This is a genomic window from Methylobacterium nodulans ORS 2060, from assembly GCF_000022085.1.
GTDB classification, from domain to species: domain Bacteria; phylum Pseudomonadota; class Alphaproteobacteria; order Rhizobiales; family Beijerinckiaceae; genus Methylobacterium; species Methylobacterium nodulans.
This window is the reverse complement of record NC_011894.1, coordinates 3,600,575-3,658,245: the sequence shown is the minus strand read 5'-3', so window position 1 is coordinate 3,658,245 and position 57,671 is coordinate 3,600,575. Positions and strand designations below refer to the sequence as shown.

At 65.9% G+C, this 57,671-nt stretch carries 49 protein-coding genes and 3 pseudogenes (2 of these 52 running past the window's edge); 30 read left to right on the top strand and 22 right to left on the bottom strand.

What is annotated here, in order from left to right; all coding sequences use genetic code 11:
- From MNOD_RS16680 to MNOD_RS16590, 19 genes are all read left to right on the top strand, one after another.
- Window positions 1–3,142, top strand: the 3' portion of a protein-coding gene (locus tag MNOD_RS16680) for a phage tail length tape measure family protein (protein WP_198157611.1). Its footprint begins 140 nt before the window's first position; the window shows 3,142 of its 3,282 coding nt (coding positions 141–3,282); its start codon lies off the left edge, out of view; its stop codon occupies window positions 3,140–3,142.
- A 291-nt stretch (window positions 3,143–3,433) separates the two neighbouring features.
- Window positions 3,434–3,775 carry a hypothetical protein gene (locus MNOD_RS16675; protein ID WP_015930104.1) on the top strand — a complete coding sequence of 114 codons (342 nt, stop codon included), beginning with the start codon at window positions 3,434–3,436 and terminating at the stop codon, window positions 3,773–3,775.
- 58 nt (window positions 3,776–3,833) lie between these two features.
- Window positions 3,834–4,160, top strand: coding sequence for a hypothetical protein (locus MNOD_RS16670; protein WP_015930103.1), 327 nt, complete (start codon window positions 3,834–3,836; stop codon window positions 4,158–4,160).
- A gap of 26 nt (window positions 4,161–4,186) precedes the next feature.
- Entirely contained in the window at window positions 4,187–4,591 is a 405-nt protein-coding gene (locus tag MNOD_RS16665) for a hypothetical protein (RefSeq protein WP_015930102.1), read from the top strand.
- Between the two features lie 10 nt (window positions 4,592–4,601).
- Window positions 4,602–4,967 (top strand): phage tail protein, encoded by a 366-nt coding sequence (locus tag MNOD_RS16660; RefSeq protein WP_015930101.1) that lies wholly within the window; start codon window positions 4,602–4,604, stop codon window positions 4,965–4,967.
- A complete protein-coding gene (locus tag MNOD_RS16655; protein ID WP_015930100.1) occupies window positions 4,964–5,695 on the top strand; it encodes a phage minor tail protein L in 732 nt (243 codons plus the stop codon). The genes MNOD_RS16660 and MNOD_RS16655 overlap by 4 nt, the downstream gene beginning before the upstream one ends.
- Window positions 5,673–6,491 (top strand): NlpC/P60 family protein, encoded by an 819-nt coding sequence (locus tag MNOD_RS16650; protein WP_015930099.1) that lies wholly within the window; start codon window positions 5,673–5,675, stop codon window positions 6,489–6,491. The genes MNOD_RS16655 and MNOD_RS16650 overlap by 23 nt, the downstream gene beginning before the upstream one ends.
- Window positions 6,488–7,057, top strand: coding sequence for a tail assembly protein (locus MNOD_RS16645; RefSeq protein WP_015930098.1), 570 nt, complete (start codon window positions 6,488–6,490; stop codon window positions 7,055–7,057). The genes MNOD_RS16650 and MNOD_RS16645 overlap by 4 nt, the downstream gene beginning before the upstream one ends.
- 7 nt (window positions 7,058–7,064) lie before the next feature.
- The gene (gene gpJ, locus MNOD_RS48080) at window positions 7,065–17,630 is read left to right on the top strand and encodes a TipJ family phage tail tip protein (RefSeq protein ID WP_015930097.1); all 10,566 of its coding nucleotides are present in this window, start codon (window positions 7,065–7,067) and stop codon (window positions 17,628–17,630) included.
- A 2-nt stretch (window positions 17,631–17,632) separates the two neighbouring features.
- Window positions 17,633–18,052 carry a hypothetical protein gene (locus MNOD_RS16635; protein WP_015930096.1) on the top strand — a complete coding sequence of 140 codons (420 nt, stop codon included), beginning with the start codon at window positions 17,633–17,635 and terminating at the stop codon, window positions 18,050–18,052.
- Window positions 18,053–18,055: 3 nt separating this feature from the next.
- The gene (locus MNOD_RS16630) at window positions 18,056–18,493 is read left to right on the top strand and encodes a hypothetical protein (RefSeq protein ID WP_015930095.1); all 438 of its coding nucleotides are present in this window, start codon (window positions 18,056–18,058) and stop codon (window positions 18,491–18,493) included.
- Between the two features lie 5 nt (window positions 18,494–18,498).
- On the top strand, window positions 18,499–18,948 hold the full coding sequence (locus tag MNOD_RS16625) for a hypothetical protein (protein ID WP_015930094.1): 450 nt from the start codon (window positions 18,499–18,501) through the stop codon (window positions 18,946–18,948).
- 1 nt (window position 18,949) lies between these two features.
- Window positions 18,950–19,366: a hypothetical protein gene (locus tag MNOD_RS16620; RefSeq protein WP_015930093.1), complete on the top strand. Its 417-nt coding sequence runs from the start codon at window positions 18,950–18,952 to the stop codon at window positions 19,364–19,366.
- Entirely contained in the window at window positions 19,363–19,725 is a 363-nt protein-coding gene (locus MNOD_RS16615) for a hypothetical protein (protein WP_015930092.1), read from the top strand. Before MNOD_RS16620 ends, MNOD_RS16615 begins: the two co-directional genes overlap by 4 nt.
- A gap of 37 nt (window positions 19,726–19,762) precedes the next feature.
- Window positions 19,763–20,455, top strand: a complete 693-nt coding sequence (locus tag MNOD_RS49140; protein ID WP_015930091.1) for a lysozyme family protein — start codon at window positions 19,763–19,765, stop codon at window positions 20,453–20,455.
- A complete protein-coding gene (locus tag MNOD_RS16605; RefSeq protein WP_015930090.1) occupies window positions 20,455–20,757 on the top strand; it encodes a ubiquitination-like system serine protease family protein in 303 nt (100 codons plus the stop codon). The genes MNOD_RS49140 and MNOD_RS16605 overlap by 1 nt, the downstream gene beginning before the upstream one ends.
- 59 nt (window positions 20,758–20,816) lie before the next feature.
- Entirely contained in the window at window positions 20,817–21,524 is a 708-nt protein-coding gene (locus MNOD_RS16600) for a hypothetical protein (protein WP_015930089.1), read from the top strand.
- A 27-nt stretch (window positions 21,525–21,551) separates the two neighbouring features.
- Complete coding sequence (locus tag MNOD_RS48075) at window positions 21,552–22,112, top strand: hypothetical protein (RefSeq protein WP_015930088.1); 561 nt, start codon at window positions 21,552–21,554, stop codon at window positions 22,110–22,112.
- Complete coding sequence (locus MNOD_RS16590) at window positions 22,087–22,497, top strand: hypothetical protein (protein ID WP_015930087.1); 411 nt, start codon at window positions 22,087–22,089, stop codon at window positions 22,495–22,497. The genes MNOD_RS48075 and MNOD_RS16590 overlap by 26 nt, the downstream gene beginning before the upstream one ends.
- A 787-nt stretch (window positions 22,498–23,284) precedes the next feature.
- On the opposite strand, the gene MNOD_RS46705 is transcribed toward MNOD_RS16590, so the two are convergent.
- The 6 genes from MNOD_RS46705 to MNOD_RS49135 all read right to left on the bottom strand — a co-directional run bounded on the left by MNOD_RS46705 (window position 23,285) and on the right by MNOD_RS49135 (window position 28,784).
- On the bottom strand, window positions 23,285–23,656 hold the full coding sequence (locus tag MNOD_RS46705) for a hypothetical protein (protein ID WP_015930085.1): 372 nt from the start codon (window positions 23,654–23,656) through the stop codon (window positions 23,285–23,287).
- A gap of 835 nt (window positions 23,657–24,491) precedes the next feature.
- On the bottom strand, window positions 24,492–24,740 hold the full coding sequence (locus MNOD_RS46700; RefSeq protein WP_157091484.1) for a hypothetical protein: 249 nt from the start codon (window positions 24,738–24,740) through the stop codon (window positions 24,492–24,494).
- 95 nt (window positions 24,741–24,835) lie between these two features.
- Window positions 24,836–26,035 (bottom strand): hypothetical protein, encoded by a 1,200-nt coding sequence (locus tag MNOD_RS16585; RefSeq protein WP_015930084.1) that lies wholly within the window; start codon window positions 26,033–26,035, stop codon window positions 24,836–24,838.
- 18 nt (window positions 26,036–26,053) lie between these two features.
- Window positions 26,054–27,301: a hypothetical protein gene (locus MNOD_RS16580; protein WP_015930083.1), complete on the bottom strand. Its 1,248-nt coding sequence runs from the start codon at window positions 27,299–27,301 to the stop codon at window positions 26,054–26,056.
- 92 nt (window positions 27,302–27,393) lie between these two features.
- A complete protein-coding gene (locus tag MNOD_RS16575; protein WP_015930082.1) occupies window positions 27,394–27,660 on the bottom strand; it encodes a DUF308 domain-containing protein in 267 nt (88 codons plus the stop codon).
- 584 nt (window positions 27,661–28,244) lie between these two features.
- Complete coding sequence (locus MNOD_RS49135; protein ID WP_015930081.1) at window positions 28,245–28,784, bottom strand: TAXI family TRAP transporter solute-binding subunit; 540 nt, start codon at window positions 28,782–28,784, stop codon at window positions 28,245–28,247.
- 815 nt (window positions 28,785–29,599) lie between these two features.
- Here MNOD_RS49135 and MNOD_RS16565 point away from each other — a divergent pair.
- Complete coding sequence (locus MNOD_RS16565) at window positions 29,600–30,184, top strand: hypothetical protein (RefSeq protein ID WP_015930080.1); 585 nt, start codon at window positions 29,600–29,602, stop codon at window positions 30,182–30,184.
- A gap of 635 nt (window positions 30,185–30,819) precedes the next feature.
- Here the strand turns inward: MNOD_RS16565 and MNOD_RS16560 are convergent.
- The 6 genes from MNOD_RS16560 to MNOD_RS49125 all read right to left on the bottom strand — a co-directional run bounded on the left by MNOD_RS16560 (window position 30,820) and on the right by MNOD_RS49125 (window position 36,415).
- Complete coding sequence (locus MNOD_RS16560) at window positions 30,820–31,062, bottom strand: hypothetical protein (RefSeq protein ID WP_015930078.1); 243 nt, start codon at window positions 31,060–31,062, stop codon at window positions 30,820–30,822.
- 420 nt (window positions 31,063–31,482) lie between these two features.
- A complete protein-coding gene (locus MNOD_RS16555; protein WP_015930077.1) occupies window positions 31,483–33,471 on the bottom strand; it encodes a hybrid sensor histidine kinase/response regulator in 1,989 nt (662 codons plus the stop codon).
- A gap of 643 nt (window positions 33,472–34,114) precedes the next feature.
- A complete protein-coding gene (locus MNOD_RS16550) occupies window positions 34,115–34,639 on the bottom strand; it encodes a Ros/MucR family transcriptional regulator (protein ID WP_015930076.1) in 525 nt (174 codons plus the stop codon).
- A 204-nt stretch (window positions 34,640–34,843) separates the two neighbouring features.
- Window positions 34,844–35,239: a Ros/MucR family transcriptional regulator gene (locus MNOD_RS16545; protein WP_015930075.1), complete on the bottom strand. Its 396-nt coding sequence runs from the start codon at window positions 35,237–35,239 to the stop codon at window positions 34,844–34,846.
- Between the two features lie 293 nt (window positions 35,240–35,532).
- Window positions 35,533–35,826 carry a hypothetical protein gene (locus MNOD_RS43455; RefSeq protein WP_015930074.1) on the bottom strand — a complete coding sequence of 98 codons (294 nt, stop codon included), beginning with the start codon at window positions 35,824–35,826 and terminating at the stop codon, window positions 35,533–35,535.
- Between the two features lie 19 nt (window positions 35,827–35,845).
- The gene (locus tag MNOD_RS49125; RefSeq protein ID WP_244424751.1) at window positions 35,846–36,415 is read right to left on the bottom strand and encodes a hypothetical protein; all 570 of its coding nucleotides are present in this window, start codon (window positions 36,413–36,415) and stop codon (window positions 35,846–35,848) included.
- A 183-nt stretch (window positions 36,416–36,598) separates the two neighbouring features.
- Between MNOD_RS49125 and MNOD_RS50665 the strand changes: the two genes are divergently transcribed.
- Window positions 36,599–36,889 (top strand): hypothetical protein, encoded by a 291-nt coding sequence (locus MNOD_RS50665; protein WP_015930072.1) that lies wholly within the window; start codon window positions 36,599–36,601, stop codon window positions 36,887–36,889.
- A 3-nt stretch (window positions 36,890–36,892) separates the two neighbouring features.
- Here MNOD_RS50665 and MNOD_RS16525 read toward each other — a convergent pair.
- Window positions 36,893–37,732 (bottom strand): annotated as a pseudogene (locus MNOD_RS16525) (IS3 family transposase); the annotation flags it as partial.
- Between the two features lie 434 nt (window positions 37,733–38,166).
- Here MNOD_RS16525 and MNOD_RS16520 point away from each other — a divergent pair.
- From MNOD_RS16520 to MNOD_RS16505, 4 genes are all read left to right on the top strand, one after another.
- Window positions 38,167–38,919 (top strand): tetratricopeptide repeat protein, encoded by a 753-nt coding sequence (locus tag MNOD_RS16520; protein WP_043748856.1) that lies wholly within the window; start codon window positions 38,167–38,169, stop codon window positions 38,917–38,919.
- 694 nt (window positions 38,920–39,613) lie between these two features.
- Window positions 39,614–41,998 (top strand): sensor domain-containing diguanylate cyclase, encoded by a 2,385-nt coding sequence (locus tag MNOD_RS16515; RefSeq protein WP_015930069.1) that lies wholly within the window; start codon window positions 39,614–39,616, stop codon window positions 41,996–41,998.
- 290 nt (window positions 41,999–42,288) lie between these two features.
- On the top strand, window positions 42,289–42,642 hold the full coding sequence (locus tag MNOD_RS16510; RefSeq protein ID WP_015930068.1) for a hypothetical protein: 354 nt from the start codon (window positions 42,289–42,291) through the stop codon (window positions 42,640–42,642).
- Complete coding sequence (locus MNOD_RS16505; protein ID WP_015930067.1) at window positions 42,639–44,111, top strand: methyl-accepting chemotaxis protein; 1,473 nt, start codon at window positions 42,639–42,641, stop codon at window positions 44,109–44,111. Before MNOD_RS16510 ends, MNOD_RS16505 begins: the two co-directional genes overlap by 4 nt.
- Window positions 44,112–44,238: 127 nt before the next feature.
- On the opposite strand, the pseudogene MNOD_RS49115 reads toward MNOD_RS16505, so the two are convergent.
- From MNOD_RS49115 to MNOD_RS41520, 6 genes and pseudogenes are all read right to left on the bottom strand, one after another.
- A pseudogene (locus MNOD_RS49115) lies at window positions 44,239–44,423 on the bottom strand (hypothetical protein); the annotation flags it as partial.
- Window positions 44,424–44,963: 540 nt separating this feature from the next.
- Window positions 44,964–45,626 (bottom strand): hypothetical protein, encoded by a 663-nt coding sequence (locus MNOD_RS16500; RefSeq protein ID WP_015930066.1) that lies wholly within the window; start codon window positions 45,624–45,626, stop codon window positions 44,964–44,966.
- Window positions 45,587–47,206, bottom strand: coding sequence for a PhnE/PtxC family ABC transporter permease (locus MNOD_RS16495; protein WP_015930065.1), 1,620 nt, complete (start codon window positions 47,204–47,206; stop codon window positions 45,587–45,589). Before MNOD_RS16495 ends, MNOD_RS16500 begins: the two co-directional genes overlap by 40 nt.
- Entirely contained in the window at window positions 47,203–47,883 is a 681-nt protein-coding gene (locus MNOD_RS16490) for an ATP-binding cassette domain-containing protein (RefSeq protein WP_015930064.1), read from the bottom strand. The genes MNOD_RS16495 and MNOD_RS16490 overlap by 4 nt, the downstream gene beginning before the upstream one ends.
- Window positions 47,884–47,894: 11 nt before the next feature.
- Window positions 47,895–48,782, bottom strand: coding sequence for a putative selenate ABC transporter substrate-binding protein (locus MNOD_RS16485; RefSeq protein WP_015930063.1), 888 nt, complete (start codon window positions 48,780–48,782; stop codon window positions 47,895–47,897).
- 144 nt (window positions 48,783–48,926) lie between these two features.
- Window positions 48,927–49,748, bottom strand: a complete 822-nt coding sequence (locus tag MNOD_RS41520; RefSeq protein ID WP_015930062.1) for a class I SAM-dependent methyltransferase — start codon at window positions 49,746–49,748, stop codon at window positions 48,927–48,929.
- Window positions 49,749–49,843: 95 nt separating this feature from the next.
- Here MNOD_RS41520 and MNOD_RS16475 point away from each other — a divergent pair, with 95 nt between their 5' ends.
- From MNOD_RS16475 to selD, 3 genes are read left to right on the top strand one after another with little or no spacing between them, the layout of a single operon-like run.
- Window positions 49,844–50,884, top strand: coding sequence for a radical SAM/SPASM domain-containing protein (locus MNOD_RS16475; protein WP_015930061.1), 1,041 nt, complete (start codon window positions 49,844–49,846; stop codon window positions 50,882–50,884).
- 14 nt (window positions 50,885–50,898) lie between these two features.
- The gene (locus tag MNOD_RS16470) at window positions 50,899–51,732 is read left to right on the top strand and encodes a TIGR01459 family HAD-type hydrolase (RefSeq protein ID WP_198157610.1); all 834 of its coding nucleotides are present in this window, start codon (window positions 50,899–50,901) and stop codon (window positions 51,730–51,732) included.
- Entirely contained in the window at window positions 51,729–52,808 is a 1,080-nt protein-coding gene (gene selD, locus MNOD_RS16465; RefSeq protein WP_015930059.1) for a selenide, water dikinase SelD, read from the top strand. Before MNOD_RS16470 ends, selD begins: the two co-directional genes overlap by 4 nt.
- On the opposite strand, the pseudogene MNOD_RS49110 reads toward selD, so the two are convergent.
- From MNOD_RS49110 to gcvA, 3 genes and pseudogenes are all read right to left on the bottom strand, one after another.
- Window positions 52,771–52,864 (bottom strand): annotated as a pseudogene (locus MNOD_RS49110) (NAD(P)H:quinone oxidoreductase); the annotation flags it as partial. The gene selD and the pseudogene MNOD_RS49110 overlap by 38 nt on opposite strands.
- 750 nt (window positions 52,865–53,614) lie before the next feature.
- Window positions 53,615–54,934 (bottom strand): MFS transporter, encoded by a 1,320-nt coding sequence (locus MNOD_RS16460; protein ID WP_015930057.1) that lies wholly within the window; start codon window positions 54,932–54,934, stop codon window positions 53,615–53,617.
- A 166-nt stretch (window positions 54,935–55,100) separates the two neighbouring features.
- On the bottom strand, window positions 55,101–56,018 hold the full coding sequence (gene gcvA, locus MNOD_RS16455) for a transcriptional regulator GcvA (protein WP_015930056.1): 918 nt from the start codon (window positions 56,016–56,018) through the stop codon (window positions 55,101–55,103).
- A gap of 118 nt (window positions 56,019–56,136) precedes the next feature.
- Between gcvA and MNOD_RS16450 the strand changes: the two genes are divergently transcribed.
- Both MNOD_RS16450 and MNOD_RS16445 read left to right on the top strand, forming a co-directional pair.
- Window positions 56,137–56,538 (top strand): Zn-ribbon domain-containing OB-fold protein, encoded by a 402-nt coding sequence (locus MNOD_RS16450; RefSeq protein WP_015930055.1) that lies wholly within the window; start codon window positions 56,137–56,139, stop codon window positions 56,536–56,538.
- Window positions 56,535–57,671, top strand: partial view of a thiolase family protein gene (locus tag MNOD_RS16445; RefSeq protein WP_015930054.1) — the 5' portion only. Its footprint extends 15 nt past the window's final position; only the first 1,137 of its 1,152 coding nucleotides appear in the window; the start codon lies at window positions 56,535–56,537; the stop codon falls past the right edge of the window. The genes MNOD_RS16450 and MNOD_RS16445 overlap by 4 nt, the downstream gene beginning before the upstream one ends.

Genomic DNA, 57,671 nt, shown 5'->3' with positions numbered 1-57,671 from the left:
CCGGCAGGCGCATCTCAACGCTCAGGCCGCTGCGCGGCTGGGCAGCCTGTCGAGCACCGGCGCCGCACCGTCCACCTCCCAGGCCGGGCGGGCGCCGCGCGTGGACGAGATCCGCAACCTGACCTTCCAGGCCGGCGACATCCTCTCCTCGGCGGCCTCGGGCGCGAGCCCGGCGATGATCCTGATGCAGCAGGGCCCGCAGATCGCCCAGGTCTTCGGCCCTGGCGGCGCCAGCATCACCGGCATGTTCAAGGCCGCGGGGGATGCCGCCACGAGCCTCGCCGCGCGGATCGGCATCGTAGGCGGCGCGCTCGGCGGGCTCACGGCCGCCGCGGTCACGGCGATCGTGGCCCAGCAGTCCTATTCGAGTTCGCAGCGAGAGCTAGCGCAGAGCCTCGCCGGCGTCGGCCGCGCGTCGGGCACCACGGTTGCCGAGGTCAACGCAATGGCAAGCGCCAACGCTGCCGCGGCGGGCCTCTCCACGCGCCAGTACCGCGAGCTCGCCGGGGTCTATGCCTCGACCGGCCGGATCGGTCGGGAGATGTTCGACGGGCTCGCCCGGACGGCCAAGGACTTCGCCGCGACCACCGGCCAGGACCTCGCTGACGTGGCGCAGATGCAGGCCCAGGCGTTCGCGGATCCGTCCCGTGGCGCCGACATGCTGAACGAGAAGCTCGGCTTCCTGAACGACCGGACCCGGGAGACGATCCAGCGGCTGCAAGCCCAGGGCGACCGCCTGGGCGCCCAGCGCGTGCTGCTCGATGCCTACTCGTCCAGCCTCCAGAAGGCATCGGATCTGACCAGCGGATGGGCCAGGATCACCACCACCGCTGGCAACGCGATCTCGAGCTTCTGGGACACGATCGGCCAGAAGGTCGATCGGGTGCTGACCGGCGGCAACCTCGATCAGCAGCTAGCCGACGCCCAGCGGTGGGCCCAGGACGCGCGGACGCAGAGAGAGAGCTGGCTTGGCTCGCTGTCCCCTGGGCGGACCGCTGACGAACTGGAGGCGGCCGAGGCGAACCTACGGCGGATCCAGGCCCTCGTCGACCAGCGCAACAAGGCCAACGAGCGGGCCTCCGCGAACCGGAACAGCCTCGTGATCGGGGATCTGGTGCGGTCCTTCGATCCCAGCCGCCAGGAGCTGAAGAAAACCGAGGACGCCGCCGAGCAGTTGCGAAAGGCGATCAGCGTCCCGGTGCGGTGGGGTCTCGATCTAGCCCAGCTGGCCGCGGCGGAGCAGCTGTTCCAGCGGCTTAGCCGCCTCGCAAGGACGACGGCCGACGACATCGCGCGGTTCGGCGATGTGTCCGTTGCGGCATCTGTGCGGGCGGCCGAGTTCAACAACCGCACCGTCGGATTCTCCCCGGTCGCCAAGGAAGTGGCCCGAGGCCAGCAGAGATATCTCGACGAGCTCCAGGCCCGGGGCATCGACCCGAACGGCCTGTCCTCGGCCCAGATCCGGGCAGACTACGAGGGCCGCATCGCGAATGCGGACTCGAGGGACCTTGCCAGCCTGACGAAGTCCCGCGATGAGGCGCTCCAGAACGCCCTAACCCGCGAGGGACTCGCGCGGGAGCTGCAGCTCGACACGGACCGGATCAAGAAGGAAACTTACAACAACAGCAGCGGCCGCTACGCGATCAGCATCAATCAGGTGCCAGATCGATACCGTGATATGGTCTACCATGCCGCCAATCGGTACGGCCTGAACGCGGACTTCTTCGCCTCGTTGATCAAGCAGGAGAGCGGATTCAACCCGAACGCGCTGTCTAAAGCCGGCGCGCAGGGCATGGGCCAGCTGATGCCTGACACGGCGCGCGGGTTGGGGGTCCGCAACGTCTGGGATCCGGACGAAAACCTCGACGCCTCGGCGCGTCTGCTCTCGCAGCTGATGCGGCAGTACAATCAGCGCGAAGACCTCACCATGATCGGGTACAATGCCGGCCCCAGGCGGGTTCAGCGGTTCCTGGCCAGCGGCGAGGACATCAGCACCCTCCCGAAGGAAACCCAGAAATACATCCCGGCGATTACGACCCGCCCCCCCGGCCTGGACGAGCAGCTCAAGGCCGAGCGTGAGCGCACGGCGGCCTTGGAGTTGCAGAACCGCGCCGTCCAGAACTCGACGGAGCTTTATGGCCGCGACGCGGTCGCTCTGGAGGCGCGCAACGCCGCGGACGAGCGCCTTCAGCGCGATATGCTCGCCGGCATCCCCATCACCGACGAGTACCGGAAATCGGTCTACGCCAGCGCGCTGGCGACGGCCCAGGCGAGCCGCGCGCTCGCCTCGACCCGCCTTGGCGCCGACCTCCGGTTCGAACGCGAGCAGCTGGGGCGCACCGACAGCGAGCAGGCGGCCTACAGCCGGGCCCGCAGCGCATTCGGCGACGTGTCGAGCCCGGCCGCGCAGGCAGCCATTCAGCAAGCGCAGCTGAACGACAATCTGAAGCAGACGAAGGATCTCGCGAAGGAGGCCTTCTCCGGCTTCGCCTCCGACATGATGCGCGGCGCGACGGCCGCCGAGGCCCTCAACAACGCCCTCCAGCGCATCATCGACAAGCTGCTGAACAAGAGCATCGACGCCCTGGTCAGCGGCTTGTTCGACGGCATCGGCGGCGGCTCGCGCGGCCTGCCGACGATGGCGCAGGGCGGCTACGGTCCCGATATGCCATCGGCAGCGTCCGCTGCCAGCTTCTTCAGCACCATCTCCAAGTTCTTCGGCTTTGCCGACGGCGGATACACCGGCGCGGGCGGCCGCTTCGAGCCCGCCGGCATCGTCCACCGCGGCGAGTATGTGTTCGATGCCGCGTCGGTCTCGCGGGTCGGCGTGGGCTATCTGGAGGCGCTGCGGGGCCGCCTGCGCGGCTACGCGGACGGCGGCTATGTCGGCCCAGCGGATTATCCGGCGATGCCCGCCGGCGCGCCCGCGCCCGCGAACAATAACCAGCCTGCGGCTGGCCCGACCTTCATCGCCCAGATCACCTCGCAGTCGACCGGCGACGAGCAGGCCGACCAGCGCGCGGCCGAGGCGAACGCCAAGGCCATGCGGGCGGAGTTCGAGCGGATGTGGATGGCGACCGCCCAGCAGCAGATGCGGCCGGGCGGTATGTTGCACGCCGCGGGCGCCCGCCGCACTGCCTAATCGGTTCGCGTGATCGCAACCTCGAAGGAGCCGAGCGGCTGCCCGTCGTGAGTTAGTTGAACAAAAGACATTGCGTCCCCTGATTGTGCGCGAAGGCAACCAGTTCGAAGAGCGCCTTCTAGACCTCCGGTGGCCAGCGTGTGACCGGCGTTGGTCTCGGGACTTCCGGCTTCTTTTCCTCAGACACTGGGCTCTCCATCAGGTTGGGTGGCCCCGCCGATGGTGAAAGGGCCGGGTGAGCGACGCAAGCTCCCCGGCCTAATCTTGCATCCACTCACACAGGACCACCTCATGAATCGTCGCTCGCTGCTGGCGATGCTCGGGCTCGCGCCCGTGGCCGCCCCCGTCGCCCTGGCCACCGCCAAGCAGGCCGTCCACGAGACCGTGCTGCACAGCTCCATCCAGAACCTGACGGTCACCGGGTGGGCGCCCGGTCACTCTGACACCGTCATCGACGGCCCCCGGATCGGCTGCGGCTCGATCACCGCCGACAGAATTCGCGCCGAGCACATCGGCGCCGCCGAGATCCCGGCCGGCTCGATCAGCATCAGCAAGCTGCGCGTCGAGACGCCCATCGATCCCTTCTGCACCGGTCAGGACCGCCTGATCGGTGCCCTCAGCTTCGGCGCCTGACGGCCCCGTCCCGTCGCGGCCCCGGGAATGGGCCGGCAGCACACCCTAGGAGCAGCCCGTGAAGAAGCCCCCGATCGACCGCAAGGCCGAAGACGCACAGATCCCTCCGCCCGCGCCCCCGTCAGCGCCCCAGGCGACCGCGCAGGCCTCCGGCGACGTGCCGATGCCCACGGTCGAGAACAACCCGCCCTGCGTCTTCAAGCCGGGCGCCGGCATCAACACGGGCGACGTGATCGAGATCGCCCTGATGTTCTGGATCCAGCTCACCAACAGCCCGGTCCAGGTCGAGAAGGGCGCCCTGCGCAGCGTCACCCTCGCGCCCGAGCGCGTCGAGCAGCTGAGCGACAGTGCCCGCCGCTTCATGACCCCGCTGGGGCAGCACTGAGAGCCTGACAGGCCAGGAGCAGATCGATGGCAGATCAGACCTTGACGCTCGACCTCAATGCAAACGCGATCGCCCGCGGTACGCCCGTGGCGGTGTTCCAGCGCGGCTTCGACGCCTTCACGATGCGCGGCCCCGTCCAGATCCAGGGCAAGGACGGCACCTCCGCCCAGGGCGTGATCGTCTCCACCGAGGTCGGCCGCTTCTTCAACCTCTGCCAGCGCTTCGTCGGGCAGAACGTGTTCGCCGCCCCGACGGCCGCCGCGACGCCCGGCTACTACGCCGCCGACGCGGCGCTGTTCGATGCGCTGGAGAGGCAGTACGGCGCCGAGGCGCTGCACCCGATGGAGCCCTACACGGTGCTCCTCGTGAGCGTCCCGCCGCAGACGGTGACGGCGCCGATGACGTACCCCAGCCCGACGCCGGCCGCGTAAGGGGCCGCCGGTGGCCTACCCGCCTTTCCCGACGCTCGGGATCCAACCCTACGGGCCGGTCACCACCGGCTCGTCCAAGCCGGCGAAGGTCGCGGTGCTCACCGCGACCTTCGGGGATCGATACTCGCAGCGGACCGGTGACGGCATCAATCCGCTGACGCGCGACTTCAACTATCGGTCCATCCCGCTCCGGTCCGACAAGATCAGGCAGCTTGAAGACTTCTTGATCAGCCGGAAGGGTTACCTGCCCTTTATGTTCCTCGTCCCCTACGAGGACGCCGCGCGGCAGTTCATCTGCGACACTTGGACCACGGACTACGCGAACCCGCTGCACAGCACGCTGACGGCGACGTTCAAGGAGAACTTCGATCCATGACTTCTCCGAATACCGCACTCATCCGCGCGGGCCAGAGCCTCACGCCGGGCGATCTCGTTGCGCTGTTCATCATCGACCTGTCGCCGATCCGGGTGAACCAGCAGTTCGCGTTCACCTCCGAGGCGGACCGGGCGCGCGGCCCGCTGACGTTCCGGGGCGTGACCTACACCCCGCTCGACGTGAAGGCCGAAGGCTTCGAGATGACCGGCCACGGGCAGATGCCCCAGCCCAAGATCAGCGTCTCGAACGCCACCCGGCTGATGTCATCGGCGACGCTGCTCTACCAGGACCTGATCGGCGCCCGGCTGATCCGGACGCGCACCTACGCGCAGTTCCTGGACGACGGTGTGACGCCCGATCCCGAGGCGGCCTACGCGCAGGACATCTACCGCTTCGAGCAGAAGGTCGAGCACTCGAAGCACCAGATCGTCTGGAATCTCGCGGCCGACATGGACCAGGAGGGCCGCGATCTGCCCGCCCGGCTGATCGTCCGCGACATTTGCCTGTGGCGGTACCGGCGCTGGGACGCTGAGAAGGGGGCCTGGGACTATTCCCACGTGACGTGCCCCTACACGGGCGCCCAGGCCTACGACCGGTTCGGCAATCCCACCACACCCGACAAGGACGAGCCCAGCCGGCACGTCACCACCTGCTGCAAGGTCCGCTTCGGCGCCGACGCGCCACTGCCCTTCGGAGGCTTTCCCGGTGTCGCTCGCGTTCGCGTTTGACGACGGCCTCAACACCCGCTGGAGCGCCGCGGTGGACGCGCACAAGCGCCACGCCCATGCGGAATGGCCGCGCGAGGCCGGCGGCCTGATCCGCGAGGACGGCTCCTACGCCCCGCTGCGCAACATCGCCGGCGACCCGCTGACGGAGTTCGAGACCGACCCGGCCGAGGTGGAGGCGGTGAGCGGGCACCGCTACCTCGCGGTCCTGCACTCGCACTGCTCGGTCGAGGATCCGGCGACCGGCAAGGTCACCCCGCCGCCGGACTGCCCGTCGGGCGCCGACATGGAGAGCCAGATGGCCATGGCGGTGCCCTGGGGCATCTCGCTGTGCCTCTCGACCGGCTGCGCCGACCCGTTCTGGTTCGGCGATCAAGTGCCTCGCCCGCCACTGCTCGGCCGCCCGTTCCGGCACGGGGTCAACGACTGCTATTCGCTCGGCCGCGACTGGCACCGCGAGGTGGCCGGCATCGAGATCCCCGACTTCGTGCGCGACCCGGACTGGTGGCAACCGCGGGAAGGGCAGCCCCAACTCGATCTCTATCGCGACGGCTTCGAGCGGGCGGGCTTCCGGCGTGTCGAGCGCGGCCCCGAGGGCCCGCTGCCCGGCGACTGCTTCCTGTGCCGGGTCCGCTCCCCCGTGCTGAACCACGGCGGCATCTACATCGGGGGCGGCCTCATCCTGCACCACCTCGCGCACCAGCTCTCCGGCCGCGATCCGGCAGCGGTCTGGCGGAGCAAGCTCGACTTCCTGGTGCGCCACACGGATCTGCCCGACGACTGGAGGCCTCCGGCATGATGCGGACCGTCCGCCTCTACGGCTCGCTGGCGGAACGCTTCGGCGCTTCCTTCCGGCTTGATGTGCGCTCGCTGGCGGAGGCCTGCCGCGCGCTCGGTGCGCAGCTCCCGGGCTTCCGCCAGGCGATCGAGGACGGCCGGTTCCGGGTCGTGTGCGGCAAGAGCCGCCGCTCGAAGAGGGCGCTCCACCTCGACAAGGATCTGATCACCTTCGGGCTGCCGGAAGGCGACCTGCACATCGTGCCGGTGATCCGCGCCCGCAAATCCGGCATGTCGGTCGGCAAGATCATCGTCGGCACGCTGATCGCCGTGGCCTCCTTCTGGATCCCCGGGGGACAGTTTCTGCTCGGCCTCGGCATCTCCCTCGCGCTCCAGGGCGTGTCCTCTCTGCTGTCGCCCAAAAAGAAAACCGAGAAACAGAAGAAGTCCTACATGTTCCAGGGCGCCGATAACGTCTCGGAGCAAGGCATTCCCGTTCCTCTCATCTACGGGCGCGCCATGGTGAACCCGATCACGATCTCTGCTGGCGTGACCACGGCCAACAGCAACGGCCTGCCGACCGCGTAAGGACATCATGGACCGCATCGATTTCGATCCGGCCGCCGCGCCGGAGGACAGCATGCGCCAGGACGCTCCCATCCGGGGGAGGAAGTCCTCTTCCGGCCGCGGCAAGACCGGCGGCTCGGGCTCGAGCGCACCCGACACCCTGTTCTCGAACGCGACGGTCCGTCTCGTGGACCTGCTCGGCGAGGGCGAGATCACGGGCGTCGTCGGCGGCCTGAAGGGCATCTACTTCAACGACGTCCCGGTCCAGAACGCGGACGGCACCTTCAACTTCAAGGGCCTGAGCGCCGACTTCCGCACCGGCACGCCGGATCAGTCCTACATGCCCGGCTATCCCGAGGTGGAGACGCCGCGGGAGGTCGGGGTCAAGGTCAGCAAGGCGACGCCGGTCACCGCCGCGATCAGCGACGGCGAGGCGGACCGGGCCCGCGTCATCATCGAGCTGCCGGCCCTGTTCCTGGCCAAGAACGACGGCTCGGTCCGCCAGAACAGCGTCAGCTTCCGGATCGAGGCCCGCTACAGCGGCGGGCCATGGGTGAACCAGCTTGGCGACCTCACCATCACCGGCAAGAACACCTCGCCTTACTTCGTGTCCTACGAGGTCGCCCTGCCGCGCAATCCGGCCGGGTCGAGCCCGCCCTGGCAGGTGCGGGTCACGCGCCTGACCGACGACACCGACGGCTTCAACACCAGCCAGGACAAGTGGACGAGCCAGAGCGATCTCGTCTTCTACTCGCTCACCGCGATCCAGGACGCCAAGTTCAGCTATCCGCATTCGGCCCTGGTCGGCCTGACCGCGGACGCGAGCCAGTTCGGCTCCTCGGTGCCGGCCCGGACCTATCTGGTGGACGGCCTGCTCATCAAGGTGCCGTCGAACTACGATCCGGTCGCGCGCACCTACTCCGGCATCTGGGATGGCACCTTCAAGGAGGAGTGGTCGGACAATCCGGCCTGGGTCTTCTACGACGTGCTGTGGAACGACCGCTATGGGCTCGGCGAGTTCATCAGCGTCGAGAGCATCGACAAGTGGACCCTGTACGAGATCGGCCGCTACTGCGACGTGCTGGTCTCGGACGGCAAGGGCGGCCAGGAGCCGCGCTTCCGCTTCAACGCCCAGATCAGCACTCAGCAGGACGCCTTCGACCTGCTCCAGCAGATCAGCGCGATCTGGCGCGGCATGGCCTACTGGTCCTCGGGCGCGGTCACGGCCACCCAGGACCGGCCCGACGACGTCCGCCAGCTGGTCACGCCAGCCAACGTCATCGAGGGGCTGATCACCTACAGCTCCTCGGGGCGCAAGGCCCGCCACACGGTGGCGCTGGTCAGCTGGACCGACCCGGACAATCTGTTCAAGCCGCAGATCGAGGTCGTTGAGCACGGCGAGGGCATTGCCCGCTACGGCTACAACCCGACCAAGATCGACCTGCTCGGCTGCACCTCGCGTGGGCAGGCGCATCGCGAGGGCCTGTGGCGCCTCCTGGTCGAGAACTATGCGACGCAGACCGCCACCTACCGGGCGGGCCTCGACCATGCCGTGCGGCGCCCCGGCGACATCATCGCCATCGCCGACCCGCAGATCAGCAACATCGACGCCGGCGGGCGCCTCAAGGCCGGCTCGACGGCCTCGACCCTCCTCCTCGATCGGCCGGTCACCCTGAAGAGCGGGGTGCCCTACGAGATCTCCGTCACCCTGCCGGACGGCAGCGTGGCAGAGCGGCAGATCACGACGCTGGCCGGCGTCGACCTCACCGAGGTCAGCATCTCGCCCGCCCTGCCTTCCGTGCCGGACGCCGCGGCGGTGTGGCAGATCGCCGGCGAGGTGGTGCCGCAGCTGTTCCGGATCGTCGGCATCAAGGAGGTCGAGCCGCACATCTGCGGGATCCAGGCGCTCCAGCACGAGCCCTCGATCTATGCGGCGGTGGACGATGGCGCGGCCTTCGAGCCGCTGAACATCAGCGAGTTCCCGAACGTCGTTCTCGCCCCGACGAACCTCACGGTGAGGGAAAGCACCTACTTTGAGAACAACCTGCCGCGGCAGAGCCTGCTCCTCAGCTGGACGGCTGGCCAGCCCTTCAACTCGGTCGCCTACTACGTCACGGCCATTAAGCCGAACGGCTCGCTGGTGACCCTACCGAAGCGCAGCACCACCTCGGCGGACTTTGACGACGCGGCCACGGGCGAGTGGACCTTCATCGTCCAGGCCGAGGGGTTGAACGGGCGCCTGTCGGACGCCGCCCAGATCACCTACACGGTCCAGGGCTGGGAAGGGCTTGCCGGGCCCACCGTCACCGGCCTGCAGGTCAAGGGCGGCGGCAGCGTCTTCACGGGGCGGAGCTGCACCCTGGAGTGGGGCCTGACCTGGCCGCCGGACGTGAGGCCTTACGAGGTCGGTTACGCCTTCCGGGTGTTCGACGCGGACACGAATGCGCTCCTCCACACCGAGATCATCACCGCCGCGCAGGCGACCTACGACTACGAGGAGAACCTCAACGAGGGCGGCCCGCGGCGGCGCTTCCGGGTCTCGGTGGCGGCGCGCGACGCGATCGGCCGCGAGAGCCAGCCGGCGGTGCTCGTCGTGTCCAATCCGGCGCCCGCCATGGTCGTCCCGACGCTGGACTGGACGACGGAGAGCATCGGCGTCTGGATGACCCCGCCGGCGGACTCCGATCTCGCCGGCGTGCTGGTCTGGCTGTCCAAGACGAGCAACTTCGACCCGCTCGCCACGTCCCCTGCGGCCGATGTCGCCCCGACCGGCTTCCTGCTGCTGCCGGCCGAGGCCGAGACGACCTATTACGTGCGGGTCGCCTTCTACGACAGCTTCGGCAAGAACCCGGCCGAGCTGAACATCTCGCCGCAGGTCGAGATCCGCACCACCAACAAGATCATCGACGTCCAGGCGCCCGACATCCCGACCGGGCTCAACCTGACGACGGATCTGGAAGTCTCGGCGACTGGCGTGGCGACGGCCGCGATCACCGCGACCTGGAACCCGGTCGGCAGCAGCAACCTCGGGATCTACGAATTCGAGCTGACGGAGGGCGACGGCGTCACGAACTCGTCCTGGATCCGTGACCGCGCCGACAAGGGCCAGCCGACCTTCACCTGGCGCAACCTCAAGCCGGGCGTTCTCTACACGGCCCGCGTCCGCACCGTGAACGACAGCGGGGTGGCGGTCTCGGGCTGGTCCCCGATCGCTACCATCACCGCGGCCAAGAACACCGCGAAGCCCGGCGCGATCACGAGCTTCACCGTGGACGCCGCCTACCGGACGGCAAGCCTGTCGTGGGTCAACCCGAGCGACCCGGACCTTGCCGCGATCGAGGTGTGGGTCGGGACGCGCGACGACGGGGCGGACGCCAGCCTGTTCGCGACAGTCCCAGCGCCGCTCAACTTCTTCAGCGACACCACCCTGGAGATCGTGCAGACCCGCAAATACTGGGTCCGGCCGGTCAACAGCTCGGGCACGGCCGGCGACTTCGTCGGCCCGAAGACGGCGACCACGGCGGCCCTCCCGGCGGCGGCACTGCAGAACGGTGTCATCGACCAGACCAAGCTCGCCGCCTCGGTCGTGGCGCCGACCGCGGTCACCAGCCTGCCGGATCCCGCAACCTGGACGGGCCCCGCGCTCGCTTACAACGCGACGGACGGCAAGCTCTACCGGCTCGTGGGTGGGCAGTGGACGACCGCGGTGCAGGCGGTCGACATCACGGGCGCCCTCACCAGCGCCCAGATCCAGTCCATTGAGGCAGCGAAGGTCGCCGGCCAGCTCACCGCCTCGCAGATCGCCAGCATCAATGCCGCCCAGGTTGTCGGCCAGATCGTCGCCTCGCAGATCGCCAGCATCACGGCGGCCCAGATCAGCGGGCAACTCACCTCCGACCAGATCGTCAGCCTTGCGGCCACGAAGGTCGCCGGCCAGCTCACGGCGGATCAGATCGCGAGCATCAATGCGGTCGCGATCCAAGGCCAGCTCACGGCCGCGCAGCTCGCCGACAACGCCGTCACCCAGGCCAAGCTCGCCTTGGGCCTCTCGGCGGTCGGGATCGTGTCCAGCCTGCCGGACCCGGCCGGCTACACGGGCCCGTCCGTGGTGCTCAACGGCGCGGACGGCAAGGTCTACCGGCTGGTCTCCGGGGCCTGGACCGCCGGCGTTGCTGCGGGCGACATCACCGGGCAACTGGGCGAGGCCCAGATCGCGGCCGGCGCCATCACGGATGCCAAGATCGCGGCTCTGGCCGCCTCGAAGATCACCGGCACCCTCACGGACGCCCAGATCGCCCAGGTTTCGGCCGCGAAGCTCGTCGGGCAGGTGGTTGCGAGCCAGATCGCGAGCATCGGTGCCGGCCAAATCTCTGGCCAGATCACGGCCGCCCAGATCGCGAGCCTGAACGCGGCCCAGATCGCCGGCACACTGTCGGATAGCCAGATCGCCGGCATCAGCACCGCGAAGCTCATCGGCCAGATCGCCGCGAGTCAGATCGCCGACAACGCCGTTGGCCAGTCGAAGCTCGCCTCCGGTCTGTCCGCCCTCGGCATCGTCAACGGGCTCCCGAGCCTCGCGGGCTACACCGGCCCCTCCGTGGTGCTCAACTCGGACGGCAAGATCTACCGCGCGGTGGGTGGGGCTTGGACCGCGGGGGTCGGGGCCTCCGACGTGACGGGCCAGCTCACGGACGCGCAGCTCGCGGCGATCAGCGCGACCAAGGTCAGCGGCACATTGTCGGATGACCAGCTCGCGGGCATCAGCGCGGCGAAGCTGATCGGACAGGTCGTGGCCGCGCAGGTGGCCTCGGTCAATGCCGCCGTGCTCCAGGGGCAGGTCACGGACGCGCAGATCGCCGGCATTAGCACGGCGAAGCTCGCAGGCCAGATCACTCAGACCCAGATTACGGACGGCGCCATCAGCACGCCGAAGCTGGCGACCGGCGCCGTCAACGCGGACAAGATCGAAGCTTGCTCGATCCTGGCCTCGAAGCTGGCGGTGGCGAGCCTGAACCTCGCCGCGAACGGCGGCCTCCAGCAGGGCACCTCCGGCTGGTGGGGCGCGGCCGGCGGCACGGGCATCACTCCGCTCGTGGAGGGCATCCGCACCGATTGGGCTCCGCAGGGCATGCGGGTCTTCTCGGTCCGCTACGACGATGCCAACAAGCCGACGAGCGGCATCTCCGAGATCATCTACGCCAACCCGGATGCGACGGGGGCCCAGCAGCGGATCCCGGTCACGCCGAATGCGCGCTACGAGTTCTCGGCCTACGTCTCGGCGCACCGCTGCACCGCCTATGTGTCGATCATCTGGTGGGACGCCACCGGCACCTACATCACCGAGCACGGCGGCAACAACATCGTCGCCACGCAGCTCGGCTCTGGCTCATCACTGGCGGATTGGGATCGGCTCGCCCGCTCCTGGGTGATCGCCACCGCGCCGGCCAACGCCGCCAGTGCCGATATCCGGGTCCGCTGGTACAACTTCGGCAGCAACCCCTACTGCATGGCGGGCGGGTTGTTCTTCGCCCAGGCCGTCGAGGGCCAGACCGAGCCGAGCCCGTACTCCGACGCGGGCGTGACCACGATCGAGGGCGGCAACGTCCGCACCAGCTCGATCTACGGGGACCGGCTCGTCGCCCGCACCATCACGGCGGGGCAGATCGCGGTCGGGGCCATCACGGCGACCGAGATTGCCGGTTCGACCATCACGGGCGACAAGATCGCGGGCGCGACCATCACGGGCGGGCTGATCGCCGGCCGGACGATCAGCGCCGGGCATATCGTGGCCGCGACGCTCACCACCAATGAGATCGCCGCCCGCACCATCACGGCGACCAACCTCGCCGCAGGGACCATCACCGCCTACGAGATCGCCGGCTCGGCCATCACGGGCGACCGTATCGCGGGCGGGACGATCACCGGAGGCAACATCTCCGGCGCCACGATCACGGGCTTCAACATCTCTGGCCGCACCATCGGGGCCGGGCACATCGTCACCGGCAGCCTCACCGCGAACGAGATCGCCGTCAACTCGCTGACGGGTGACCGGATTGCCGGGTCCACCATCACGGGTGACCGCATCGCCGGCAACACCATCACGGGGGCGAACATCAGCGCCGGGACGCTGACTGCGCGCGAGCTGGCGGCCGGATCGGTCACCGCCTCGAAGCTGGTCCTCACCGATCCCAGCAACATGCTGAAGAACGGGGACTTCACGAACCCGATCGACGGCTCGGCGAACTCCGAGGGCTGGTCTCTCGGCGGCGGCGACACGCTCATCGATACGTCGGTCGCGACCGACCCCGGCGGTATGCACCGCCTGCGCTCGAATGCACGCGACTGCGCCTATTCCGACCCGATCGCGGTGCGGCCGGGCGACGTCATCAACCTGTCGGCGCGCGTCTTCAACGCAAACGGCGAGCGGGCCAGCCTCATGGCCGTTCTCACCGATGCCGCCGGGGGGAACGGCCAGTGGCCGACCGCGGCCTACACCGACCTCAAGAACCAATGGGTCGATCTCTCGGGTCAGATCACCATCCCCGAAGGCATCCAGCGGATGCAGGTGCTCCTGCTGTGTGACAAGCCCTACGCCTATGGCAGCTACGTCTACTGGGGCAAGGTGCAGGCGCGGAAAGCTGCCAACGCTCAGATGATCGTGGATGGCGCGATCACGGCTGCCAAGATCGCCGCGAAGTCCATCACCGCAGGTCAGATCGCCACCGGCACCATCACGGCGACCGAGATTGCGGGCAGCACGATCACCGGCGACAAGATCGCCGGCAGCACCATCACCGGGACCAACATCGCGGGCGGCACCATCACGGGCAGCCTCATTGCTGGCGGCACCATTCAGGCGGGCAACCTCGCAGCCGGCTCCGTCACGACCAGTAAGCTGGCGGTTGCGTCGCTGAACCTCGCGCCGAATGCCGACTGCACCAACGTCGACAGCAGCGGCTTCGTGGCCGGCTGGTCGGTCGGCGGTGGCAACTCGGGCGCGGTGATCGTCAACGACGGGACGGACACCAACCACGCTCCGGCCGGGATGCGGGCCTTCCGCTGCCGTACCAACGGGGAGAACATCGCCCAGGGCACGATCGCAGAAGTCCACATCGACCGCCAGAAGACGGACGGCAATGCCGAGAGGATCTCCGTCAGGGCCGGCGAGTATTACGAGATCAGTGCCTATCTGGCGACCATCCGCTGCCAAGCCATTGTCGGCTTGATCTGGCTCGACAACAACCAGAGTTACATCGGTGAGACCTGGGGCAATTGGACGACCCTGGACTGGCAGGGTTCGTTCTACAACTCCGTGGAAGAGTGGGACCAGTACGCCCGCTCGAAGCTGATCGTCGTCGCTCCGGCCGGTGCGGTCTACGCGCAGCCGCGGGTGCGGTTCGGCAACACCTGGATCAACGGTCAGGGCTGGCACTACGTCATGGTGTCCGGCCTGATGTTCGCCAAGGCCATCGAGGGCCAGACGGAGGTGTCGCCCTATTCGCCGCCGGGCCTGACCACCATTGACGGCGGCACCATCCGCACGGGCTCGCTGCACGCCAACCGCATCATCGCGGGCTCGATCACCGCGGATCGGATCGCGGGTGGGACCATTACGGCCGGTCAGATCGCGGGCGGCACCATCACCGGAGACAAGATCGCCGGGCGCACGATCTCGGCCGGCAATCTGGTCTCGGGCACGATCACCGCCAACGAGATCGCCGGGCGGACCATCACGGCGGACCGGATCGCAGGCGGAACCATTACGGCCTACGAGATCGCGTCGCGGACCATCACGGCCTCGCAGATCGCGACTGGGACGCTCACCGCCAATGAGCTGGCGGCCGGATCGGTCACGACCAGCAAGCTTGCCGTCTCCAGCGCCAACTTCGCCTTCAACGCCGACATGGCCCAGGGCCTCGCCGGCTGGACGGCTGGCGGCCAGACCTGGGGCGGGACGCCCGACATCTTCGTGGAGACGGGCTGGGTGCCGTCGGGCTTCAAGGGCTTCGCCGGCTACGGCACGGGCTGGACTGGGGCCGGCGGACAGTGGTTCGACACCTGGCACCAGCGCATCGACACGAGCAACAACCTCCAAGCATTTCCCTGCTATCCGAACACGCCCTACGAGTTCTCGGCCTACGTCACCTGCCATCGCTGCGATGCGCAGATGCATGTCCTGTGGCTGGACAGCGCCGGCAACGCCATCCGCTACGACGGATCGAACGTCATCGGTCAGTTCGCGAAGGTCGGCGGAGCCCTGACCGACTACCCGCGGATGGCGATCCTCGCGACCTCGCCGTCCAACGCCTACGGGTTCAAGGTGCTCTACCGCGGTCAAAACATCACCGCGGCGGGCCCCCTCATCTTCGTAGTCGGGGCCATGTACGCTGCGGCGCGGGCGGGCCAGGCCGAGTGCTCGCCCTACGTGGACCCCGGGGTCACCACGATCACCGGCACCAACATCACCACCGGCTCGATCTACGGGGATCGGCTGGTGGCTCGCACCATCACGGCGGGCCAGATCGCGGTCGGCGCCATCACCGCGACCGAGATTGCCGCCAATACCATCACGGCGGACCAGATTGCGGGCTCCACCATCATCGGCTGGAATATCCAGGCGCGCACGCTCGGCGCCGGCCATATCGCGGCCGGGGCCATCACCGCTTATGAGATCGCGGCCAACACCATCACCGCGAACCAGATCGCCGGCCAGACCATCATCGGCTGGAACATCGCCGGCAACACGATCTCAGCGGACAAGCTCGTCGCGAACTCGATCACCGCCGGGCAGATCTCGGCCGGCGCCATCGGCGTGGACCAGCTCGCGGCGGGCGCGATCACGGCCGACAAGATCGGCGTCGGGCTCAACTCGACCAACCTGCTCTACAACTCTGACTTCCGGGCGGGCACGCCCGGCGTGAACAACTGGGGCGGCGGCACCGTCCCCGGCATCTACGGGACGTGGTCGAACCTGGGGGATCTGGGCAACCGCGCCCCCTACATCGGGCTCAACCAATCGGGCCCCGGCTGGCAGCCGAACGGGATGGGCTCGTTGCAGGTGAGCTGCGCCGGCACCCCGCCGGCCGGCTATGTCTGGGACACCTATGCGTCGACCCCGAAGCAGGACGGCACCTGGAGCCAGCGGTTCCCGGTGGTCGCCGGCAAGCGATACGAGGTGTCCGGCTACGTGTCGGCTCACCGCTGCAAGGCTCACCTCATCATCGTCTGGATGGATGCCAACGACGCCTATTGCGGGGAGGCCTGGACCAACACCGTCGAGAACGCGATGAGCAACGGCAACCTGAGCGCCTGGGCGCGCATGGGTTGCTTCGCCACCGCCCCGTCCAACGCCGCCACGGCCGCAATCTACCTGCGGACGACGTTCAATGGTGGTGACGGCCCTTATACCTTCTGGAGCGGCCTCTACTTCGGGCAGGCCAAGCCCAATCAGGCCGAATATTCGGACTGGGCGCCGGGCTCCTCGACCGTGATCTGGGGCGACACCATCGCCACCGGCACCATGAACGCCAACAAGATCACCGCCGGCACCATCACGGCCGACAGGATCGCTGCGAACGCCATCACCGGGTACCAGATCGCTGGCACGACCATCTCCGGCTGGCACATCCAGTCGAACTCGATCTACGCCGACAAGATCCAGGTCGGCGGCGGGCAATCGCTCACGAGCTGGATGGGCTCGGATACCACCAAGATCAATGGCGGCGCGATCGAAGCTAACTCGATCCGGGTCAACGCCCTGACGGTGGCCCTGCGCGGCGTCCGCACGGTCGGCATCGACTTCTCGGTTGACAAAAACACTCGCACCGTCTCGTGGACAGGAGGTCACGTCCTGTGGATCGACGACGCCGGCAACAATGTCGCGAGCTGGTGCCCAGGCGGCAGCGGTAACGCAGGCGCCACCCTCTGCTACATCTGGTGGGACAAGCGGCGGCCGAACCAGCTCAACTTCGCCGCCAACAACTGGCCTGACATCTTCGCCGATAAGAACACCGTCCTTATGTGTTCTTACGACGGCTATGCTGGGCTGAACCCGACATACGGCGGGACGATCATCGACGGCAGCCGGATCAACACCGGCACCATCACCGCCAACCAGATCGCCGCCAACGCGATCCAGGCCAGCCACATCGCGGCCGGACAGATCACCGCAGAGAAGATCGGCGCCGGGCAGGTCACCGCGGACAAGATCGGGGCCGGCATGATAACGGCCGGCGTCATCCAGATCGGCGGCAACAATTTCGTGCTGGAGGCACCGAACAACACGGGCCTTGGTCGCATGTACTGCCGCGACAGCAACGGCACGTTGCGTGTGGCGGTTGGCTACATCAACGATCTCTCCGGTGGCGGCTGGGGTCTCGCGATGTGGGATGACGCCAGCAACCTCATCCTCAACGGGACCGGCGTCAACGGTGGCGGCCTCTGGGTCAACTCGGTCAGCGCCAACAAGCTCTCGGTGACGCAACTCTCGGCCATCACCGCCAATGTCGGCACCATGACCGCCGGCCTGCTTCAGAGCGGCGACGGTCAGATGCAGGTCGACCTTAACAACAAGCGGATCATCATCTGGGGCTGACCGTGACGTGGCGCGTACTCATCGGACAGCACCCCTCGGGACACCAGGGGCTGTTCGTCTCGAAACCCGGCTATGACCTGTTCGGCTGCGACCCGACCAACAACTCGCAGTGGATGTTCTCCTCCGCTGCGGGCCGGATGGCGAACATCCTCCAGGCGGGGACGAGCAATCTCGATCAGGTCGTCAATATCCCCGACATCGGCTACTATCCGTGGTACTACTTCGACCGCTACGACCCCTCCGCTGGGCAGCTCTCCCAAGAGGAGAACATTTATGGAGGCAACTACGGCTTCCCGCGGTTCCAGTTCCAGTACCTGAACCGAGCCCAATTCAAGATCGCGAAGCTGCGGCCGGACTTGGACCCCAACGCCGTGCCGGGTTATTTCCGGTATGTGATCCTCACCTTGCCGATCAAGGGATAGATCATGCCCTGGCGAACTCATATCGGGCCCGGGGCCTTCCGGGTGATGCGCCCTGGCTTCGATGTGTTCAACCCGTCCTGGGATGGCATCCTGATGGACCTCGGGGTCAGGACGGGTCAGATCCTGGAGCACGGCATCGTCACCCTCGGGGCTCATCCAACCTCGTCAGGGGCGAAGCAGGCCACGGTCGGCATTGGGCCCTACAGCGTCACTCCGGACGTGATCCCGATCGCGGTGCGCCCGAACGGCACGGTCCAGTGGCCGCCGATGGCTCTCCAGCCGAGCGGAAACGCCTTCAACGCGACGGTCCCGCGTCACACCATGAAGCTCCAGATCTCCACGAACCAGTTCGTGATCTCGTGTTTCAGCGTCGGTGGCATCTACACCGAACTGCCGGACAAGATCATGTACCTCGTCTATCGCCGCCAGACCTTCTCGTGAGACCCATGGCCTTCAACGCTCAGTTCAACGTCAATGGCGATCCGCTGAAGATCTGGAACCACGCCGGCGGCGCGCCGGGCGATCCGCTCGACCCGGCCCTGATCTTCTCGGCCCAGTATCCGCCAGCCGTGGCCGAGGAGTTCATCTTAGGCTCGCCTGCAGATATGACGCAGCAGTGGCGTCCCAGGGTCGAGACCGCGCGCAAATACTATACATTCCCGTGGATCTGCGGGACCTACATCAACAACGACGGGACCATCATCCCGATGGGGGCGCTCGTCATCACCAACACGCAAGGCGTCGCCCAGGCCTACTGGGTCTGCCAATACACCCTGACCCCGCTCGGCGACGGGCGCTTTGCCATCGACTGGTCTGTCCAGGGCGGCGGCACCTCCGGCACAGGGATGATCACGGCCGGCACCCTCAAGTTCTGGGTGCTGGGCAGAGGAGACTGAGGTGTTCTTCATCTACAACGACGCGGGCCGCATCACCCAGATGGTGGGCCAGAGCCAACCCGGCTACGCCGACCTGCTGCGCGAGGCCGGCACGAACTTCGTGGAGGTCGGCCAGGACATGACCGACACCTACGTGGACCTGAGCAGCGGTACACCGGCCCTGAAGCGGCGCCCCGAGCTGCCGGGCGAGTTCGACACGACCACCCTCAAGCCGTTCGAGCAGGCGACGCTGCCCGGCGTGCCGGCCTGCAGCATCGTGGTCGAGGAGGGCCCGCTCGGGCCCGGCCAGACCCCGCACCCGGGCGGCGATCTCGCGATCGGCTTTGTGGTCCCGGGCAGCTATCGCCTCTCGATCGAGCCGTTCCCGTATCGGCGGCGCGTCTTCACCCTCACCGTCACGGAGCCGTCTGCCCAATGAGCCTCATCATCGGACCGAGCCTGGACCAGTTCCAGGATCTGGCCTACGCCGCCCTGATGCGCTTCTACGCCGAGATCGGCCAGAAAGAGCGCTCGGCCGTGCAGCGCGCCATGGACACCAACAAGGCGGCCCAGGCCCGCGCCTTCCTCTCCTCGGGCGTGCGCTCGACCATGCTGGAGGAGGAGGCCCGGATCCGCGGCCTCACGGTTGCGCAGCTGGCCCAGCAGGTCGACGCCGCGGCCACCCAGGCCGAGCAGATCGAGCTGGCGCGTGTCGCGTGCTCGCAGGAGGTCTACGCCGCCACCGACCATCAGGGCGTCCTGGCGGCGCTGAAGAGGCGCGGCATTCCGCTCGCCTAAGCCCGGCGCCGCCGGCACAACCCCCAGGAGACTGCTGATGGACAAGACCGTGCCCGCCGGCGCGGCGTTTCTGCTCGACTTCATCGCGAGCAAGGAGGCGCCGCGGGGCTACAACACCGTGTTCGACAACAAGATGTCGATGATGCCGAATCCCCTCACCACCATGACGGTGGCCGAGGTGGTCGCGCAGGGCCCCTGGCGCACCAAGACCTTCGGGTCGAGCGCGTGCGGGCGCTACCAGTTCATGACCGCAACCCTGCAGGGGCTGATCAAGGAGCTCGGGCTGCGCAGCACTCAGGTTTTCGATCCGGACCTTCAGGACCGGCTCGGCTACCACCTGCTGCGGCGCCGAAAGTACGACCAGTTCATGGCCGGCACCGTCTCGGCGACCGCCTTCGGCAACCAACTTGCCATGGAGTGGGCTTCCTTCCCGGTGCTCTCGGACATCAAGGGCGCCCACAAGGCGGTGAGGCGCGGGCAGACCTACTACCTGGGCGATGGCATCAACAAGGTGCTCGCCACGGCCGCCGAGGTCGAGAAGGCGATCGCCAAGGCGAAGAGCCTCGGCAACGCGGCGCCGGCGCCCGCGCTGGTCGTGGTGCGGGTCGCGGAGCCTGTTGTGGTGGTCCCGGCGACCCCCGCGACCCCGGTGCCCCCGGCCGTACTGGCGACGACGGGCTTCGTGGCGCGGCTCGGCGGCTGGATCGATCGCGTCTTCGGGGCCGCCTGATGAAACGCGGCATCCTCCGCACCGTGGAGGGCGGCCGGCTTCTGTTCTGGTGCCCGGGGTGCGCGGGCGCCCACAGCATCCGCATCGGTGAGGGGGAAGGTCCGCGCTGGCAGTTCAACGGCAACTACGACCGTCCGACCTTCACCCCCTCGGTCTTCGTCAACCCGCCCGGCCCGTACTTCAACCCGGGCTCCCCCGTCTGCCACTCCTTCGTGAGGGACGGCCAGATCCAATTTCTCGGCGACAGCACCCATCACCTCGCCGGGCAAACCGTTCCGCTGCCTGACTTCGACGCAGCCTGAGACCCTCGCCCTACGGGTTTAGACAGGGCACCACCCCAGCAACATCCAAGGACTATCCCATGATCCGCAAGCTCTCGCTCGCGGCGCTGGCGCTGTGCGCGCTCGCCGCTCCCGCTCTGGCCGGCGCGACGCCGCCCGAGCTCTGCGCCGACTGTCCACTGAAGGGCGGCTCTGGGGCTGGAGGCCTCGCGTTCGGCCTCATGCTCCTCGGTGGCGTCTCGCTCGCCCTGCCGGCCGCTGTCGCACTCCTGCGCCGCCTGCCCCTGGCCGGTGTCGCCCTGGCAGGCCTTCTCACACTCCTCGGGCCAGCCCTCTCCGCCGAGGTGACGGCGGTCGCCAACACCGCGGTGGTGGTGCCCTGGGGCGACTGGATCGTCGCCATCGCCCAGACCATCACCTCAGTCCTCGTGCCGATCCTGGTGACCGTGATCACCGCTGCGATCGCCCGCATCGCCCCGTGGTTGCAGCTGTTCATCACCCAGAAGCGGATCCAGCAGATGGTCGAGGCCTGCCTGGAGTATGCCCTCAACACCGTCGAGGGCGCAGCCAGGGGCACGGCGCTCAATGTCGAGATCGGCTCGAAGGTGCTCGCCACCGCGGTCAACCGTGCGCTCAACGCTGCTCCGGCGGCGGTGGTGCGCGCCGCGGGCGGCCCGGAGGGTGTCGCCAGGACGATCTTCCGGGCCCTGCACCTGGAGGAGACCGCGAACGCCAACACCGTCCTGACGCCTGTCCTGAACGGGCTGCCGGCGGCGGCCAGGAAGTAAGCGCACATAGCCAGACAGGAGGCGGCCATGCGGATCCCCCCACGGCACTGCTGGCTGGCTTACCTCGCGCCTTGGCACCACCGAGCCATGATCCAGTACGACCCCGATCCGGTCATCAACGAGCGCATCCGCAGAGCCGTCCGCTACGGGCAAACCCGCTGGGCCGAGGTGTGGCTCTCCCTCATCATGGTGACGCTCGGGGGGGTGCTGCTCCTGCCCGAGCCCACCTTCGTCGGCCCGGAATGGCGCGTGATCGCGTCCTGCGTGACCGAGCGCACGGCCGGGACGATCTCCGTTGCGGTGGGCGGGGCGCGCATCCTCGCCCTCTGGATCAACGGCCGGCGCGGTCGCGAGACCTCCCTGATCCGCACCATCGGGTGCATGTCAGGCTTTGCGTTCTGGCTCGCAACCGCGGCCGGCTTCGCGGCAGCCTACCCGCCGCTCTCCACCGGCATCGCGGTCTACGGTGTCCTCGCCCTGGCCGAGCTTCATTCGTCGGGGCGGGCCGCCTCCGACATGGCGGCCGAAGACACCTTCGGCCTGCGCAAGAGGAGGCGAGCTGGTGGCCGACTTGGGCGTATCCTTTGACAGCTGGCCGGCGATCGTCGTCGGCATCACGGCCGCGCTGGCGGGCGCCCTCGTCCCGCTGAACGGCTTCATCAAGACGCTGCTCGATTACCGGCTGGAGGCGAAGAAGGCCGAAGCGCTCCAGGCCGAAACCGCGCGGGACGTCGCATCCGCGTCCGGCCCCGCGGTCCTCGACTCGATCGCGATCGCCGACCTGACGGACGCGGTGAAGGAGCTGGCCCTGGCCATCCGCGAGGACACCGCGTCGGACACGGCCCGGCACAATGACCAGCTGATCAGTGTCTTGGAGCGCCTCACCGACCGCCTCGAAGATTTGGAGGAAGGCGGCCGCGGGCCTCACCAGGGCCAGCCTCGCGGCTCCCGCCGCGACCAGCATCCCCGCTGACCGGCCAAGCCCGCCCGGCACCCGCCGCGGCAGGCAACTCTTTTGGCGGAACGCGTCAAGTGGTCCGATCACGCTCCTCTGCGAACGCTGTGCCCGCAGCGGGTTCGCGTCATAAGCGGTCATTAGCTCCTTTCAAGAGAACGAGCAGAGTAGACCCATTCATATTTTCAAACTAGGCAAGATGAAGAACGCCAACGCTCATGCACTAGTCGAGCATGTGGTGTCCGCACCTGTGAGCCTCACCCTTATCAAGAATGCCGATCGCAGGCTTTCGCGCAAGGAAGATCTGCCTCAAATAGAAGCGGCGATCGAGCGGACAGGCGGGATAGCTGTTTGCTTTTTGGCTTGGGCCACCTCTCGAAGGAGGGGCGGCCTTGCAACCATTGATTACAGAAAAATCGTTAGCAAGCCTAGCATTCTACTGATTTACATGTTTTAGTACTTTGAATCAGAGTGCCGCCCAAATTGTTGCATGCGTTTATGTTCTCCTGGTCCCCCAAACATGCCTGCTTCGCAGCGTCGCACCCCGGATGGTCTTTTGCTTTTGTGCATTCGGTTGTCGCACTGTAGGTAGCCTTGACGTTTCCCTTTTTTTTGCAGACGCACATTCCCGTATATATCTTATTTTTTGCCAGTACAGGATGGCTCATTGACACAGAGATCAGCAAGCTGGCAAGGAAAATTTGAGACAACTTTTTTAATGACCACATGATTTTCCTCCCATTTTCGTAATGTGGCTCGCACTCCCGAGCGATCTTTCGATGGAAAGCGACGTCACGTCTTCCCGTTATTCCACAAGCGCAAGCCGCACCAGCTGCTGGTTGGTCAACCCCTTTAAGTCGTCCATGGGGATGCCGGTGCGTGTATTGTTATGCGCAATTATAGCGTTGCGTTGCTCATCGTCGCTCATTGTTTTGAGTTTATCTCTATTATAACGCATGGCCTGCGCCAAAAAAACCACGATAGCGCCTTTGCCAATTAATTCATCGTTATTAAACCGCTGAGGATTGTCTTCTGGGGCTCGTTTAGTATGTCCAGCCAATTCTACAATTAGAGTATTGCGACAGTCCTCGTCCGACATAGTTTTCAAGCTGGCTTCGTTCCTCCACTTTCCTGCTGCCAACACACCGCGAAGCGTCATTTCAATAGAAAGCGACATCACGTCCTCCGGTCATTCCTCAAGGGCAAGCCGCACCAGCTGCTGGTTGGCCAACCTCTGTATGTCGCCGATGGGGCTGCTGGTACGTGCATTGTTGTGCGCAGTTCTAGAATGATCCGAAATATACGTCACCCGCGCGATTGGCGGCTTCATCGAACCGCGCCAGGGCGCGCGATTGTTTTTTTACCTTTATTCCCGCTTGTCCAGCACTCTACAAAAGCGTACCCGGGCCTTAGAGGTTTGTGCATTCTGCTGGAGCCTGCCCCTCAGATGCAGGATGCCAGCTCTTGCCGTGGTATGTCTTCTTGCATTCTTTGGCGCTGGCTCTATGGCTTAGAACGTGGCCTGAGCACTCTTGCCTAGAGCAGCATTCCTGCTCGTTGATGAAAGGACTACAAGGACGTGCGCGTGCGTGAGCTGCATTCGCATTGAGTGATGCGCCTGCGACGGCAATCCCAGCTACGATCACAATCCGGCAAGCGAGACAGGAAGGCGTCTTCGGAGCGGCGGACTTATTGCCGATCCGCCTTACCGCGGTCGGACAAAAGATCCTTTGCATGGCTTCCTCCTCGCTTTGCGCCTCCCAGCGTTCCCCGCTAAGGCCGGATCGGCTTGTACTAGGTCTCGTCGAATCAGTTTGTCATCGTGCCCGGCCTCAAGCCCGGCCGGCGTGACGCGTCTCTTCTCATAGCTCGGATAGTCATCTGCGTGGTCTTACCTCGGTCGATCTCATCGAAGCTGAAAAGGCAGGAGCTGTCTTTTGTGGCTGAATTGGCTAATTGACGCGCCGTCCGGTTCGAATTTGCCCAAACGGGCGCTCAATTCTGCTCTGCTTTCATAACCAAGTCACATTGATGTCGGCGGGCCCTGTGTTATACAATTCATAGTCTATACCCGCTGGCGGAGCGGACCATTTTAGAGTTTTCTTTGCAGCTCCTTCAAGCACGGCGTGCTTAATTACCTCTTTTGAACCATCATCCCTGACATTCACTCTCGCTTTATTCCCTGAACCAGTGAGCGAGAGCCTGGCGCCCGTTACGCCGTTGGGGATCGCAAGTTCTGTTTTCGTATCAAGAACCGGCATTGGCGCTCTTCCTTATGGTCCTGGATTGCCACGATTTATCGGCTTAGCGGCGGCGCTCGCACGGGCTCGAATAAGAATTGAACCCGGAGTTACTGTCACGGTGTCAACGGAGGCTTCTTCGCGAGCCCAAAATACTCTTTGCGCAGCGCTGTGGGGAGATACGGAGCCTCCCCATTCCAGTCAGACGACAGCTGGTCGCTGCTCCATGACCATGTGACACTTGACCGTTGCAGTTCTTGGACTAGCTTCTCCAGCTTGTTAGTCAGATTTTCGTCCGCCTTAACGTTGGTGCTAAAAGATTGACCCTTCCAATCGATGTTTTTGGCCGCCGCCAGCGGAATTGGATATAACCTGATGTTATAGACCGTGCTCTCGAGGTAATTGCCCTTCTCGACAAAGTTGATGGGCCACGTGTCTGTGGCAACCGCGAGGGAAATTATCCCCCGGTGTGTGTCGGTTCCGAACTCTCTGTGTCCGCTCCTCATACAGAAGGTATTTCTTCCAGCTAAGTCGGGTCCGTCGCATTTTATTGTTAGGAAGCGGTCCCAATAAACCAGGCTGCCGCCACCGATGAAACCGCCCTCACCGAACGCAATGATTTTGCCGGATTGCGGGAGAATAAGGGGAAGCACCTTGTAGAATTGCGCAAATGCCGAGAAGTTCGAGCCGTCGAATGTGCATTGAGCATCGTCGTAGTAAGTGATTTCGGAGACCGGAATCCATTGCACAGCGGAACCACTGCCGCCGAGATTAAACTGCTGATGAGTCTGCAACGATCGACCGCCCTTTATATAGCCCAAGCCCAGCTCGGCGCTGCGCAGACAAGGAGTCTGATCCCAGATCTCGTAAATCTTCTTCGCATCGTTCCCAAGACATTCGTCGTGGGCGGTGACTGCAGCGCTCTTATATTCGGCGGGCCCTGTAGGCTTTGCGCCTGACAAACTTGCGTAAGCGGAGGCAAAACTGTCGGCGATCTGGAGGCATACTTTCCCGCCGTCGTCTTGGAATGCAGGTTCCTGCGGGATCACCATTTTAATGCTTGCGGCGTAACGGTATAGCCTATTTAGGGTAAGGAAATCCTGTCCCATCATCCGAAACTTGACCATTATCTCGGCCTCGGTCGTATCGTCGATGGAGTGACGATATCCCGTGGCGAGCCAGGGAAATATGTCGGCCCAGTTGCACACCCAGACGCCGATCGGCACGAAGTCCTCGTTTCCGTCATTGCCGCTGCTTTCATGAGCTCCGGAACCGCCCGTTCCGGTCGGCGGATTCGTCGTGGTTGACTGGCCCATCGTCCCCTCCTCTCCGGATTACGTACGCAGCAGGCTCCGTGTAGACAGACGATTTGAGGCGACATCCTGCTTGAACTTCGTTATCGGGCCGGTGTCCGGCTTTGAGGTCGTTGCCCGCTTAAGGAAATCATTGATGCTCTTCTCGAAATTCTGACCAGGATGCGACTTCTCAAAAAGCGCCTTCATCTTGTCATACGTTGCGAGCTTGGCGGCCATCTCGGCCTTGTCCTTCGTTAGCTGCTTTGTGTCCTTTTCTACCTTCGGTGGCTTCACAAAGTCGGGCGCTTTTGGAAGGCTCTTCGTGATCTTGACGGGTGGAGCGCCGAGCGGGGCGAATTTTGCGACGTCCTCGAAGGCCTTGTCATTCAACTTGCCCACCCAACTTGTTACCTGCTCGGCGACACAAGCGCCGATGTAACCGCCCTCGCACTTAACCTTGACCTTTCTCACGTCCTGCGAGCCGCTGGCGTCATAGGTGGCTTCAACAGTGACGCTCGATAAAGTGTTGGCATAGGAAAACTTGGAGGCTCCGCCATATTTCCAGGCGCTGGCCTCAGCTTCGTCGACCACAGTCATGTTGGCTTGGCCAATTCCGCCCCATAGCACGCCGACCACCATGCCTTCGCCAAAATTCTTCCGAAAGTCCGAGGCTGCGTCCGCCCATTCCCTGTGCAATTTTTGAGCGTCTGCAACCAACCTCGCCAAGGATTTAAGTTTTACATGCTTCGGAGCAGTTGGGGGATAATTTTTATCTCGGAACAAGTCAAAAACTTGAGGTATGGACCATTCAGTGGCCTCCACATAAGGATGCTCCAATATTTTATCAAGCTTCCCCATATAATCATTGTACCGGTCCAATACCTGTCCGGCTAGATTTTTTGGCGCCGCCGACAGTGACCCCAGCATCTCAAGGGGAGTAAGTTCGTTGAAGTTGATAAACTCATATCCGCCGTAGTGAATAATCTCATACACGACGCCCAGTTGCTTCTTGATTCCTGCCGATGAATATCCAAAATAGGCGGTAACAGCCGATGTGAGTTTCTCAACACCTTCTACACCATAGGATCCGGCCATGCCGATTGAGGCTTGGTGCATATCGGTCGTGTAAACGAGATCGCTCTCGCCTCGCATCGTCATGTCGGCCTTTTGCTGCGCGACTTTCGTGGTGATGTGCCGCTCGTCACTCAAAACAGAAATATAGAAGTTGCCCAGCGCATCCACTGTAGAGCCGATCTTCACTCCGTAAAAAGGGTTATTGACGTCCATGGGCTTTCCTTTCATGGCGTGAGCGGCGCGGGTTAGGCGGCGCAGATCCTGAATCTATCGTCGGGCGCTGCGATGGAGCCGCGCTCCAGCGTTCACCACCACCAGAGAAGGGGCACAGCCCTGACGGTGCGGGAGCGCCCAAGCTTGCTCTTCTTGGGTTTAGCCATTGCCTCAGCAATCTCGGCGATGCCGGCCGCCAGCAGGAGCACGCCATACCAGAGCGTGCTGGCGATCGTGAACGCCACCGTCGTGGACAGGCCCGCGATGCCGAGGGCAAGCAGGAGGACACCGGGGGCAATAAACCACCACCCTCGACCGGGCGAGATGCCAGCCTCCCTCACGCGCGCCGTGCTGCTCATGTGGCTCCCCAACATGTGCGAGTCGCTTCAGGGGATCGGGGGAGGCAGTCTACGTCAGCGGCGATCCCGTGCTTGATCAAACCGGACAATCACGCTCAGCTGATTATGAATTGGCAGGAGGTTTGGCTCAGCGAGGGAAAATACGGGTCCATGGCCGCCAGGAGAACGTATCCAAACGGAATCAGGGTGCACTGGCGGACCGTCCTGCCCACGCTGAGCATTCATTGGACGCCAGCTGAGGGCGAAAACTTACTTTGGCCCAGCCACGGCCGGAGCACGTTCGACGATGATCGGACGGTCCTCCTTCAATGAGCGACCGAGAGCGTTGGCGCAGGCCGGGATCCCGTCTCCGGCCCGAGGGTCGCACGTCGCTGGTCAAGAGCGTGCCGCGCATGCGCCAGGGCCGAAGGCCGACATCCGGTCGGTGTCACCGCCCCCGGGCGACCGGCCCAGCACGGCCGAGACGAGCCGGTGTAACTCGCCCTCCAGCGCGGCGAGCCCTGCCCCGTCGGCGCGCGGCGCCGCGTCGGCAATCTCGACCAGCCGCTTGATCGGCCGCCAATCCGCCTCCGACCGACGCCGGGTTAGCGGGCCGACGCGGCCGCGAAGAACGACCCGGCAAGACTGACCACGAGGCCGCCGACATAGAAATATTGCTGGAACTGGTCGAAGAAGCTCTGGTCCCCGTTGCTAAGGTAGGCTGCGACGCCCGGGTGGACGGGCAGGATTGGGCTCTTGTCGTCGGGATCGGGCGCCTCGATCTGGTTGGCAAGCGGCGTGATGGCCACGAGCTTGGCCTTCGTGGTCAGGATCGAGCGGGCGATGGCCGCGGCCACGACATTGGGCATCAGCTCCGACGCGGCGAACCGGTAAGTGACGGCCAGCATCGTGACGGTGTCGCTCGGCGTGACGGGCGGCGCCCGGAATGCCCCGGCGGGCACGTCGATCGACTCGAAGCCGGGGAAGCGCTTGCCGATGGTCTCCGCCTCGTCGAGCCCGAGGATACCCGGGGTCCCCTTCGTCGCGGTGTTTATGCCGGCCTCGCCAGCAGGATCGCGGTTCGCACCGCATTGCGCCGCGCCGCCTCGCCCATCGCTGGGTCGGTCGCGATCCGATTTGCCCACTCGTGCCTCGCGACAGCCGCAGCGAGGTCCAATGCAATCCCTTTCGCGATCAGCCGTATGCCAGGCGTTGGGTCGTTCAAGTAGTCAGCAATGGCCGCGTCGAGCTCCTCGTCGGTGATCTGCGTGAGAATGTACAGCTCGCCGATGGCGGGGTGTCGGGCATGCGGGCGATGTCGGGCCGCGCGCTTGCCTGGGGAGGGCAGCGGGGGCCGGGCACCCGTGTCCTACGCCCGGCTCGCTGGCGAGGCTGTGGGGGTGGATCTCGGGTGTGTGGAGCAGGCCGAGCAGAACCACGAGCGTAAGGAAGCATGTCCCGGCCGGGGGATCCTATGCCGAAGGGCCAGCCGGTCGCGATGAGCGCAATCCTCATGCGCCTGACCCAGAAACACATCAGCAACATGAAACAGCAACGCTTACGGTGTTCCGCGCTCACATGCCACCGGCGTGGAACTGCGGGTCGGCCCTGAGGCGATCCGAGGCCCTCAGGGCCGGCTCGCTCATTGTCGCAGATTGGGCTTGATCCGTCGGATCGCGATGCCCGCGCCAAGCCGTCAAAGGGCTCGCCGGCGGCCGGTCGGCGGCTGGATCTCCCGACCGTGCTCGACGTAGGCGCGGCGGGGCTTGCGGCGCTGTCTCATGCAGGGAGGCATGCACGACGCCCGTTGCTGCAGGATTGCGTGCGACGGTCGCGCTTGAGGCGGCAGATGGCGCGTGATGGGCGGGTGTGCCCCAGCACGCCGTCCCTAAGCTCTGGTTGCGATGCTGATCTGGTCCTGGCGGGCCCTTCGCGGGCTGCTGCCTCACCGGAGTTGGCCATGATCAAGCGCTCGCTCGCCGCTGCTGCGGTCTTCACCATCGGGCTGGCCACTGTCGCGCACGCGAACCTCAGCCTGAGCCAGCCCACCCCACCGGCCCCTCAGCCCACCGCTTGGGCCGAACCTACTCCTGCGCAGGCGGCAACGCGCACCCCGCCCAAGGTCTACGCTGAGGTGACAACCTTAGCCTCCACGACTCAGAGCGATGCCGACGAACAGCCTCAGGCCAGCAGGCCCGCTCCGCGCGTGATCGACTTGCCCCGGGCCGATGCGCCGAACCAGGGCTACGTGCCGGCCCCGGCCCCGGCTGGGGCGGCTCAGCCCGAGGGTTATCCCGCCGCGAACGAGCCGGTGGTCGCGCCGCGCAGGGTCCGTACCCCGGCGAGGGAAGTTGTCGAGGCTCCGTCCGACTATCGCCGGCCGGACCGCCCCGTCGGCTATCGCGCTGCGAAGTGGAATGGGGGCGGGGGCGCGACCTGGAAGACCGGGCGGGACGCTTACGGCTTCGAGGGCACGTTCGGCGGCTGTCATTTCACGGGCTTCAGCGGTCCGCACGGGTTCAAGCTCGACAGGAACTGCCGGTAGTCCCGAAAGACCGCATCGAGCTGCTCGTCCGTGACGTGCTTGAGCTTGTACACCTCGCCAATGGTCGGGGTGTCAGGCCCGCCGAAGAGCTCGCGTCGCCGTGCCGCTACGTGTGGACGCAGATCGCGGAGTCGGTGATTTCGGGATGCCCCGCCGAGATGCATTTCGTCGGAGCCTTGTGATCCGTCGCTGAGAGATCCCCGGCGGTGGGCCTCTCGACTTCTACGCAATCTGCCAGGAGACACGAGCGGGGTCGGCAGGTTTATCGTTGACCCATGAAGTTCACGAAAATCGAGCAACTCCGTCGAGCCAGGAGGCCGAAACCAGGGCCAGGACAATACCGCCCCCGCTACGCCGCCACCGAACAGGAAGTCTTCTTCCGCAGGTTTCGCCGGGCTCTTCAAGAACCCAACATCCCGCGCTGGATCCTCTTTGCGGGCAGCTACGACCGGTTCCTAAAGAAGGGCACGTCGACGAAATAGAGTTAGAGCCTGTCGTCATGAGCGGTGGGAGCATATGAAGCTCCCGATCAGGTGCTGACGACGCTTATTGTAGAGCTTCGGCTGCTTATCCTCGGCCTCGAGGTGGCCCAGCTTCGCGAACTCGCAGCGCGCCTCGTCGGCCGCCCACCGCTCCTATCCACCCTGTAGCTGTTCGGCGAAGTCCTCCGGCACCGCGCAGAAGCGGCCGAGGATCACGGCGCTCTCCAACTCGCCGGTCTCGTTGTCCACCAGGATCCTGATCGCGGCCGCGCCCGGCTTGCGGGTCGCGATCGCCTCGGCGCGCTTGAGGGCCCCACTCGCAAGGGGCGCCACATCACGGGTGTCCGGCACGAGGCGCTTCTTCTTCATCACGCCGGCCGCACAACATGAGCGCATCCCGGATCGCGCACTGCCTCGGGGTACGGTTCTGAAAACCCTGCATAAGCACGCCCGGCGCAGGATTCAGAGCCTGGCCGGGCGCCGTCGCACTCTGGGAGCTTTAAAAAGCTAGATGACGAGTTCAGACTTTGCCTTTCTGCTGATGTCAAGCTAATCTATGCCGTGGATCAGATGTTTGTCTCTCTAGATCCACGGGCGACACCTGACCGAGCGATGTTGATACATGGGCAGGCCGGTGTAGCATCGGGATAGAGGACTGCTCGCAACCTGGTTCCATGGGTACGGATCAGGATTTTCGTTGTGCGCTGCATCCTCAGCCGAGCTGTCTGGCAGGCAAAGCACTGCTCATGCTGGTGCAGTAATCTCTTCCGATCAGCACGCGGATCTCGCGGTCCGCGTGCCCTGTAACACGTGCTCTCAGCCAGGTCGCCGCGCTACATCACGAGCTGACCGCGCGAGCGGGACGACATTCCCCTTCCGCCCACAATGAGCAATCGGCGAAGCTGTTTGCTCAGCAGCCAGCACCAGCGCCGCAGGCTCATAAGGCTTCGAGATGAGCGGAAAACCTTCCTTCACCGCCTTCGCGGCTTGATCGCTGTAGCCGGTCGCAAGCAGAACCGGCAAAGCAGGCCACCGGCTCTGGACGTGTCTGGCCAAGTCAAACCCGCTTAAACCTCCCGGCATGACAAGATCCGACAGCACAAGGTCAAATGGCTGACCCGCGTTCAGGACGCGCAGCGCCTCTGCTGCGCTGCTGGCACTCACGACCGAATGCCCTCGCTCCATCAGAACCGAAGCTGCGACAGCTGCCACCTGGTCATTGTCCTCGACCAGAAGGATGCGAAGCGAGCGCACCGCACGACCGAGACCACTCTCGGGGCTCGTCGCGCCGGGAGCCTGAGCATTCGTTCGCGGCAGAGAGATCGTGAAGGTCGTGCCACGACCAACCTCGCTCGTCACGCGCACCGACCCATTCGACTGCTGGGCAAAGCCATAGACCTGCGGCAGACCAAGCCCAGTGCCCTTGCCTACCTCCTTCGTGCTGAAGAACGGCTCGAAGGCCCGGGCGAGCACGTCAGGCGGCATGCCATGGCCGGTGTCGCTCACCGAAATCGCGACGCTCTGGGCAACCTCTCCATCGTGAGTAGTCACATTCTCGGTCTTGATCCGGAACTGGCCTCCGTTGGGCATGGCGTCCCGTGCGTTCACAGCCAGGTTAATAAGCGCGATCTGTAGCTGAGCGGGATCGGCCTCAATGGGCCAGAGATCCTCCGCAAGATCGAGTACGATGCCGATGTCGCCCCGGAGCGACTGCTTGAGCATGTCGTCCATGCCCAGAATGAGCCGGGTCACGTCCACGACCTCGGGCCGGAGCGTCTGCGAACGCCCGAAGGCGAGCAACTGCTGGGTCAGCTTGCGGCCCTGCTCGACCGCCTGCATCGCGTTGTCGATCAACCGCGCCCGGCGCTCCTCGGGTGCCCGCCGCAGAAGATCGAGATTGCCCAGCACCACGGTGAGCAGGTTGTTGAAGTCGTGCGCGATGCCAGCACTGAGCCCACCCAGCGCCTCCATCTTCTGGGCCTGGAACAAGGCAGCCTGCGTCTTCTCCAATGCTTGCTGCGCATTCCGCCGCTCGGTGATGTCGCGGGTGACCTTGGCAAATCCGACAAGCCGCCCGGTCTCGTCACGGATGGCGTCGATCAGCACGCTGGCCCAGAACCGTGTTCCATCCCGCCGAACACGCCAGCCTTCCGCTTCGAACTTGCCCTCCCGAGCCGCCGTTTCCAGGGCCCTGGCGGGCACGCCCGCGGCGCGGTCCTCCTCGGTGTAGAAGCGGGAGAAGTGCTGCCCGACGATCTCGGCTTCACTGTAGCCCTTGATGCGCTGCGCGCCGGAGTTCCAATTCCTGACGATCCCCTCCGGGCTGAGCATGAAGATGGCGTAATCCCGCACGCCCTGAACGAGGAGCCGGAAGCGCTCCTCACTCTCGCGCAGAGCCTGCTGGGCCGCCTGTCGCTTCGTGATGTCGCGGGTGACCTTGGCAAAGCCGATGAGGGTGCCTGAGGGATCGCGGATCGGGTCGATGATGACGTGCGCCCACATGCGGCTGCCGTCCTTGCGCACCCGCCAGCCTTCCTGCTCGAAGCGCCCGTCGCGGGCTGCGGTTTCGAGAGCCCGCCTCGGCAGGTCCGTTTGGCGGTCCTCTTCGGTGTAGAAGCGGGAGAAGTGCTGCCCGATGATCTCGGCTTCCTTGTAGCCCTTGAAGCGCTCGGCCCCTGGGTTCCAGCTGGTCACGATCCCGGTGGGGTCGAGCATGAAGATGGCGTAATCGGTGACCGCCTGGATCAGGAGGCGGAAGCGCTGCTCCTCACTGATGATGGGCGTGGGCTGGTTCTCGGATGCCATGCGCTCCCCTCTGCACGCAACCCGACCACGGCTGGGGGCGGTCTGGCCAAGCCGTGCCTGACCAATCGCCCCAACCAGTGGCTGGTTCCGGCCACAGCTATTAGTCGGCGAATTCCTCCACCTCATTGCAGCAAAAGCACGCACCGTGTGGAGGCATCGACCGTGGCAGCATTCCACCTGCCGAGGTGCCGCACGCCGAGACGGCTCCTCAAGGCGCACGGTCGCCAGCGCACAGACGGCACACACGTGTTCGCTGCTGTGCGCGACCTGAATCGGGTCGAGTTGCTGGCCGAGACGCTGCGGGCTGCCGGGCGCGGCGTGAGCGAAGTCCCCTTGAGCCCGCTGGGCCTTGCGCCGCCCTCCTCCGCCAGCTTGAAGCGAAGCCTGTGTGGGACAGCGAGGCGCTCCACGTTCACCGCGAGGGTGCGCTTCGTGTCGGAAGCGCTGCCGGCCGTGCGCGCCGCGACGGTGATCGCGGCCACAATGCTGAAGCGGCAGCGCCCTGGCAGGCGACCGCTTCTGCGGTTGCAGCGAGTGATCGCCACGTCGGCCAAACCGCGGGCGCAAAGCTCGGCCCGGCGCTGCGCGCCGCCGGAGGCCGTTAGCAGCAGGCTGCGCTCGCGCAGGTTGATTCCCTGCTGCCCTATTCCGAGGCGTCAGTCTTGCGTGACCGGCCGCGTCCCTTCTTGGTTTCGGCGGGCGTATTCACCCTGGCTTCGTCCGTCGCCCGCTTCTCGGCCGCCTTCCGGCGCAATTGGCCGAGGCCCAGGCTCTTGGCGAGTTCCGACCGCTGCGCTGCATAGTTCGGCGCCACCATCGGGTAGTTGGCCGGCAAGCCATACTGCTGGCGGTACTCGGCAGGGGTCAGGCCGTTCTTGGTCAAGTGCCGCTTCATCGACTTGTACGGCTTGCCGTCGATGAAGCTGACGATGTGGTCTGGCGTGACGGACTTCCGGATCTGGGCGGCGGTCGGCTTCGGCGTCTCTTCCGCGGCAGGCGCGGAGGGTTTGCCCAGTTCGCCGAGCGTCCGGCTCACCGCCGCGATCAGGTCCGGCAGGTCGGCCGGACGAACGACGTTGTTCGAGACATACGCCGCAACAATGTCGGCGACCAATTCGATCGTACCTGCCTCAGACTGCGACGTGGGAGCGCCTGCTTCGTCATTCATGGATAAAATCTCCTAAACGACTTAGGTCTTGCGGCGGCGGCTCCGGCCGTCAACGTCGCAAAGAGACAACCCACAGCCGAATCTGCGGGCGGTTGCCGAATTGGGGTTGTCAATCGAGGCGATTCCATCACTACGTAGGTAGTTTCCGATGGGCTCGCTTGAGCCGCTGCGGCCAACACTGCCGCCGCCTGCCATTGTCGGTTGCTACTTTCTGCGGCCCAATCCTATAGACTTGGCAAGTTCGGAGCGCTGGACCGCATAGTTTGCGGCGACCATCGGGTAGTCGGGCGGCAGGCCCCATTTCTGCCGATACTGCTCGGGCGTCAGGCCGCGGGTCGTCAGGTGCCGCTTGAGCGACTTGTAGGGCTTGCCATCCTCCAGGCTGATAATGGCGTCCGGCGTGATCGTCTTCTTGACCGGCACCGGCGGGACGGGCTTCTCGGGGTCCGGTACGGCTGGCTGGGCCAGCCGATTGACCGCCGTGTGAATGGACTGGATCAGGCCCGGCAGCTCTGAAGCGGGCATGGAATTGTTCGACACGTAGGCCGATACGATGGCGCTGGCCAGATCAATGTGGTTGGTCCGAGATTCTTCTGTCATCGCTTCCCTGTAGAGCAAGTAACGGGAGGTGGCAGCGCTACGTGCGCGCGTCACGGTGCTTTGTCAATTGTTATAGTTTCCAAGGGATCGCATTCTATTACTGCATCGCCGGCAACGATAGATACTCTCAGGGGAGGGGTATACCCCTCTCCAGTACCGCGTCACCCTCCGCGACCCGGTTCGATTCTCGCAAGCCGCTTCGGTCGCTGCCGCCCTACCTTCCGGCAGCTCTTGCGAGGGTTCCGCTGGCCTCTGGCCTCACAGGTTAGACCTCTTCCGTGCTACGGCCGTGACTACGTTTGGGCTGATCTCGTCCGCGATCTCGCGCATGCCCGGCAGGGGTCGTTCAGGTACTCCGCGACGGCCGCGTCGAGCTGCTCGTCCGTGACGTGCTTGAGCTTGTAGAACTCGCCGATGGTGCGGGTGTCGGGCATGCCGACGCTGGAGGACGACGCGCGTGCTTGGGGATGGCAGCGGGCCGGGCGCCCGTAGCTCGCACCCGGCCCGCTGATGGCGCTGTCCCTGACAGGAGAGACGGGCAGCGCCACGGCCTCTGTGTGGCGCAGGCCGCGCCGGCTGTCTTTCACTTCGGACGGTTCAGAGGGCTCAAGCGCCCATCCACGCCACCTTGAACCGCTCGCGGCGGGCCTTGGCGTTCATGGTCTCGCAGGTGGCGCGGGCCCGCCGCTCCGAGAAGAAGGTCATCCGGACGATCGGGCGGGGAAAGCTGATGTCCAGGATCTGCCAGGGCTTGGGGGCAAGAGGGGCTTGACCCTGGAGGCTGTCGGCCGACACCGCCCCAGTGAAGAGGGCGTGGGCGAACTGGAAGAAGACACTCTCGGCCTTATTCATCTCTGGAGCCGGCTTTTCGTTCTTTGGCTCGCTCATCGCCGGCCTCTGTTCTGAAAACTCCGCCCCAGGCTGCACGAGATCGGAGGATCGGCGGCGTTTTGCGTCCTGACATGCCTGCCTGAAAAAGCTCAGCTGTAGCTCGGCATCCCGATGGCTGGGATACGAGAAACTGGTAAGACAATCCCCGGTCGCACTATCAATATAGCAGACTGAGTTTCTTAAAATATTTAGATAGCCATAGCCGCGATCTTCATATTCGGCCGCCTGCAGGCCGCCGCGCGGCGTCATACATTGCACGGTGTCTGGATTCAGATGGGGCTTCATGGCCAACCAATTCCTCCCGTGTTTTTCAGCATGCAGCTGCTCCCCGCGTTTGCATGTTGAAATATTTCTCATCAACAAACATTGTTAATGATTTATACCGGCGAGCGGATGAAGGGACTCTCCCGGTTGTGGGCTGAAGCGTGGTTGTGATTCCCTGCTGCCCGCGGCTGGCGGGAGGACGCGATGGGCGCAGCCCTGATGATCCGGCGCGATCTGGTGAGTAGCGACGACCTGCGGCGCCTGGCGCGCCGCGAGCGCAACCGGCGCACCGCCACGCGCATGCTGGCGATCGCCAATGCTCTGGAGGGCCTGAGCCGGGCTGAAGCGGCCCGCTTGGTCGGGCTGGAGCGCCAAGCCCTGCCTTACGTAGCGCGTCGCCTCACGCGCGCGAGAGGCAATCCAGTAAGGCAAAGGAAGGCCGCTCTTGCGGAGCGGCTCGAGGTTGATCAGCCCCCACGCGGTGGTCCGGTTTGAATGTTAGTGGACGGTTGGCCTGTCCACCACGGGTAGCTTGGCCGGCGAAGCCGGTCGGGCGAGCGCAGCCGGCCAAGCGGTCACGGCGGGCACGAACACCTCTGGAGCCGGCGGCCGGTACCCCAATGAGGCATGCGGGCGCACGCCGTTGTAATGTCTCCTCCAACTCTCGATGATGATCTGGGCTTCGCGTAAGGTGTAGAAGATCTCCCCATTCAGTAGCTCGTCCCTCAGGCGAGCGTTGAAGCTCTCGATATAACCATTCTCCCAGGGTGAGCCCGGCGTGATGTACGCGGTCTTGGCACCCACCGCCGTGATCCATTTCTGGACAGACTTCGCGACGAACTCAGGTCCATTGTCGGACCGAAGATGCGTGGGCACGCCACGCAGGATGAACAGGTCCGAGAGCACGTCGATCACGTCCGCTGCCTTGAGCTTGCGAGCCACCCGGATGGCCAGGCTCTCGTGCATGAACTCGTCGAGGACGTTGAGCAGGCGGAACTTGCGTCCATCGTGGGTGCGCGCCTCGACGAAGTCATCCGACCAAACGTGGTTGCGGTGCTCGGGCCGCAGCCGCAGGCAGGAGCCGTCTTTGTCCCACAGCCGGCCCTTTTTGGGCTGCCGGGCGGGCCCCTTCAGGCCCTCCTGCCGCCAGATCCGCTCGACCCGCTTGTCGTTGACCAGCCACCCGGCTGCCCGCAACAGCGCGGCGATCTTGCGGTAGCCGTAACGCCCGTACTGGCGGGCCAGCTCGATGAGATCAGCGACGAGCGCCGCCTCGTCGGCGCGGCCCCGCGGCACCTTGCGCTGCTTCGAGCGGTGCTGACCGAGCGCGCGGCAGGCAGAGGTGGCTTATATTTGGAAATACGGCGTGCTGCTACAAACGCTAAGCTCGCCATGGCCGAGTAAGTAGTGACATGCCGGGACTGGCTGCTTGATCGGCATCTCTCCATCGCACCTGCAACGCTATCGAACTCACGTTCCAGGCAATTACCCACGGCCCTTGCGCGGAGCGGATTTCGCTGATTCTATCAGGGGATGGGCCGCAGCGAGCTTTAGCGCTTGAGTGAGGAGGCTGATTGAGCTGGTGCTGCGGCTGCAGCGCCCGCTGAAGACCTCACGCACAAGTTGGACCATGAATTTGGTGTGCTCGGCTCTCCTCACAGTAGCGGCAGCTGGATTCACAGTGTTCTGGAGCTGATATGCTGAGGCGGGGTCGATGGGGAATTATAGGCTTGTGGCTTGGCTTCGTGCTGTCATCATAGATGAGCGGTGCAGTGGCCCAGGAAATGCACATTGCCGATTACATCAACACAATCCACCAGAAACGCTTTACCAGCAAAGTTGATGACGATGATTACATGCAGATGCTGCTGAGTGCGAGCGTCGGCAATGTTATCAGGGCAGCCAATCGTCTGATCGAGCGCGGAACGGCGGACCCGGAGGCGTTGGCGTATGCGTACGCCCAGCGATCAAATTTCTGGAAATCCAGCACGGATGGATGGGCAGCGGCCGTCCGCGATCACGAGCATGCTGTGCAACTGAGCACGCAATGCAAGCCCTTCTACCTGGTAAGGCTAGGAGAAATCGTCGCCGAACGAGACTGGGGGCGGGCCATGAGTTACTTCGATCAGGCAATTACCCTCAGCCCCCAGGACCCCTATGTTTTCTTTCGGCGGGGCCGTCTGTACGGGAAAGCTCAGAAAAACGACTTGGCTCTGCGTGATTTTGATGAGGTGATCCGGCTGGTGCCGCATCGGCCGGCGGCTTACATTCAGCGGGCCGAGGTTTGGCGAGCGGTAGGCGACATAGATCGAGCGCTTCAGGATTATCATGCAGCGTTTGACCGGGCAGACTCGCAATTCATCAAGAATACGCAGTGGAATTTGCGAGACAAAAAATTGTACCGGGGTGAGCCCGACGGGATCGACAACAATACGTTTCGAGGGGCGGTGTCCGACTGTGTTAGAGATCGGGGGTGCATGGTGTTCTCGGGGTGGAGCGCCGAGACTCGAGACGATAGCTCTTAACCATTGGCTGGAACTGGTCGCCATCTTCGCCGTCGTGGAAGTCTTGAAGATTCGCAGGCCGAGCAGCGCAGCGGGAGCGCGTTGTCAGGGAACGGCAGCTCAGCCGGGAAGCGCTCGGTGCTGATGATCGCGTAGTGGCCGCACCCGTGGCAGGTGATTGCCGCGGCGGTGTCGCCCTCCGCACGCAGCTCCCCAACTGCCGGCGGGATCTCCCCGCCGTTCTCGTCGTAAGCGGGGCGAGGGTTGCGGCCGGGCATGGCGACTGGAGCGCTCCCCGCCGAAGTGGATGCCGGTTCGGCGCAAGGGAGAGCGAAAAATCAAAGACTTGGGGGCCGTGGCTGTTTCAATCGAAACGGGCGCGGCTCTAGAGCACACAGCGCCGGCATCGAACGCCATCAGGATGTCCCGACGCCGCTTCGACCCTGAGATGACGGCCACGCGCGTATTGGGTTCTCAGGCGATTAAACCCTCTGCTTCTGGGCGAGAGGCCCCTAATTCTCGCGAGCCACCTGGGTAAGCAGCAGCTCGGTTCGGCGGAGTATTCGGCGGCTTCTATTCATAAGAGTCCAGTTGGGCGCGACATAATTTTTTTACGAATCCATAACTACGTTTCTGAAGCGAGCTCAGCATTAAGAATATATTCCGAGATGCCTGATTTAGGATGAATTCACTGGCACATTGATCGGTGGGTTCTATGCTCAAGGTCGTTGGTTGCTTCGTCGGCGCACATGATCTGTGGCTGGTTGCCCTCGCGGCCGCCATCTGCACGCTCGCCGCGATCACGACCGTCGGCCTTCTGCACCACGCATGCAGGACCACGCGGTGGTTGCGGTTTGCCTGGGTCTGCGTCGCGGCCGTCGCAGGCGGTTCTGGTATCTGGGCGACCCATTTCATTGCCATGCTGGCCTTCGAGCCGGGACTGCCGAGCGGCTACGATATCGGCCTCACCGTTCGCTCACTTGCCTATGCAGTCGTGCTGACCGGCCTCGGGCTTGCGGTCACCTTGCTGCGGAGAATCCCGTTCACGGCAGGGCTCGGAGGCCTGATCCTCGGAAGCGGCATCGCGGCCATGCACTACACCGGCATGGCTGCTTTCGAGATCGCCGGCCGCATCATCTGGGATCCCACCCTCGTTGCCGCCTCGCTCGTGCTCGGCGCGCTCCTTGGCGGCGCGGCTCTGCCGGTCGCCCTGGGACCACACGGCGTCCGGAGCCAGACCGCAGGCGCCCTGTTGCTGCTCGGCGCCATCTGCAGCCTCCACTTCATCGCGATGGGGGCCTTGACGATCGTGCCCGATCCGAGCATCGCGATCTCTGAGACCGCCGTGCCCTCGCGTTGGCTCGCTGTGGCGGTCGCGCTCGCAAGTGGTGCCATCCTGCTCCTCGCTGGCGGCGCCCTGGCCCTCGACATCCGCGACCGGAGAACCATCGTGGAGAGCGAGCGCCTGCGCAGCCTCGCGAACGCGGCCGTCGAAGGTCTCGTTGTGTGTCGGGATGACATCATCGTCAGTGCCAATGACAGCTTCGGCCGGCTCGTCGGCATCGCGGCCACCGCCGTGGCCGAGTCCAGTCTTTCACGCTTTCTGCCTGATCCAGCAACGCGTCTCGCTTTGACCCGCCAATCGGAGCAGCTGATCGAAACGGAGTTGCGCGGAGCCGAGGGCGAAATGATCCCGGTCGAGGTGATCATGCGGCCGGTTACCTACGGTCGCCGCCCCCACTTTGCCGTTGCCGTGCGAGATCTCAGGGCCAGGCGGCAGGCCGAAGGCCGGATCCAGTTTCTCGCCCACCACGATGCACTCACGGGTCTGGCCAACCGGACGAGCTTCACCCAGCGGCTCGACCTGGAGCTGAAGCTCGCCGAGGCAACCGGTCGGAAGCTCGCCGTGCTCTGCCTGGATCTCGATCGCTTCAAGGAAGTCAACGACCTGTTCGGCCATGCGGCTGGCGATGCGATGTTGGTGAACGTCGCACGCGTCGTCACAGGTATCCTCGGCGAGACGCAGATGATGGCCCGTCTCGGTGGGGACGAGTTTGCGGTCCTGGCCGCCTGCGATCACGCCATAACTGCGGGACATCTCGCCGAGCGCATCCTGGAGGCGTTGCGCAGCGAGAACGCGGACGCAGCCGGCCCGCTCGTCGCTACCAGCATTGGCATCGCGCTCTATCCGGATGATGCGAGCGAGCGGGACGTCCTGCTGAGCCACGCCGATACGGCTCTCTATCGGGCAAAGTCCGAAGGGCGGGGCACCTACCGGTTCTTCGAGCACAAGATGGGTGTCCAGGTTCGCGACCGGCGGATCCTGGAACACGAGCTGCGCCACGCCGTCGCGCGGGGCGAAATGCACCTCGTCTACCAGCCGCAGACGCAGGTCGAGACGGGCGAAGTCATCGGCTTCGAGGTGCTCCTACGCTGGCACCACCCCGAGCGCGGTGCCGTTTCGCCCGCTGTCTTCATTCCGATCGCGGAGGAGAGCGGCGCGATCCTGCAGATCGGCGAATGGGTCCTGCGCCAGGCCTGTCGGGACGCTGCAAGCTGGCCGAACCCGCTCGCGGTGGCGGTCAACGTCTCGGCCGTTCAGATCCACGCGCCGCATTTCGTGCAGCTCGTGCACGAGGTGCTCCTCCAGACCGGTTTGAAGCCGGATCGGCTCGAGATCGAGATCACCGAGACGGCCTTGATCCGCGATCCCGTCCGTGCCCTGTCGACCCTGCGTCAGGTGAAGGCGCTCGGGGTCCATATTGCCATGGATGATTTCGGCACCGGCTATTCGTCGCTGTCGAATCTGCGCTCGTTTCCCTTCGACAAGATCAAGATCGATCCCTCTTTCATCCGGGCGGTGGACACGAACGAGCAGACGGCAGCGATTGTGCGTTCCGTCCTAGGCCTCGGCCGTGGCCTTGGGCTGCCTGTCCTTGCGGAAGGTGTGGAGACGGATGCGGAGCTGCGCTTCCTCGCTGCCGAGAACTGCGACGCAGCCCAAGGCTACCTGATGGGACGGCCAGCCCCGATCGAGCGGTTCTCGCAATTTACGCACGGCATCCAGGATGAACCCGGCAAGCCAGGATTGGTGGCGTAACCGTGGGCTTCGCGCCGCCCATGCGCCAGCCGGTCCGAGCGTAAGGCCAGCCCCTTGAGATAGATGTAGCGGTGCAACCGGCATCTGGCGGGTTCGGCGTTCCATTCGGACCCGCTAACCGGTCCACCTCGAAGCGCTACCAGATCCAAAATCGGTCAACTAGCTCTCAGCGAGATGGATGCGCACAGTGACAGGTCATACCAGAACTTCATCTCAGCGCATTTACGACTTGGAAGCTTCATCCTTCCTATGACAATCAGAGAACCGGTCCACTCGGGCTTCCACCTGCCATGGGCATCACTGCTCGTCTTCCGTGCGCCGCCGGCCTTATCCTGATGCTCGTGGCACCCTTGCTGGTTCTCGCCGCTCCGCGCTCCGAGGCAGTCGCGGTGCTGGGCCGGCCCGGCGGCAGCACCGCCGAGACCACCCGGATCGTCGCGGCTGCGAGGGGCGAGATCATACGGGCAAGCGCAGCTGGCCTGATCGTCGCGCGCTCCGACGAGGCGGGTTTTGTTCAGCGGCTCTACGGGGCCGGCGCTTGGCTGGTTCTCGACCCGATCGTGGCTGGCGGCTGCGGCCCTTCCATCCCTGATCCGACAAAACGCTCCGCGCCGTCCCTCTCTCTGGCAGCAGATCCCCGATGACCGACCTCGACGCCTTTCGCCGCTCCTTCGCCCGGTTCCTCGTCTGCCTGCTGTGGGCCCACCTGCCGGTCGCCGCAGCGGTGCCGCTCCTCGCCGGCTCCGGCGGCCTCGCTGGTGGGCCCGTGGCGGCTACCGCGCTCCTGGCATGCGCCGCTACCCTGTTCTGGTGGCGAGACCCGATCGGACCCGCGACCCGAGCCGCAAGCGGGGTCGCTCTCGTTGGAATGGCTGCGGTGCTGCTCTACGCGAGCGCTGGCCATCCCTGGCAGCTCGACCTCCACATGTACTTCTTCGCCTGCCTGGCGGTGCTGGCGGGCTGGTGCGACTGGCGCATCATCCTGATCGCCGCCGGCGCGACGGCGGCGCATCATCTCGTCCTCGACGTCGTCCTCCCGGCCTTGGTGTTCCCGAGCGGCAGCGCCGGCAGCGAGCTTGGGCGAGTGGTGCTGCATGCCGTGATCGTGGCGATCGAGGCCGGTGTCCTGATCTGGATCTGCCGCACCATCGCGCAGACGTTCGCAGTGTTAGCGGCCTCGGAGCGCGAGGCGCAGGCGCGGATGGTGCGCATGCGCGACCTGGAGCAGGAGACCGCTGCGGCGCGCACCAGCGCGGACCTCGCTCGTCGGCAGGGCATCCTGCGGATGGCGGAGATGTTCGAGGGGGCGGTGGGTGGCATTGTCGACAAGGTCACGGCAGCGGCTGCCGAGCTTCAGACCGCGGCCCAGGCCATGTCCGGGACCGCCGGCCACACCGCCGACCGCTCCGCCACGGTGGCGGCAGCAGCGGGCGAGGCAGCCGGGAACGTCGGGGCGGTCGCAGCCGCGGCGGAGGAGCTCGGCGCCTCCGTCCAGGAGATCGGACGCCAAGTCGCGGGCTCCGCCAGCCTGGCGCAGCGGGCCGTGGCGGAAGCCGATCAGACCAGCGGTCTTGTGCGCGAACTGAACGAGGCCGTCGCGAAAATCGGCGACGTGGTGGGCCTGATCTCCTCGATCGCCGGCCAGACGAACCTGCTCGCGCTCAACGCGACGATCGAGGCAGCGCGGGCCGGCGAGGCGGGGCGCGGCTTCGCGGTGGTGGCGGCCGAGGTGAAGGAACTCGCCAACCAGACCGCCCGGGCCACCCAGGAGATCACCGGCCAGATCGGCCGCGTCCAGGGCTCGACCGGTCAGGCGGTGGCGGCCATCGACGGCATTACGGCGCGCATACAGGAGATCAGCACGGTAGCAACCGCAATCGCGGCGGCGGTGGAGCAGCAGGGTGCTGCCACGCAGGAGATCGTGCGCAACATCTCTCAAGCCTCGACCGGCACCAGCGAAGTGACGAGCAACATCGCGGGCGTGGCGAGTGCGGCGGAGGAGGCGGGCGCGGCCGCAACCCAAGTGCTGGGTGCAGCCGGTGAGCTCTCGCGCCAGTCCGGATATCTGTCTGCCGAGGTCTCTCGCTTCCTGGCCACCGTGCGCGCGGCCTGAGGTCCTCTTGGCGAAGATCCGCACCCTGCCCCGGTTAGGCTCGATGGCCAAGCCGCTCAACGGCTCAAGGCAGCGTTGCTCGCGGCTCGCTCTCGTTGTTGGGTCCACGCCGTACAGCATCATCGACCCAGCCGAGCCGATCGGCCTCAGGCCCGAAGTCGTCCACGAAGCGCCGGCAGGTCGCGAGGGTCTCGACCTATTCGTCCGGCCTGAACCCGGGGCATGGCGGCTGGCCCGGTGACAGCCTGGCGAGCCCGCGGCTCCATTCCAGGACGGTGGGGGAGGGGCGTCAAGAGTTGGTGAGTCGGCCATGCCGGGACGCTACCCGCGCGCGAGTCCGCGCACGAGAGCCGCCAAGCCTCACCCTCCGCCGATCCTCACAGGGATTCCGGCCGCCTCAGATTCTCGGATACGGTCTGCCGTTCCGCACTCGCCCGCCGCCGCGGCCACGGGCTTCTCTTTTGGGCGGAACCTGTCGAGCGGTCCGATGTCGACCCTCTTCGGGCGCTGAGCCGACGGCCGCATTGTGTCACAGAAGTAAATCGATTCCGCGGTAGGGGCGCTTGGCAATGCAGATGGAGTGATCGGCACGCGCAGCACGTCGTCCCGCGGTTTCCTTCCTTGGAGGCTTCCGAAGCTGGCCCTCCGCCGCGTCAGATCCGTCCCGCTCGGGCCGGCACTCGAAACCGGCTTGTTTCTGTCGAGAGATAAAACAATAGTCTGCACTATTGCGACCTCCGAACGCTGCGATGGCGGTCGATTGTGGGCGAATTTTCGAGTCGATCCTGCCGTACGAAGCTCGTCCCATTGTTCTCTGGGCCAATCTGAAGGTGAGACACTCATCGAATGCTGTCAGGTGGCGAGTCGAACGAAAGCCCTCATTACGTCATTCGTCATTGTAAGCGGATACTCTCGGCGAAGCGCGGCGTCGAGGCCGAGGCTGCGTCCCGCACCGCAGACACTGAACAGGCCCATCAGGCCGCCGAGGAAGATGTAGGTCCACGGCCATTCCTGCGGGTGTTGGTACAGGCCAAGCCAGAGCTGGGCCAGGAACAGCACGCCGATGGCACCGGCCACGCGGACCCCGATTCCGAGCATCAGCGAGATCGCGAAGGCCAGCTCGGTCGCGAACACCACCACGTTCAGGACGTAGAACTGTGGCGTCGGCAGCAGCACCTGCGCCACGAGATCCCGATGGATCTGGAAGGCGGCGTACTTCACCTCCTGTGACGTCCAGTAGTGGAGTCCGTTGTTGGTAGTGAAGAGTGGGAGCTTCCAGAAGATGGCCTGGAACCACATGCCGCCGACGGCGGTGCGAACCAGCCACATGACAAGGTCGCGGCCGGTGCGCTGGGCGGGATCGACGATCCACTCGCGTGCCGCGACCATCAGGCTGCCAAGCAGCAGGAGCACGAATAGGCCGACCAGGATCCAGCGCCACGGGCCGAGGGCGAGTTGGTCGTCCTGCGCGGCGATCAGGAACTGCCACGTGTCGGAGAAGGGATCGGTCCGCATCGTCCTCGTCCTTGCGTCCAGGGGGCTTCGTCGGGTGCCGGGCAGGTGGTCCCAGTCTGGAGGGAGCGCACCGGTTCGGAGAGCCGGGTCGGCAGCGAGGTGAGGCGCAGCGATCGGCGCAGCCCGCGCGACAGGGCGTCGACGGCCATCGCCAGCAGCGCCGAGGCCAGGATCAGGACCACAGCCACGTCAAGGCGCAGTTCCGCGATCGCCGCGTCGACATAGAAGCCGAGCGTCGCGACGCCGAGGATGCCGAAGATCGCGCTCTCGCGCAGGATCAATTCCCAGCGGTAGAGCAGGTAGGCGAGGAACTGGCCGTAGAGACGCGGCACCGTCTCGTAGGCGTAGAGGTTGAGCCCCGAGGGGGCGTCAGCCCGGTAGGGGAGCGCGTCGGCGTGGCGTCCCATCAGGTACCCGATGATCCCGGCATTGTGGATCGTCAGGGCCAGGATCGCCGGCAGCATCGACGGGCCGAGGACCTGCAGGAGCAGATAGGCCAGCATGTATTCAGGGGTGGAGCGGACCACGACGAGGAGCGCGCGGCCGAGCGGTTGCCCCATCCGTCCGGCGAACCGGCGTGAGACGAGGGGAAAGAGCAGGAGCGCCCCAAGCCCCGTCGCGACGAGGGCGATCTGGGCGAGCACCAAGGTCTGCGCCGCACCGGGAAGGATCTGGCGCAGCACGATCGGCTCGAGCCAGGTGGCGAGACGCGTCCAGGTCTGCGGATCGGCGAGATCCGCGCCGCGCAGCGGTGCCGGCACGATGTCGTGCGTGAGGAAGCGCACGAGATTAGCCGAGACCTCCGTGGAACCGACCGTGCTCGGAAGCACGAGCAGGCTGCCGACGAGGAGGACCGGCACCGTCGCGGGCCGCACCCACAGGCGCCGCGTGCCGACGAGCGCGTAGACGATCAGCAAGAGCGCGCCCGCTTCCGCGTAGCGGCCCTGGCGGAACGCCGAATCGAGGTAGAAGCCGAGTGTCGGCAGGCCGATGAAGCCGAGCACCAGCGTCGAGCGCAGGGCGCATTCGAAACGGTAGAGGGTGTAGTGCCGGAACGCCGCCGCGACCTCCGGGAGCCGCGCATAGGCGAAGGCCGACACCGCGCCCGTGCCGCGCGGCAAGACGCGCAGGGCCGAGAGGTCGGCCTCTTCGAGGATCTCAGCGTAGACCTTCGCGCAGATGCCCGCATAGGGCAGCCCGATCGCCAGGATGCCGGTCGTGGCCGAGAGGCCGAAGACCTGCATCAACAGGAGCGCCCAAAACAGTTCGTGCACGGCACGCACGCCCGCGCAGGCGAGGCGCACGAGGCGGAAGCGCGGATACGGGATCGCCAGCACGAAGCCGAGCCCGGCGCCGAGCGCGATCCCGAGGAAGCCGAAGGCGACCGTGTACGCGATGCTCCGGATCTCGACGGTCAGGAAGTCGGGACGGACGAGCCCGCTTACGAGCCGCCGGAGGTCGGCCCAGGGGTGGAGGCTCGCCACCCCGAGATCCGCGGTCAGCAGCGCAGCGGCGGCGAGGAGCAGGAACCAGCGGCTCACCGCGGCGTAGCCCCAGGTCGAGCGCCGGCGCGCGATCATCGGGGCGCCGCCGCGTAGAAGGGCCGGAGTGCCGCCTCGTCGAGGTCACGGGCGGCCGCGTCGAGCACGAGGTGGCCCGCATCGAGCACCAGGATCCGGTCCGTGTGCCGCAGGGCCAGCGCCACGTCGTGCAGCGCCAGCACCAGGGTCCCGTGCTGCGCGGCGAGGTGGTCGAGGATGCGCGCGCCCTGCGTGCGGTCGAGGGCGGAGACCGGCTCGTCCCCGATCAGGATCGGCCGCCCATTATAAAGCGCCCGCGCCACGGAGACGCGCTGCTGCTGCCCACCCGACAATTCGCCCGCCTTGGCCCGCAGCTTGTCGGCGAGTCCAACACGCCCCAGCACCTCCGCGACCTCGTCCAGGTCGGCCCGGGCGGGCAGCGCGAGGGTGCGCAGGTTGTGAAAGGTCGTGCGCCGGTCGAGCCGGCCCATGTAGACGTTGTGGAACACCGAGAGCGTGCGCACGAGCGCGCTCGCCTGCGGGATCAGCGCGACACGGTCTCGGGCGGCGGCGTGGAGCAGCCCGAGCAGCGTGGACTTGCCGGCGCCCGACCGACCCAGCACGGCGATCCGCTCGCCGGCCCGGATGGTGAGATCGATGCCGAACAGGACCGGCCGTCCCTCGTAGGCCGCGGTCGCGCCCGACAGCACGATCTCGGGTTCCGCCGCGCCGCGCATCTCGCCCGCGGTCAGTCGAGGAGGCCAGTCGACTTCCCCACCCGCTCGATGGGGAGGTAGGCGTCGTTCGACACCGGGATGAAGCGCGAGCGCCCGAAGGGTGCGAGGATGGCCGGATCCGTGATGCCGAGGAGCGCCGCCCGGAGCCGCTCGGTGAAGCCCGCACCGTAGATCGCGTCGATGTTGCCGCGCACGGTCCACTGGTAGTCCGGATAGGGCGGGCTCTCCCAGATGACCTGCACACGCTTCGGGTCGACCTTGCCGGCCTTGCTGTCGAGGTCGAAGACTGCGTAGTCGAGGGCGCCGACCTCGAAGGCGCCGGACTGCACGAGCTGGATCGTGCGGCTGTGGTCGCCCGAGAATCCAACCCGGGCGAAGATCTCCTCCGGCGTCTTGCCGGGGAAGGCCTCGCGGATGAAGTGCTCCGGCATCAGCCGTCCGGATGTCGAGGCCCGCGAGCCGAAGGTGAAGGTCTTGCCTTCGATTCCCTTGGGAAAGGCATTGGATCGGGTCAAGCCAGCCTGGGCATTGGCGATGAAGTAGGTCTTGAACGCGGCGTCCTCGGCGCCCTGGGCGATCGCCTGCGCACCCGGATTGGCCTTGCGCGCCTGCACGCCCGTGAAGCCGCCGAACCACGCGAGCTGCACCTGCCCATTGGTGAAGGCGGTGACCGCCGCCGGGTAGCTCTTCACCGGGATGTAGCGCACCGGCGTGCCGAGCGTGTCCTCAAGGTAGGTCGCGACCTTGCCGAAGCGCTCGACCAGCCGGCTCTCGTCCTGATCCGGAATGCCGGTGAACACAAAGGGCGGTTTCGTGCTCGCTTGCGCACGCGCGTGTCCCGCCGCGAGGCTCGACCCAAGGCCGATCAGAACCGAGCGTCTGCTTGCCGTCCCGACCATCCGACGCCCTCCGCCTGACGCGCCGTCCGCTTCCGAGCGTAGCGGAAATCCCGGGCGATGCCATCGGGCGTTCCTGCGAGGCTTCGGCCGCGTCGCCCTTCATTCGGCGGGTCCGCACCTCCGGTTACACGCGGGCGCATCGGTTCAGCCGGGACACCGCGCCGCCCCCAGGAAGGCGACCGCGCGCAAGGCGACCGGGCCGGTGCCGGAATCGCGTTCGAGCTCCGCAACGAAGCGGGCCAGGACCGCCTCCCGCTCCTCGCCTTGGCCAGCGAGCATCGCCGCCATACCGGGCGCGAAGGCGAGGCGCGCGGCAAGCCAGCGTGCGGACGGGGCCTGCAGCGGCGCCTCGATCCGCTCGACCCGCTCGCCGGTGAGGCCGGCCGCCGCGAACAGGCCCCGGAACGCGGCTTCCTCACGGAAGCGCAGCTGGGCGGGGAGGGAGGCCGGCCGGGCCGGGGTGCCGCGCACAGCGGCGCTCGCGGCGATCAGGCGCGCCGCGAGTTCGTAGTGCTGCGGCTCCGTCCAGGTGACGAGGGCGATTTGTCCCCCTGGCCGGACGACGCGGGCCATCTCGCGCAGCGCCCGGGCCGGGTCTGGGCACAGGATGATGCCGAAGATCGACAGCGCCGCCGAGGCGATATGGTCGGGCAGCGCCAGCCTCTCGGCGTCCATGGCAGCGGCGGTAACAGGCAGGCCGAGCGAGGCGGCCCGGGTGCAGATGCGTGCGCACATGGCGGGCGCCGCGTCGACGGCAAGGACCTCGGCGCCCCTCGCCGCCAGCCGGAGGGCTGCGCCACCCGTTCCGGCTGCGACGTCGAGGCAGCGCGTCCCGGGTGTTGGCAGGAGTGCCTCGATCGCACGCTCCGCGAAGCGGTTCGTGAAGGGCTCGAACACGCTCTCATACACGCAAACGTGATCGTTCCAGCGGGCCGCCTGCTGGTCCGGCTCGAGATCGGCTGTCACCGGAAGGGTCCTCCGCGCGAAGGGAGACAATGCTAGGCTGACACGCGGCGGACGTCGCGGACGCCTGCCGGCCTCAAGCGCACGAGAAGGACCGAATGGCGGCTGTTCCGGCAAGTCCCTCCGCTCCCGACGCGGGCTTCGCGCTCGGCCTCGGGTTGACGAACGAGTGCAATCTCGCCTGCAGCTTCTGCTACCGCGATCCGAGCCGCGTCGACCGGCTCGACGTGGCGCAGGTCCGCGCCGTGCTCGACCGCCTGCCGGTGCGCTCGGTCAATCTCGGCACGGGCGAGAACGGTATGCATCCGCGCTTCGCGGAGTTCGTGGATCTCCTGCGGGACCAGCCCCTCAAGCTCACCATCACGTCGAACGGCCATTCCATCGCGGTGAGTGACGATCAAGCAGTCCAGGCCTTCGCGGATGTCGAGTTCTCGATCGATTATCCGACGCGTGAGGAGCAGGACGCGCAGCGGGGACCCGGCAACTGGGACCTCGTGATGGAGCAGGCGGCCCGCTGCCGTCGGCTCGGGGTCGGCGTGACCTTCATTGCGGTGATGATGCGCACGAACTACGACCGCCTGCACGAGATCGCGGCGATCGCTGCGCGCTTCGACGCGCCGCTGCGGATCAACGTCTACCAGGCCGTGCGCAGCGACGCCTTCGCGCTCACCTACGAGGAGTACTGGGACGGCTTCGCGCAGCTCTTCGCCGAGACCGACGTGATCGCAATCGGCGAGCCGCTCGTACGAGCCATGGCCGGGCTGCCGCCCCGCCGCGGCGGCTGTGGCGCCGGCACTGTGCGGGTGACGCCCCGGGGCACCGTGCAGCCCTGCGTCTACTGGGGCGGGGCCGGGCAGGGGCTCGACGCGCTCCTCGACGTGGGTCCCGCCATCACGGCGACCGATCCTTTCGTGGCGGCCCGCGCGCTGCCGGAGCCCTGCCGCGGCTGCGTCCACGAGGCCACCTGCCACGGCGGCTGCGCTGGGCGCCGCCGGCTGATGGGGAAGCTCGATCAGGTCGATCCCTACTGCCCCGTCGTGCGGGGGGAGGATCGGACGCTCGCCGTCACGATGGCGGCCTCCCGCGACCTGCCGAAGCTCGAGAGCGCCTGCACCACCATCGTCCAGGCGCGGGTCTGACGATGGGTGGGCTGGTGCCGGTTCCCGGTCTGCGCGGCCTGTCGGACCGCTACCCGCTCCTGCTCTGCGACGTGTTCGGCGTGCTGCACGACGCGACGCGCGTCTTCCCTGAGGCGCTCGCGGCCCTGCGGGCCCATCGGGCTGCAGGCGGAACCGTGATCCTGGCCTCGAACGCGCCCGATCCAGGACCGCACCTCGCCCGGCGTCTCGCCGCGAAGGGCATCGCGGAGGTCTGCGACGGGATTGTCAGCGCGGGCGATGTCGCCCGCGCTTTCCTGCGCGAGCAGGAGCCCGGGACCGTGCTTCATCTCGGGACGGAGTCGGACCGCATCCTGTTCGAGGGACTGCCCTGCCGGCTCGCGACCGGCGGCGAGGAACCGGACCTCATCGCCTGCACCGGCTATCCGGACGAGGACCACGAACTCGACGCGTGCCTGCGCGACGCGGTTTCCCGCGGCCTGCTCCTGTTGTGCACGAATCCCGACCTGCAGGCCACGGTCGGCGCCAGGACCCTGCGCTTCGCCGGCCTCGTCGCCGCGCGCTACCGCGCCCTCGGCGGTGTCGCGGTCGAGACCGGAAAGCCCGGCGCCTTCATCTACCGGCACGCCCTCGCGGTCGCCGCCGAGACAGCCGGGCGCTCGTTCCGGTCCGACGAGGTCCTCGGGCTCGGCGACACGCCGGCCCTCGACCTCGCCGGGGCGCTCTCGCAGGGGTTTGCGGCGCTCCACGTGGGGCCCGATCCGGACGGCGCGTTTCCGCTGCCCGACGCGCCGGGACGTCTCTACAGCCTGCCCACCCTGCGCTGGGAGGCCGCGCTCGATCACAGCATGCAAGCGGAGGAACCATGAACGCCGAACCGGTCCGCCTTACCAGCCTCGCCCACGGGGGCGGCTGCGGCTGCAAGCTCGATCCGGCGATCCTGCGCAGCCTACTCGCGCGCCAGCCCGCTTCCGGCGCATTCGACCGGCTCCTCGTCGGCAACGAGACCGCCGACGACGCCGCCGTCTGGGCGCTCGACGATGGCACCTGCCTCATCGCCACCACTGATTTCTTCACCCCGATGGTGGACGATCCGTACGATTTTGGGCGCATCGCCGCGACGAACGCGATCTCGGACGTCTATGCGATGGGCGGACGCCCCCTCTTGGCGCTTGCCATTCTCGGCGTGCCGGTGGGCAAGCTTCCGCCCGAGATCGTCGCCCGGATCCTCGACGGCGGGGCGAGCCTCTGCGCCGAGGCCGGCATCCCGATCGCGGGCGGGCACTCGATCGACACACCCGAGCCGATCTACGGGCTCGCAGTGATCGGCACCTGCCGGCGGGAGCAGGTGCGCCGCAACAGCGACGCGCGCGCCGGCGATCGCCTGATCCTCACGAAGCCGGTGGGCGTCGGCGTCTACTCGGCGGCGATCAAGCGGAGCGGTCTCGGTGAGGACGGCTACGCCGAGTTTGTCGCGACGACGACGCTGCTGAACCGGGTCGGCGCCGATCTGGCAGCGGACGCGGACATTCATGCCATGACCGATGTCACCGGGTTCGGGATCATCGGCCACGGTCTCGAACTCGCCCGGGGCGCCGGCCTGCGGGTGGTGATCGAGGCTGGGGTGGTCCCCCTGCTGACCCAGGCCGAGACGCTGGCGCGCGACGGTTTTGTGACCGGGGCCTCGCACCGCAACTGGAGCGCCTTCGGCGGCGACGTCTCCCTGCCGGAGGGCTTCCCCGACTGGCGCCGGCACCTGCTCACCGACCCTCAGACATCGGGCGGCCTGCTGATCGCCTGCGCGGAGCGAAGCGCCGCGGCGATCCGCGACCGGATCCGTACCGTCGGCTACCCGGCCGCGGCGATCGTCGGACGGGTCGAGGCGGGGCCGGCGGGGCTTCGCGTCGAGGCACCCACGGACCGGGCGCCCTCGGCGACGGCGTAGGCCATCTGCTCGATATGGCTGTAGCTGGAGTAGGAGGGAACCAACACCTTGGCCAACGAAGCCTCCTGAAACGGTCGTCGACTCCGTGGGCAACCAGTCGCCCCGGACCGTGTCCCGAGGGGACGGCGGGGCACGTCACAGGACACGGATGCCCATGTGCTTGGCCTTATGCTCCGGCTCCACGCCCAGCGACTTCTCGCAATGCATGCCGCAGTGCAGAACGCGTTCTACATTCAACGTCATCTAATTTCCCGCCGCACACTGCGCCAATTTAGGGCTGAGGCGTTGGACGCGTGGCAGATGGCGACCACAGCGGCCTGAGAAAAGACACGACCTGCTGTTCCTGTGACCGCACTCCACTTCCCGTGACAACGCCTCCAAGCGTGCGCCTCAGCGCGAGAAAATCGGCGTGACCTCAATCAGATCGAGTTGCTGACTGATCCCAACGGGCCTTGAAATGGACCGTTGGTTTGGTTCTCGAATTTTCGCCAAGCCTTTCCATAAAGCCTTTAGCGTGGTGTCGACAATTCGAGATGGATCAACAGCCCGATGCGTCAGCATCTTGGGCTGTTGGTATGAAACGTTCGGGCCGCCCTCAACGCCGTTTGGACGGTCGTCGCCAACTGGGTGTGCCTCAGCTCCCTGTCAATATTTGTGAAATGGGGCAGGCTAGCGCGCGCAAGCTGTGCGCGAGCGGCGGACGTCCACGTCGGCGTTCCGGGTGAGGGTCAGACACTCCCCCCAACGCCCTTGGAGCCTGCCGCTCACACCTCCTGCCCGCGCCTCACCCCAGCAGAAAGAAGGTTTTAGCGCAGCACCTCTCCCTTAGTTTCCCGCATACCGACGTACACAAAGCCACCAATGATGCACACTGCGGCGACATAAAGCCAAATCATATCGCCATAGCCCCATCCCTTCATCGCTGTGACAATGTATGGCGCAGTTCCACCGAACAGCGTGACTGAGATGGCGTAGGGAAGCGCGACACCGGTGGCTCTGATCTCGGACGGGAATTGCTCCGCCATCACCGCCGCGCAGGTCGCCGCGAAGCCGCTGCTCAGCACGAGAGCAATGGTCTCGATCACGATAGCGCTTGGTAGATCGTTCGTGATTAGCATCAGGCTCGGCCACGCGTAGAGGGCGGACCCGAACGCGAAGGTAATCAGGACAGGCCGGCGTCCGATCCGGTCGGCGAGCAGCCCTACGAATGGGATAACCAGGAGCGATGCCCCTACTGAGACGATGCTCGCCACGAAACTCTGCCGCAACGGCATGCCGGTTGTGATATGAACGTAACTCGGATAGCTAACCATCCAGATATAGTTAACGAGATTTCCGGCCATCGCGATACCGATCACCCGCAGCGCCGCGCCCTGATGGTCCCGGATGAGTGCGCGGAAGGGATGACGCACCAGGGTCCGGGTGGCCGCGCGGCGCTCGAAGACCTCCGTCTCACGGACCGCATTGCGAATCCACAGCGTGATGAAACCCATGCAGCCGGCGACGATGAAGCCGATCCGCCAGCCCCAATCTGACATCCCCCGATCATCGGCGACAAACGTGAGAGCGAAGCCGAGGCACGACGCGACGAGGACGCCCGCATTGATGGCGAGATGCTGCCATGATCCGGCGAAGGCGCGACGGTTCGGCGGCGCCGACTCAATCAGGAAAGCCGAAGCGGAGCCGAATTCGCCGCCGGCCGAGAAGCCCTGGATGAGTCGAGCGAGGATCAGGATGGCTGGCGCCAGGATGCCGATCGAGGCGTAGCCTGGGCAGAGGCCGATGACGCAGGAGGCCAGGGCCATCAGCGAGATCGACAGGGTGAGACCGCGCTTGCGCCCGTAACGGTCCGCGAAGGCCCCCAGCACCGCTCCGCCGATCGGGCGCATCACGAAACCCACGGCGAAGATCGCGAAGGTCGAGAGCAGGGAGGCGACCGGGTCGCCGGGCGGAAAGAACTGTGCGGCGATCAGCGGGGCGAACGTTGCGTAAATCAGCCAGTCGGTCCATTCGACGACGGTGCCGAGCGTGGCGGCCGCGATTGCCCGCTTCTGGTCGGCGGTGAGTGCCGCCGGCGCCGGGTCGAGCGCGACAATGGTCGCACCTCCGGCATGGGTCGCATCCATAGTTTCCTCCATGTTGTGCTTGCGTCCCGGCCGTCGCGAGGCCGGTCAAAATCGCGGGGCGAATGTGAGAGTGCCGGAGTGCAGCGACAATCGACTATTCGGCAGGCTGAGCGTGAGTTTTGCTCAATCATGCTGGCGGCCGAGGGCGCGCAGCGCGCTCAGGAGGTCAGCTCTCGGAGCGAAGGGCGGCGGGCTGCTCGATCCTCTCGACCTCGTCGAGAAGCCACTCCCGGAACCGGCGGAAGGCCGGATTGCGTGAGCTGCGGCGCGGATAGATGAGGTAGTAGGTGAATGCGCCGCGATCGAGCGAGAACGGGATGGGCTGGACGAGGCGCCCGGCCCGCAGGTCGTCGAGAAACAGGGCCTTCTGGGCGATCATGATGCCGTGGCCTTCGAGCGTCGCCTGATAGGCGAGCGTCGAGCTGGCGTACTTGTCGCCGGAATACGGATCGATTCCGCTGACCCCGGCCGCCTTCAGCCAATATTGCCAATCATCAGATCGCACCAGCGAATGCAGGAGAAGGGTCCCCTGCAAGTCCTCCGGGTTCTGCAGGCCGTGCCGCCGCCCGTATTCAGGCGTGCAGAGCGGCACCAGCTCGTTCGGCATGAGCCGGTCGAGTTCGACGCCAGGCCAGCGCCCGTCGCCGAGCCGGATAGCCCCGTCCAGGTTCTCCCGGTCGAAATCGACCGTTTCGTTGGAGGTCGTCAGCCGGACCTCCGTGGTCTGGTTGCCCGCGTGAAAGCTGCTGAGCCGCGGGATCAGCCACTTCATCGCGAAGGTCGTGTAGGCGCGGATGCGCAGGATGTCCTTGCCGCGGCGGCCGGTCAGCGCCCGGGTCGCCTCGCGGATACCATCCAGATGCTCGCTCACCTTCGCAAGGTACTGCTCACCCTCGGCCGTGAGCACAATCTCGCGAGCATGACGCCGGAACAGCCGTACGCCGAGAAACATCTCCAGGCTCTGCACATGGCGGCTCACCGCTCCCGGCGTCACCGACAATTCCTCAGCGGCGCGGCGGATGCTCTGCAGGCGGCCTGCGGCCTCGAAGGCACGTAACGGATTGAGCGGCGGCAGACGGTCCATGCAGCACGCTAGGGTGTCGTTGTTTTTTCGTCAACGATCGCCCGCCGCAATCTCGCTCTGCAGGTCCGGACATTCCGGTTAGCTTCCGTCTCGAAAACGGAGGCGAGCGGAGAACAAGATGCATAGTTCAGTGCAATCGCGGGTACAGGGAGGACGACTGGAGCCGGAAACACTCTGGTTGAGCGGTTCTCGTGACAAGAGAACGGGTCGCGGTGTGTTTCCGGAGGTGCCGGAGACTTCACCGGCTCGGCCGCTCTACGAAACAATCACCCTCTCGGAGACTGCGTCTGTCTACAGCTTCACCGTTATCCACCCCAACCCGAAGACTGGTCATCCGCCATTCTTTCTGATCTACGCCGACTTTCCTGAAGAGGTGAGGGTCTTCGGCCGGCTCGAACTGCCAAACGGCGAGCGGCCGCGGATCGGCATGACGGTCCGCGCCGTAGCGCCTTCGCCCTCCGACGAGGGGGCGGGGGCCGAGGAATACGTTTTCGTGCCTGCTGACGAGGTTACCCGATGAAGCCCGACGTTTTTCTCACCGGCGCCGCCATGACGCCCTTCGCCCGGCACGACGACCAGTCGATGCAGGATCTCACGCAATCCGCCGCGCTGGGTGCGCTCCGGGATGCCGGCGTCGCGCTTGACGAGATCGACGCCATGTACGCGGCTAACGTCTATGGCGGCATGGTGCTCGGCCAAGTGCTCATGCGCGACCTCGGCATCACCGGTCCCGCCCTCTATAACGTCGAGAACGCCTGCGCGAGCGGAGCCACGGCCGTCCACCTCGCCTGCCAAGCCTTGCGGCTCGGCCTCTACGAGACAGTCCTGGTCTGGGGCGTCGAGCAACTGACCAAGCTCGGTGGCGGCACGATCCCGCTGCAGCGCAACGACTACAAGACCGACCGCTACGCCAGGCAGGGCATGACGCTGCCGACGGTCTACGCGATGCGCGGCATGCGATACCTTCACGAGCGCAACGAAGGCCCTGAGCTGCTGGCGCAGATTGCTGTCAAAAACCGTCGTCACGGCGCCCGCAATCCCCTGGCCCAGCAGCGCAAGCCCGTGACGGTGGAGGAAGTGCTGTCCTCCCGGCCCGTGGCGGAGCCGCTGACGCTCCTTCAATGCTGCCCGTCCTTGGTCGACGGGGCGGCCGCCGTGGTGCTGACCACGAAGCCGCTCGCAGACGGCCGCCCGAAGGTCCGCATCCTCGGCTCGGCCGTTCAGTCGGGGCATATCGAGGCGGGCTGCGACAATATCCTGGACGCCGAGATCACCGCCCGCACGGCGCGGCTCGCATATGAGCAGGCCGGCCTTGGGCCGGAGGATGTCGACGTCGTAGAACTGCACGACGCGTTCACGATCGCGGAACTCCTCTACTACGAGGCGCTCGGACTCGCGAGGCCGGGGGAGGCCGGGGACCTGCTCCGGCGGGGTGAGACGCAGCTCGGCGGCCGCGTCCCGGTCAATCCGAGCGGAGGGCTGCTCGCGAAGGGGCATCCGCTCGGTGCGACAGGCGTCGCCCAGATGGTCGAGATCGCCTGGCAGCTTCAGGAGCGCGCGGAGGGCCGGCAGGTCGAGGGCGCGCGGATCGGCCTCACGCAATGCACGGGCGGCGGGATCGCGGGCGTCGACCACGCGGCTTCGTCGGTCCAC

Bases quoted from the DNA above. Each gene is read 5' to 3' on its own strand.
- MNOD_RS16675 (WP_015930104.1), top strand. From the start codon at position 3,434: ATGAATCGTCGCTCGCTGCTGGCGATGCTCGGGCTCGCGCCCGTGGCC.
- MNOD_RS16665 (WP_015930102.1), top strand. From the start codon at position 4,187: ATGGCAGATCAGACCTTGACGCTCGACCTCAATGCAAACGCGATCGCC.
- MNOD_RS16655 (WP_015930100.1), top strand. From the start codon at position 4,964: ATGACTTCTCCGAATACCGCACTCATCCGCGCGGGCCAGAGCCTCACG.
- MNOD_RS16645 (WP_015930098.1), top strand. From the start codon at position 6,488: ATGATGCGGACCGTCCGCCTCTACGGCTCGCTGGCGGAACGCTTCGGC.
- gpJ (WP_015930097.1), top strand. From the start codon at position 7,065: ATGGACCGCATCGATTTCGATCCGGCCGCCGCGCCGGAGGACAGCATG.
- MNOD_RS16630 (WP_015930095.1), top strand. From the start codon at position 18,056: ATGCCCTGGCGAACTCATATCGGGCCCGGGGCCTTCCGGGTGATGCGC.
- MNOD_RS16625 (WP_015930094.1), top strand. From the start codon at position 18,499: ATGGCCTTCAACGCTCAGTTCAACGTCAATGGCGATCCGCTGAAGATC.
- MNOD_RS16615 (WP_015930092.1), top strand. From the start codon at position 19,363: ATGAGCCTCATCATCGGACCGAGCCTGGACCAGTTCCAGGATCTGGCC.
- MNOD_RS49140 (WP_015930091.1), top strand. From the start codon at position 19,763: ATGGACAAGACCGTGCCCGCCGGCGCGGCGTTTCTGCTCGACTTCATC.
- MNOD_RS16605 (WP_015930090.1), top strand. From the start codon at position 20,455: ATGAAACGCGGCATCCTCCGCACCGTGGAGGGCGGCCGGCTTCTGTTC.
- MNOD_RS16600 (WP_015930089.1), top strand. From the start codon at position 20,817: ATGATCCGCAAGCTCTCGCTCGCGGCGCTGGCGCTGTGCGCGCTCGCC.
- MNOD_RS48075 (WP_015930088.1), top strand. From the start codon at position 21,552: ATGCGGATCCCCCCACGGCACTGCTGGCTGGCTTACCTCGCGCCTTGG.
- MNOD_RS46705 (WP_015930085.1), bottom strand. From the start codon at position 23,656: ATGTCGCTTTCTATTGAAATGACGCTTCGCGGTGTGTTGGCAGCAGGA.
- MNOD_RS46700 (WP_157091484.1), bottom strand. From the start codon at position 24,740: ATGCCGGTTCTTGATACGAAAACAGAACTTGCGATCCCCAACGGCGTA.
- MNOD_RS16585 (WP_015930084.1), bottom strand. From the start codon at position 26,035: ATGGGCCAGTCAACCACGACGAATCCGCCGACCGGAACGGGCGGTTCC.
- MNOD_RS16580 (WP_015930083.1), bottom strand. From the start codon at position 27,301: ATGGACGTCAATAACCCTTTTTACGGAGTGAAGATCGGCTCTACAGTG.
- MNOD_RS16575 (WP_015930082.1), bottom strand. From the start codon at position 27,660: ATGAGCAGCACGGCGCGCGTGAGGGAGGCTGGCATCTCGCCCGGTCGA.
- MNOD_RS16565 (WP_015930080.1), top strand. From the start codon at position 29,600: ATGATCAAGCGCTCGCTCGCCGCTGCTGCGGTCTTCACCATCGGGCTG.
- MNOD_RS16560 (WP_015930078.1), bottom strand. From the start codon at position 31,062: ATGCGCTCATGTTGTGCGGCCGGCGTGATGAAGAAGAAGCGCCTCGTG.
- MNOD_RS16555 (WP_015930077.1), bottom strand. From the start codon at position 33,471: ATGGCATCCGAGAACCAGCCCACGCCCATCATCAGTGAGGAGCAGCGC.
- MNOD_RS16550 (WP_015930076.1), bottom strand. From the start codon at position 34,639: ATGAATGACGAAGCAGGCGCTCCCACGTCGCAGTCTGAGGCAGGTACG.
- MNOD_RS16545 (WP_015930075.1), bottom strand. From the start codon at position 35,239: ATGACAGAAGAATCTCGGACCAACCACATTGATCTGGCCAGCGCCATC.
- MNOD_RS49125 (WP_244424751.1), bottom strand. From the start codon at position 36,415: ATGAAGCCCCATCTGAATCCAGACACCGTGCAATGTATGACGCCGCGC.
- MNOD_RS50665 (WP_015930072.1), top strand. From the start codon at position 36,599: ATGGGCGCAGCCCTGATGATCCGGCGCGATCTGGTGAGTAGCGACGAC.
- MNOD_RS16515 (WP_015930069.1), top strand. From the start codon at position 39,614: ATGCTCAAGGTCGTTGGTTGCTTCGTCGGCGCACATGATCTGTGGCTG.
- MNOD_RS16510 (WP_015930068.1), top strand. From the start codon at position 42,289: ATGGGCATCACTGCTCGTCTTCCGTGCGCCGCCGGCCTTATCCTGATG.
- MNOD_RS16505 (WP_015930067.1), top strand. From the start codon at position 42,639: ATGACCGACCTCGACGCCTTTCGCCGCTCCTTCGCCCGGTTCCTCGTC.
- MNOD_RS16500 (WP_015930066.1), bottom strand. From the start codon at position 45,626: ATGCGGACCGATCCCTTCTCCGACACGTGGCAGTTCCTGATCGCCGCG.
- MNOD_RS16495 (WP_015930065.1), bottom strand. From the start codon at position 47,206: ATGATCGCGCGCCGGCGCTCGACCTGGGGCTACGCCGCGGTGAGCCGC.
- MNOD_RS16490 (WP_015930064.1), bottom strand. From the start codon at position 47,883: ATGCGCGGCGCGGCGGAACCCGAGATCGTGCTGTCGGGCGCGACCGCG.
- MNOD_RS16485 (WP_015930063.1), bottom strand. From the start codon at position 48,782: ATGGTCGGGACGGCAAGCAGACGCTCGGTTCTGATCGGCCTTGGGTCG.
- MNOD_RS16475 (WP_015930061.1), top strand. From the start codon at position 49,844: ATGGCGGCTGTTCCGGCAAGTCCCTCCGCTCCCGACGCGGGCTTCGCG.
- selD (WP_015930059.1), top strand. From the start codon at position 51,729: ATGAACGCCGAACCGGTCCGCCTTACCAGCCTCGCCCACGGGGGCGGC.
- MNOD_RS16460 (WP_015930057.1), bottom strand. From the start codon at position 54,934: ATGGATGCGACCCATGCCGGAGGTGCGACCATTGTCGCGCTCGACCCG.
- gcvA (WP_015930056.1), bottom strand. From the start codon at position 56,018: ATGGACCGTCTGCCGCCGCTCAATCCGTTACGTGCCTTCGAGGCCGCA.
- MNOD_RS16450 (WP_015930055.1), top strand. From the start codon at position 56,137: ATGCATAGTTCAGTGCAATCGCGGGTACAGGGAGGACGACTGGAGCCG.